Origin of the sequence: Roseateles aquae (genome assembly GCF_032337115.1) — a bacterium.
Taxonomy (GTDB): domain Bacteria; phylum Pseudomonadota; class Gammaproteobacteria; order Burkholderiales; family Burkholderiaceae_C; genus Roseateles_C; species Roseateles_C aquae.
This window is the reverse complement of the sequence record NZ_JAVXZY010000003.1, coordinates 1-57,671: the sequence shown is the minus strand read 5'-3', so window position 1 is coordinate 57,671 and position 57,671 is coordinate 1. Positions and strand designations below refer to the sequence as shown.

The 57,671-nt window shown below is 67.3% G+C and carries 42 protein-coding genes (1 of these 42 running past the window's edge); 19 read left to right on the top strand and 23 right to left on the bottom strand.

The genetic code is table 11. The features are described from left to right. Positions 1-344 carry the beginning of a LysR family transcriptional regulator gene (locus RQP53_RS09085; protein WP_315649975.1) on the bottom strand. 553 nt of this gene lie to the left of the window's left edge, so the window shows 344 of its 897 coding nt (coding positions 1-344); its start codon is at positions 342-344; its stop codon lies off the left edge, out of view. 70 nt (positions 345-414) lie between these two features. Here RQP53_RS09085 and RQP53_RS09080 point away from each other — a divergent pair, with 70 nt between their 5' ends. Beyond that, complete coding sequence (locus RQP53_RS09080; RefSeq protein WP_315649973.1) at positions 415-846, top strand: DoxX family protein; 432 nt, start codon at positions 415-417, stop codon at positions 844-846. Further along, positions 843-1,535 carry a glutathione S-transferase family protein gene (locus RQP53_RS09075; RefSeq protein WP_315649971.1) on the top strand — a complete coding sequence of 231 codons (693 nt, stop codon included), beginning with the start codon at positions 843-845 and terminating at the stop codon, positions 1,533-1,535. Before RQP53_RS09080 ends, RQP53_RS09075 begins: the two co-directional genes overlap by 4 nt. A 29-nt stretch (positions 1,536-1,564) precedes the next feature. Here the strand turns inward: RQP53_RS09075 and kdpE are convergent, their stop codons facing one another. The 8 genes from kdpE to kdpF all read right to left on the bottom strand — a co-directional run bounded on the left by kdpE (position 1,565) and on the right by kdpF (position 11,686). Further along, positions 1,565-2,269: a two-component system response regulator KdpE gene (gene kdpE, locus RQP53_RS09070; RefSeq protein ID WP_315649969.1), complete on the bottom strand. Its 705-nt coding sequence runs from the start codon at positions 2,267-2,269 to the stop codon at positions 1,565-1,567. Then, positions 2,259-4,991, bottom strand: coding sequence for a DUF4118 domain-containing protein (locus tag RQP53_RS09065; RefSeq protein ID WP_315649968.1), 2,733 nt, complete (start codon positions 4,989-4,991; stop codon positions 2,259-2,261). The genes kdpE and RQP53_RS09065 overlap by 11 nt, the downstream gene beginning before the upstream one ends. A 108-nt stretch (positions 4,992-5,099) precedes the next feature. After that, a complete protein-coding gene (locus RQP53_RS09060) occupies positions 5,100-6,074 on the bottom strand; it encodes a magnesium and cobalt transport protein CorA (RefSeq protein ID WP_315649967.1) in 975 nt (324 codons plus the stop codon). Positions 6,075-6,112: 38 nt separating this feature from the next. Next, positions 6,113-6,940, bottom strand: coding sequence for a TorF family putative porin (locus tag RQP53_RS09055; protein WP_315649966.1), 828 nt, complete (start codon positions 6,938-6,940; stop codon positions 6,113-6,115). A 151-nt stretch (positions 6,941-7,091) separates the two neighbouring features. Further along, positions 7,092-7,667 carry a potassium-transporting ATPase subunit KdpC gene (gene kdpC, locus RQP53_RS09050; protein WP_315649965.1) on the bottom strand — a complete coding sequence of 192 codons (576 nt, stop codon included), beginning with the start codon at positions 7,665-7,667 and terminating at the stop codon, positions 7,092-7,094. A 12-nt stretch (positions 7,668-7,679) separates the two neighbouring features. After that, positions 7,680-9,788, bottom strand: a complete 2,109-nt coding sequence (gene kdpB / locus RQP53_RS09045) for a potassium-transporting ATPase subunit KdpB (protein ID WP_315649964.1) — start codon at positions 9,786-9,788, stop codon at positions 7,680-7,682. Between the two features lie 10 nt (positions 9,789-9,798). Continuing rightward, positions 9,799-11,595, bottom strand: coding sequence for a potassium-transporting ATPase subunit KdpA (kdpA, locus tag RQP53_RS09040; RefSeq protein ID WP_315649963.1), 1,797 nt, complete (start codon positions 11,593-11,595; stop codon positions 9,799-9,801). A 1-nt stretch (position 11,596) separates the two neighbouring features. Continuing rightward, positions 11,597-11,686, bottom strand: a complete 90-nt coding sequence (kdpF, locus tag RQP53_RS09035; protein WP_315649961.1) for a K(+)-transporting ATPase subunit F — start codon at positions 11,684-11,686, stop codon at positions 11,597-11,599. 322 nt (positions 11,687-12,008) lie between these two features. Between kdpF and RQP53_RS09030 the strand changes: the two genes are divergently transcribed. From RQP53_RS09030 to RQP53_RS09015, 4 genes are all read left to right on the top strand, one after another. Then, complete coding sequence (locus tag RQP53_RS09030) at positions 12,009-12,740, top strand: type 1 glutamine amidotransferase (protein ID WP_315649960.1); 732 nt, start codon at positions 12,009-12,011, stop codon at positions 12,738-12,740. Further along, complete coding sequence (locus tag RQP53_RS09025; protein WP_315649959.1) at positions 12,727-13,236, top strand: hypothetical protein; 510 nt, start codon at positions 12,727-12,729, stop codon at positions 13,234-13,236. The genes RQP53_RS09030 and RQP53_RS09025 overlap by 14 nt, the downstream gene beginning before the upstream one ends. Beyond that, positions 13,193-13,909, top strand: coding sequence for an esterase (ypfH, locus tag RQP53_RS09020; RefSeq protein WP_315649958.1), 717 nt, complete (start codon positions 13,193-13,195; stop codon positions 13,907-13,909). Before RQP53_RS09025 ends, ypfH begins: the two co-directional genes overlap by 44 nt. A 201-nt stretch (positions 13,910-14,110) precedes the next feature. Next, positions 14,111-15,748, top strand: a complete 1,638-nt coding sequence (locus RQP53_RS09015) for an ankyrin repeat domain-containing protein (RefSeq protein ID WP_315649957.1) — start codon at positions 14,111-14,113, stop codon at positions 15,746-15,748. 21 nt (positions 15,749-15,769) lie between these two features. Here the strand turns inward: RQP53_RS09015 and RQP53_RS09010 are convergent, their stop codons facing one another. Then, the gene (locus RQP53_RS09010; RefSeq protein ID WP_315649955.1) at positions 15,770-18,148 is read right to left on the bottom strand and encodes a winged helix-turn-helix domain-containing protein; all 2,379 of its coding nucleotides are present in this window, start codon (positions 18,146-18,148) and stop codon (positions 15,770-15,772) included. A gap of 630 nt (positions 18,149-18,778) precedes the next feature. Here RQP53_RS09010 and RQP53_RS09005 point away from each other — a divergent pair. The 4 genes from RQP53_RS09005 (at position 18,779) to RQP53_RS08990 (ending at position 24,520) form a co-directional block, all read left to right on the top strand. Further along, entirely contained in the window at positions 18,779-19,426 is a 648-nt protein-coding gene (locus RQP53_RS09005) for a hypothetical protein (protein ID WP_315649953.1), read from the top strand. A 157-nt stretch (positions 19,427-19,583) separates the two neighbouring features. Next, complete coding sequence (locus RQP53_RS09000) at positions 19,584-22,304, top strand: DUF7453 family protein (RefSeq protein WP_315649951.1); 2,721 nt, start codon at positions 19,584-19,586, stop codon at positions 22,302-22,304. 81 nt (positions 22,305-22,385) lie between these two features. After that, positions 22,386-23,120: a PEP-CTERM sorting domain-containing protein gene (locus tag RQP53_RS08995; RefSeq protein WP_315649949.1), complete on the top strand. Its 735-nt coding sequence runs from the start codon at positions 22,386-22,388 to the stop codon at positions 23,118-23,120. Continuing rightward, on the top strand, positions 23,117-24,520 hold the full coding sequence (locus RQP53_RS08990; protein WP_315649947.1) for a hypothetical protein: 1,404 nt from the start codon (positions 23,117-23,119) through the stop codon (positions 24,518-24,520). Before RQP53_RS08995 ends, RQP53_RS08990 begins: the two co-directional genes overlap by 4 nt. Before the next feature lie 24 nt (positions 24,521-24,544). Here the strand turns inward: RQP53_RS08990 and RQP53_RS08985 are convergent, their stop codons facing one another. The 8 genes from RQP53_RS08985 to pyrF all read right to left on the bottom strand — a co-directional run bounded on the left by RQP53_RS08985 (position 24,545) and on the right by pyrF (position 38,144). Then, positions 24,545-26,248, bottom strand: a complete 1,704-nt coding sequence (locus RQP53_RS08985) for a M14 family metallopeptidase (RefSeq protein ID WP_315649945.1) — start codon at positions 26,246-26,248, stop codon at positions 24,545-24,547. A gap of 132 nt (positions 26,249-26,380) precedes the next feature. Next, positions 26,381-27,133, bottom strand: coding sequence for a LytR/AlgR family response regulator transcription factor (locus RQP53_RS08980; RefSeq protein ID WP_315649943.1), 753 nt, complete (start codon positions 27,131-27,133; stop codon positions 26,381-26,383). Continuing rightward, the gene (locus RQP53_RS08975) at positions 27,130-28,230 is read right to left on the bottom strand and encodes a sensor histidine kinase (protein WP_315649941.1); all 1,101 of its coding nucleotides are present in this window, start codon (positions 28,228-28,230) and stop codon (positions 27,130-27,132) included. The genes RQP53_RS08980 and RQP53_RS08975 overlap by 4 nt, the downstream gene beginning before the upstream one ends. A gap of 131 nt (positions 28,231-28,361) precedes the next feature. Further along, positions 28,362-29,117 (bottom strand): class II glutamine amidotransferase, encoded by a 756-nt coding sequence (locus tag RQP53_RS08970; protein ID WP_315649939.1) that lies wholly within the window; start codon positions 29,115-29,117, stop codon positions 28,362-28,364. Between the two features lie 36 nt (positions 29,118-29,153). After that, positions 29,154-30,383, bottom strand: a complete 1,230-nt coding sequence (locus RQP53_RS08965) for an NAD(P)/FAD-dependent oxidoreductase (RefSeq protein ID WP_315649937.1) — start codon at positions 30,381-30,383, stop codon at positions 29,154-29,156. A 139-nt stretch (positions 30,384-30,522) separates the two neighbouring features. After that, positions 30,523-33,408: a TonB-dependent receptor domain-containing protein gene (locus RQP53_RS08960; protein WP_315649935.1), complete on the bottom strand. Its 2,886-nt coding sequence runs from the start codon at positions 33,406-33,408 to the stop codon at positions 30,523-30,525. 453 nt (positions 33,409-33,861) lie between these two features. Then, positions 33,862-37,146: a PAS domain-containing hybrid sensor histidine kinase/response regulator gene (locus RQP53_RS08955; protein WP_315649933.1), complete on the bottom strand. Its 3,285-nt coding sequence runs from the start codon at positions 37,144-37,146 to the stop codon at positions 33,862-33,864. Positions 37,147-37,322: 176 nt separating this feature from the next. Continuing rightward, positions 37,323-38,144: an orotidine-5'-phosphate decarboxylase gene (gene pyrF, locus RQP53_RS08950; protein WP_315649931.1), complete on the bottom strand. Its 822-nt coding sequence runs from the start codon at positions 38,142-38,144 to the stop codon at positions 37,323-37,325. Between the two features lie 79 nt (positions 38,145-38,223). Here pyrF and RQP53_RS08945 point away from each other — a divergent pair, with 79 nt between their 5' ends. After that, complete coding sequence (locus RQP53_RS08945; RefSeq protein WP_315649930.1) at positions 38,224-39,162, top strand: GNAT family N-acetyltransferase; 939 nt, start codon at positions 38,224-38,226, stop codon at positions 39,160-39,162. Positions 39,163-39,209: 47 nt separating this feature from the next. Here the strand turns inward: RQP53_RS08945 and RQP53_RS08940 are convergent, their stop codons facing one another. Further along, positions 39,210-42,680, bottom strand: coding sequence for an AAA family ATPase (locus RQP53_RS08940; protein WP_315649928.1), 3,471 nt, complete (start codon positions 42,678-42,680; stop codon positions 39,210-39,212). A 253-nt stretch (positions 42,681-42,933) separates the two neighbouring features. On the opposite strand from RQP53_RS08940, the gene RQP53_RS08935 reads away from it, so the two are divergent. The 3 genes from RQP53_RS08935 to RQP53_RS08925 all read left to right on the top strand — a co-directional run bounded on the left by RQP53_RS08935 (position 42,934) and on the right by RQP53_RS08925 (position 45,773). Further along, a complete protein-coding gene (locus RQP53_RS08935) occupies positions 42,934-43,614 on the top strand; it encodes a hypothetical protein (RefSeq protein WP_315649927.1) in 681 nt (226 codons plus the stop codon). A 150-nt stretch (positions 43,615-43,764) separates the two neighbouring features. After that, positions 43,765-44,457, top strand: a complete 693-nt coding sequence (locus RQP53_RS08930) for a winged helix-turn-helix domain-containing protein (protein WP_315649925.1) — start codon at positions 43,765-43,767, stop codon at positions 44,455-44,457. Then, positions 44,457-45,773, top strand: a complete 1,317-nt coding sequence (locus RQP53_RS08925) for an ATP-binding protein (protein WP_315649923.1) — start codon at positions 44,457-44,459, stop codon at positions 45,771-45,773. Before RQP53_RS08930 ends, RQP53_RS08925 begins: the two co-directional genes overlap by 1 nt. 37 nt (positions 45,774-45,810) lie before the next feature. Here RQP53_RS08925 and RQP53_RS08920 read toward each other — a convergent pair whose 3' ends face one another. Further along, a complete protein-coding gene (locus RQP53_RS08920) occupies positions 45,811-46,476 on the bottom strand; it encodes a glycine zipper 2TM domain-containing protein (protein WP_315649921.1) in 666 nt (221 codons plus the stop codon). A gap of 109 nt (positions 46,477-46,585) precedes the next feature. Continuing rightward, positions 46,586-48,805 (bottom strand): sensor domain-containing protein, encoded by a 2,220-nt coding sequence (locus tag RQP53_RS08915; RefSeq protein WP_315649919.1) that lies wholly within the window; start codon positions 48,803-48,805, stop codon positions 46,586-46,588. A gap of 194 nt (positions 48,806-48,999) precedes the next feature. On the opposite strand from RQP53_RS08915, the gene RQP53_RS08910 reads away from it, so the two are divergent. After that, positions 49,000-49,932, top strand: a complete 933-nt coding sequence (locus tag RQP53_RS08910; protein ID WP_315649918.1) for a diguanylate cyclase domain-containing protein — start codon at positions 49,000-49,002, stop codon at positions 49,930-49,932. 7 nt (positions 49,933-49,939) lie between these two features. Here RQP53_RS08910 and RQP53_RS08905 read toward each other — a convergent pair whose 3' ends face one another. Next, positions 49,940-50,902 carry an AraC family transcriptional regulator gene (locus RQP53_RS08905; protein ID WP_315649916.1) on the bottom strand — a complete coding sequence of 321 codons (963 nt, stop codon included), beginning with the start codon at positions 50,900-50,902 and terminating at the stop codon, positions 49,940-49,942. 255 nt (positions 50,903-51,157) lie between these two features. Next, on the bottom strand, positions 51,158-52,525 hold the full coding sequence (purB, locus tag RQP53_RS08900) for an adenylosuccinate lyase (RefSeq protein ID WP_315649914.1): 1,368 nt from the start codon (positions 52,523-52,525) through the stop codon (positions 51,158-51,160). 185 nt (positions 52,526-52,710) lie between these two features. On the opposite strand from purB, the gene RQP53_RS08895 reads away from it, so the two are divergent. From RQP53_RS08895 to RQP53_RS08880, 4 genes are all read left to right on the top strand, one after another. Next, entirely contained in the window at positions 52,711-53,220 is a 510-nt protein-coding gene (locus RQP53_RS08895; RefSeq protein ID WP_315649912.1) for a GNAT family N-acetyltransferase, read from the top strand. An 89-nt stretch (positions 53,221-53,309) separates the two neighbouring features. Further along, a complete protein-coding gene (locus RQP53_RS08890; protein WP_315650347.1) occupies positions 53,310-54,449 on the top strand; it encodes a polysaccharide deacetylase family protein in 1,140 nt (379 codons plus the stop codon). Positions 54,450-54,648: 199 nt separating this feature from the next. After that, entirely contained in the window at positions 54,649-56,400 is a 1,752-nt protein-coding gene (locus RQP53_RS08885) for a caspase family protein (RefSeq protein WP_315649910.1), read from the top strand. Between the two features lie 718 nt (positions 56,401-57,118). Further along, positions 57,119-57,553 carry a hypothetical protein gene (locus tag RQP53_RS08880; protein ID WP_315649908.1) on the top strand — a complete coding sequence of 145 codons (435 nt, stop codon included), beginning with the start codon at positions 57,119-57,121 and terminating at the stop codon, positions 57,551-57,553. The last annotated feature ends 118 nt before the right edge of the window (positions 57,554-57,671 follow it).

Below are 57,671 nucleotides of genomic sequence, written 5' to 3'. Positions count from 1 at the left end.
CCATGCAGCAGGGTGTCGGTGCTGCTGATGCGCACCGTGCCGCTGACCTCATCGCTGGGCGCCTGCAGCACGGCGCGGGCCTGCTCCAGCTGCGCCTCCAGCTGCTCGCCATGGCCGGCCAGCAGGCTGGCCAGCTCGGTGGGGCGGTAGCCGCTGCGCGAGCGTTCGAACAGGCGCTGGCCCAGGCCGCGCTCCAGCCGCTGCACGGCGCGAAACACCGTTGAGGCATCAACACCCAGCCGCTCGCCCGCCTTGGCCAGCGTGGCGCCACGGCTCAAGGCCAGCACCAGGCCCAGGTCGTCGGGGCTGAGCTTGTATTGCGTTTTCGCATGCTGTGATTTCATTGCTGCCAATTTTCATTGCCGATACGCAATCCTAGACTGAAGCCGTCATTCATCGATTGAGGGTCTTTCCATGCATCTCACTTCCCCCCTGAACAGTGCTGTTCATGGCGCCTTCCTGCTGCGTGTGGCGCTGGCGCTGATGTGGATCGCGCATGCCTTGCTCAAACTGCTGGTCTTCGGCCTGCCGGGCACGGCGGCCTATTTCGCCAGCATCGGCTTTGCCGCCTGGCTGGCCTACCCGGTGTTCGCGGCCGAGCTGCTCGGCGGCCTGGCCCTGCTGCTGGGCATTCAGACACGGCCCGTGGCGCTGGCCCTGCTGCCCATCATGGCGGTGGCCGCCTGGGTGCATGCGCCCAATGGCTGGGTGCACACCAGCCCGGGCGGTGGCTGGGAGTACCCGGTGTTTCTGTGCGTGGCGCAGCTGGCGCTGGCGCTGATGGGCGGTGGCGCCTGGGCCTGGACGCCACAGCGCCGCGCAGCGACGGCCGGAGTGCCGGCATGAGCCCGCTGGTGCTCGCCTCGCACCCGCTCTGCCCCTATGTGCAGCGGGCCGCCATCGTGCTGCTGGAGCAGGGGCGCGAGTTTGAACGGCGCGAGGTCGATCTGGCCGCCAAGCCGGACTGGTTTCTGCGCTGCTCGCCGCTGGGCAAGACGCCGGTGCTGCTGGTCGAGGGGCTGGCGGTGTTTGAGTCGGCAGTGATTTGCGAGTACCTGGAGGAAAGCCGTGCGGCCACGGCACCGGCGCTCTATCCCGTCGAGCCGCTGGCGCGGGCGCGGGCACGCGGCTGGGTCGAGTTCGGCTCGGCCATGCTGAACGCCATCGCCACCTTCTACCGCGCGCCTGACGAATCCGCGCTGCTGAGCGCCGCCGCCGAGCTGCGCCGGCGCATCGGCCAGGTCGAGGCGGTGCTGGCCGCGTGCAGCGACACGGGGCCGTTCTTCGACGGCCAGCGTTTCGGCATCGTCGACGCGGTGTTCGCTCCAGTGATGCGCTACTTTGACGCGTTTGATCGCATCGCCGACTTTGCTTTCGCCAGCGGCTGCCCGCGCTGGCAAGCCTGGCGCCAGGCCCTGGGCCAGCGCCCCTCGGTGCGCGCGGCGGTGGCGCCCGACTACCCGGCGCGGCTGGGGCAGTTTCTGCTTCAGCGCGGTGGGGCCCTGGCGCTGCGGGCGGCGGCGCATTCAGCCTGAGTGCCGTCGCGCCTAAGAGCATCGGGGCCTCAGGGCATCAGCCGGTAGCCCACTGCTGTTTCGGTCAGCAGATGGCGTGGCTGGGCCGGCAGCGCCTCCAGTTTCTGGCGCAGATTGCCCATATAGACGCGCAGATAGTGGTTGTCGTCCACATGGCTGGGGCCCCAGACGGCCTTGAGCAGCTGGCGGTGGGTCAGCACCTTGCCGGCATTGGCGATCAGATGGGTCAGCAGCCGGTACTCGATCGGCGTCAGATGCACGGCCGCGCCGGCGCGCAGCACACGCCGCGCGGCCAGATCGACCTCCACATCGCCGAAGCGAAAGGTGGTCTGCGCCGGCTCGCCGCTGCGTGCGGCCGACTGGCTGCGCCGTAGCGCGACGCGCACCCGGGCGAGCAGTTCGCCGACGCCGAAGGGCTTGGTCAGGTAGTCGTCGGCGCCGGCGTCGAGCGCGGCGATCTTGTCCGCCTCGTCGCTGCGCGCCGACAGCACGATGACCGGCACGCCGGACCAGGCGCGCAGGTCCTTCAGGTAGTTGATCCCGTCGTCATCGGGCAGGCCCAGGTCCAGGATGACCAGATCGGGCCGGCGCGTGCCGGCATCGACCAGGCCCTGGCGCACCGTCTCGGCCTCATGGACCTGCCAGCCTTCTCCTTCCAGACCCAGGCGCACGAAGCGGCGGATGCTGGGCTCGTCCTCGACGATCAGGGCCACCGGTTGGGGATCAAGACTCATGATCTTCTTCGGACAAGGGTTCGAGGGGTAAGGCGGGCGGTTGACCCAGCGGCAGGCTGATCACAAAGCAGGCACCGCCGCTGGGCACCGCTTCGGCCCAGATGCGGCCGCCATGGGCCTCGACGATGGCGCGGCAGATTGCCAGGCCCAGGCCAACGCCCGGTGTGCTGGATTCGCGTTCGCCACGGCTGAACTTGGCGAACAGCTGTTCCTCGCGGCCGGCCGGCAGGCCCGGTCCATTGTCGGCCACGCGCAGCACGAGGGCGGAGGCGTCCAGCTGCGCGCTCAGCACGATCTCGCTGCCGGCCGGCGTGTACTTGACGGCGTTCTCCAGCAGATTGCACAGCACCCGCTCCATCAGCACCGCGTCAAGTTGCAGCAGCGGCAGGCCCGGCGGCATCTGCAGCTGCAGGCAGTGCCTGGCCAGCGTCGGCTGCATGGCCTGCAAGGCGGCCCCCACGACCTCCTCGACCGGCTGCCACTGCAGGTTCAGCCGCACCGCGCCGCTTTGCAGCCGCGCCATATCGAGCAGGTTGTTGACCATGGCGCTGACGCGCTGGCTCTGCTCACGCAAGCTGACACTGAGCTCCTGCGCCTCGCCGGGCAGATCGGCGCGGGCGGCCAGTGTCTGCGCCAGGCCATAGACCACCGCCAGCGGCGTGCGCAGATCATGCGAGAGCGCCGAGAGCAGCGAGTTGCGCAGGCGCTCGCCCTCGATCTGCACCAGGGCCTGCTGCGCCACCTCGACGTAATGCACCCGTTCCAGCGCCTGGCCGATGATGCGGGCGTAGGTTTCCAGCTGGGCGCGCAGCTCGGGCAGCATCAGGCTGCGGCTGCTGGCCGGCCGCAGCGCCAGCACGCCGCGGGTGCGCATTGGTGCGGCCAGCGGCAGGTAGAACCAGGCGCTGCCTGGCAAGGTGTCAGTCGCCAGGCCGGCGGGCTGTGCATGGTCCAGCGCCCAGCGCGCGGTGCCCAGATCGGGCTGCTCGGGCACCGGCAAGGTGCTATGGCGCGGCGAGGGCTGCAGCTGATCCTGCAGGTCCAGCGTGTACAGCAAGGCCTCGCCGCGCACGGCCTGGGCCAGCGCGCCTTCAGCCACCTGCAGCACGGCCTCGGTTTGCAGCGCGCCGGCCAGATCGCTGGTCAGCTCGAACAGTGCGCGTGCCCGGGTTTCGCGCTCGGCGGCGACCTGGGCCTGGTAGCGCAGGCCGGCGGTCAGCTGGCCGGTGACCAGGCCAACGACCAGCATCACCGCAAAGGTCAGCAGGTACTGCACATCGGAAACGGCAAAACTCAGCTTGGGTTCGACGAAGAAAAAGTCGAACAGGCCCACGCTCAGAAAGCTGGCCAGCACCGCCGGGCCGCGGCCCAGCTTCAGCGCCACGCCGACCACCGCCAGCAGAAAGAGCATGACGATGTTCGATTGATCGAATGCCTGCTGCAGCGGCCAGCTGATCAGCGCCGTGAGGGCGCAGGCGGCCGCGGCCAGGCCATAGCGGCCGGCAAGCTGCTGCACCTGCGCTTCGCGCTGCTGGGCCTCCCGGGCGGCGACGGCCTCGCGCCGCTGCACCTGCGGCGGCGTGGCGGCAACCGAGATCAGGTCCAGCTCGGGCGCGCCCACAGCGAGCTGCTGCTGCAAGTCGCGCGCGCCCAGCCAGCGCCGCCAGCGCGGCAAGGCCTCGCTGCGACCCAGCATCAGCTTGGACAGATTGTGTTCGCGCGCATGCTGGATCAGCGCCGGGGCCAGGTCTTGCGCCGCCAGTACGGCGGTGTTGGCGCCTAGCTCATGCGCAAGCCGCACCACGCGCAGGATGCGCTCGCGCTGCGCATCGGGCAGCCGCTGCAAGGCCGGCGTTTCCACATAGACCGCATGCCAGGACACGTTCAGCTGCTGGGCCAGCTGCGCGGCGCTGCGCACCACGCTCTCGGCCGCCGGCGTCGGCCCGATGGCGCAGAGGATGGCCGCCTCGGTCTTCCAGACCTGGGCGATGCGCTCGTTGCTGCGCCAGGCCTGCACATCGTCCTCGACCCGATCGGCGGTGCGGCGCAGCGCCAGCTCGCGCAAGGCCATCAGATTGCCCTTGCGGAAGAAGTGCTGGGCAGCGCGCTGCGCCTGGGGACCCATATAGACTTTGCCCGCCGCGAGGCGTGCCAGCAGCTCATCGGCCGGCGTGTCGACCATCACCACCTCGTCGGCGCGGTCGAAGAAGGTGTCGGGCAGGGTCTCCTGCACACGCACGCCGGTGATGCCGCCGACGACGTCGTTCAGGCTCTCCAGATGCTGAACGTTCAGCGTCGAGTAGACGTCGATGCCATGGGCCAGCAGCTCCTCGACATCCTGCCAGCGCTTGGGGTGGCGCGAACCTGGTGCGTTCGAATGGGCCAGCTCGTCGACCAGGATCAGCGCCGGCTGGCGTGCCAGGGCGCCGTCAAGGTCGAACTCGGGCAGTTCCTTGCCGCGGTGGCTGACCATCTTCAGCGGCAGCTGCGGCAGACCCTCGAACATCGCCGCCGTCTCGCTGCGCCCATGGGTGACGACGACCCCGGCCAGCACATCGACGCCTTCGGCCTGCAGCTTGCGCGCCGCCTGCAGCATCGCGTAGGTCTTGCCGACGCCGGCGGAGGAGCCGAAGTAGATGCGCAGCCGGCCACGCGCCGCGCTGGCCTCCTGCTCGCGCAATTGCGCCAGCAGTTCGTCGGGGTCGGGGCGGATATCAGTCATGAGCAGTCAAGAACGGCAAGTGCGGCAAGTGCGGCCAAGGGCCTTGCGGGCCAAGCGCCGGGCCGCTCCCAAGCCGGCCAAGCCCTGGCTTGGACGAGGGGCCTGTCCTCACAACCAGCCCGCCTTCCTGAAGCGCCACCACAGCAGGCCGCAAACACTGGTGATCAGGCCCAGCGCCGCCGGGTAGCCCCAGGCCCACTTCAGTTCGGGCATCTGCTCGAAGTTCATGCCCCAGATGCCGGCAAAGGCGGTGGCAGCGGCAAAGATGCCGGCCCAGGCCGCCAGCTTCTTGGTGACATTGCTGTCGTCAATGGCCACCATCGAGAGATTGGCCTGGATCGCGGTCGCCAGCGTGTCGCGCACCGACTCGATCGCACTCTCGATGCGCGCCAGATGGTCGGCGACATCGCGGAAATAGTCGCCGGTGCGGGCGCAGATCGGTGGTGTGCGGCCGCCATGCAGCTTGGACAGCATCTCCAGCATTGGCGCCACCGCACGGCGCAGCAGCATCAGCCGGCGTTTCAGCTCATAGAGGCGCTTGATATTGTCGAGCTGGGCGCCGCGGACAAAGATGCTTTGCTCGATCTCCTCCAGCTCGGATTCGAGCCGGTCGACGATGGGGAAATAACGATCAACCACCGCGTCCATCAACGCATAGAGCACGAAGCTGGGGCCATGGGCCAGCAGCTCGGGTTCGCGCTCGCAGCGTTCGCGCACGCCCAGGAAATGCAGCTTGCTGCCACTGCGCACCGACAGCACATAGTTCGGCCCGACAAAGACGGCGATCTCGCCCAGGCTCAGCTCGCCGGCCACCCAGTCGACCAGATGCATGACGGCAAACAGATCGCGGCCATATTCCTCGACCTTGGGCCGTTGATGGCCATGGGTGGCGTCCTCAACGGCCAGCTCATGCAGATCGAAGAGCCGCCGGTAGGGCTCCAGCTCGCCGGGCTCGATATCACGCAGCGCCACCCAGACAAAGCAGTCGGGCCGCTCCAGATAGGGCGCCAGATCCTCCGGGCGCTCGGGGGCAAGATCGGCCAGCTTGCTGCCGTTCTGATAGGCCGCGCAATTGATCAGCATGGCCTCATTCTCCCCCGAGCGGCGTGCACATCAAGGCCTCAGAAGCTCTTGGCCACGCTCAGCACCAGCCCCGCGCCGCCCAGGCGCTTGGCGTTCTGCCCGGCGGCGTCGCCGGCCTGGTAGTAGTCGCGCCGCGCGTTTGTCCCCACCAGGGCCGCCGTCCAGCTCAGACCGGCGATTTCCTTGGCCAGCGACAGCTTGTAATCGGTGTAGCTCAGCTCGCCATAGTGCTGGACGCGCAGGTGCCCCAGGTGCGTGCCCAGCTGCAGGCCATTGCCGAGATCGACGTTGTAGTTCAGGTCCAGGTAGGCACTGCCTTTGGAACCCCCATTGGCGGCCAGGCTGCTGAAATAGGCGTAGCCGGCGGTGTCGCTGTTGAGACCGAAGTAGTCGCTCGCGGCGATCGACAACTTGGCGCTGAAGGCGCCGGCGCTCAAGCCGGCATACAGATCGACGTTGGTGTACTTCTTGCTCGTGGCCACGCCGGGCGCACTGTTCAGCGTGGCGCCGGGGTAGACATAGGTCAGTGCACCGAGGTCCAGGGTCAGGTCTTGCCCGTCGAGCTTGCTCAGCACCGTCTTGAAGCCGCCGTACAGATCGAGCTCGAGGCCTGAGCCGTTGTTGTAGCTGTTGCCGGAGACGTTGGACGCCCAGGTGCCGGCATAGAAGCCGCTGCGGTGCGCATAGTCAAAGCCGCCCTGCACGGCCGGCAGGCGCCAGGTCTGGCTGATGCCGCGGAAGCGGTAGTCGCTGTTGAGGCTGAGATTGCCGGTCAGCGTGTGTTCGGGTGTGGCTGCTGCTTCATCAGCATGCGCCACGCTGCTGGCGGCCAGGGCCAGGGTCATGAGGATCAGGGTGCGATTCATGGTTCTTCTTGATGTGTGAAGGTCGGGGGTGGTGGAACCGACCACAGAGCCACAGAGCCACAGAGACACAGAGGAAACAGCCGAAAAGGCTTGATGGCTCTGTGTGCTCCTCTGTGTCTCCGTGTCTCTGTGGTCTGTTCCCCATTTCGATTCAAGGCTTCAAACCGTCCAGCGCCAGATTGAGCTTGAGCACATTCACTCGCGGCTCGCCCAGCACCTGCAGGTCACGCTGCTCGGTGTTCTCAGCGATCAGGCGCTGCACCTCCTTCAGCGGCAGCTGGCGCACGCGGGCCACGCGGGCGGCCTGGTAGCGGGCGGCCGCCATGGTGATGTGCGGGTCCAGGCCGCTGGCCGAAGCAGTGACCAGATCGGCCGGCAGCGGCAAGGTGTTGTCCGGGTCGGCGGCCTTCAGCGCCTCGATGCGGGCCTTCACCGCGTCGGCCAGCGCCGAATTCAGCGGGCCCTGGTTGGAACCCGAGGAACCGCCGGCGTTGTTGGCCATCGGCGCGGTGGCCGAGGGGCGGCCCCAGAAGTATTTCGGCGAGCTGAAGTTCTGGCCGATCAGCTCGGATCCGATGGGCTTGCCATCGCGCTCGATCAGCGAGCCAGCGGCCTGCTTGGGAAACAGGCCCTGGCCGACACCGGTGACCAGCAGCGGGTAGGCAATGCCGGTGACCAGGCTCAGCACAGCGAAGCTGACGATGGCGGGGCGGAGATGCTTGATCATGATGAAGATTCCTTAAACCAGGTGCAGGCCGACCAGCAGCAGGTCGATTGCCTTGATGCCGATGAAGGGCACGATCAGGCCGCCGAGCCCGTAGACGGCCAGGTTGCGGCGCAAGAGCGCGGCCGCACCAATGGCGCGGTAGGCCACGCCCTTCAGTGCCAGCGGGATCAGCGCGATGATGATCAGCGCGTTGAAGATCACCGCAGAAAGGATCGCCGACGATGGGCTGTGCAAGGCCATCACATTGAGCGCTGCCAGCTGCGGGTAGACACCCACAAACATGGCCGGGATGATGGCGAAGTACTTGGCCACATCGTTGGCGATCGAAAACGTCGTCAAGGAACCGCGCGTCATCAGCAACTGCTTGCCGGTCTCGACGATTTCCAGCAGCTTGGTCGGGTTGGAGTCCAGATCGACCATATTGCCGGCCTCCTTGGCGGCCTGCGTGCCGGTGTTCATGGCCACCGCCACATCGGCCTGCGCGAGGGCCGGCGCGTCGTTGGTGCCATCGCCGGTCATCGCGACCAGCCGACCCTCGGCCTGGTAGTCGCGAATCAGTTGCAGCTTGGCTTCGGGTGTGGCCTCGGCGAGGAAGTCGTCGACGCCGGCCTCGGCGGCGATGGCCGCGGCGGTGAGCTTGTTGTCGCCGGTGATCATCACCGTCTTGATGCCCATGCGGCGCAGCTCGGCAAAGCGCTCCTTGATGCCGCCCTTGACGATGTCCTTCAGTTCGACGGCACCCAAGACACGATTGCCCTCGGCCACCACCAGCGGCGTGCTGCCGCGGCGAGCGATTTCATCGACGGCCTGGCTGACTTCGACGGGCAGCTTGCCGCCCAGCTGCTCGACATGCTTGCGGATCGCGTCGGCCGCACCCTTGCGGATGACGCGGCTGGGCTGCAAGGCGTCGCCCAGGTCGACGCCGCTCATCCGCGTCTGGGCGGTGAAGGGCACGAAATGGGCTTGCAGCGCGCCGAGCTCGCGCTCACGCAGACCGAAGCGGGTCTTGGCCAGCACGACGATGCTGCGCCCTTCCGGCGTCTCGTCGGACAAGGAGGCCAGCTGTGCCGCATCGGCCAGCTGCGCTTCGCTGACGCCCACGGCCGGCACAAAGCTGCTCGCCTGCCGATTGCCCAGGGTGATGGTGCCGGTCTTGTCCAGCATCAGCACGTCCACGTCGCCGGCCGCCTCGACCGCACGGCCCGAGGTGGCGATGACGTTGGCCTGCATCATCCGGCTCATGCCGGCCACGCCGATGGCCGAGAGCAGGCCGCCGATGGTCGTCGGGATCAGGCAGACCAGCAGCGAGACCAGGGCAGTGATCGACACCACCGTGCCCGAGCCGGCCGCTTCCACGCTGAAGACGGAGAAGGGCAGCAGCGTCGCGGTGACGACCAGGAAGACCAGCGTCAGCGCCACCAGCAGGATGCTCAGCGCAATCTCGTTGGGCGTCTTCTGGCGCTTGGCGCCCTCGACCATCGCGATCATCCGGTCCAGGAAAGACTCGCCCGGGTTGACGCCGATGCGCACCACCAGCCAGTCCGACAGCACGCGGGTGCCGCCGGTCACCGAGCTGAAGTCGCCGCCCGACTCGCGGATCACCGGCGCCGATTCACCGGTGATGGCACTCTCGTCCACCGAGGCCACGCCCTCGATCACCTCGCCGTCCAGCGGGATCAGGTCGCCGGCCTCGACCAGCACGACCGCGCCCTTGCGCAGCTCGTCGGACTGCAGCGGATGCCATTTGGCGCCGTGCTGCGGCGCCTCCAGCTTCTTGGCCCAGCTGCGTGTCTTCAGGCCGCGCAGCGAGGCCGCCTGGGCCTTGGAGCGGCCCTCGGCCAGCGCCTCGGCGAAGTTGGCGAAGATGACCGTGAACCACAGCCACAGCGCGATGGCCAGCATGAAGCCGCGGCCTTCGCTGCCGGCGACATCCGGCTGACTGAAGCTGATGGCCCACAGCGCCGTGGTCAGCAGCGAGCCGATGTAGACGACGAACATCACCGGATTGCGCCATTGCGCCGCCGGGGCCAGCTTGACGAAGGATTGCCACAGCGCCGGCTTGACCAGCTGGGGGTCCAGCAGCGAGAAGCCGCTGCCTTGATCGCTTGTACTTGTTGTCATGATGATTCCCTCACGCTTTCCAGAGCATCAGTTGCTCGACGATGGGACCGAGGGCCAGCGACGGGACATAGTTGAGCAGGCCAACCAGCAGCACCGTGCCGATCAGCAGCGCGACGAACAGCGGGCCATGCGTGACCAGGGTGCCGCTGCCCACCGGGATGCGCTTCTTGGCGGCCAGGCTGCCGGCAATTGCCAGCACCGGCACGATGACGCCGAAGCGGCCAAACCACATCACCAGGCCCAGCAGCGTGTTGTAGAAGGGCGTGTTGGCCGAGAGGCCGGCGAAGGCCGAACCGTTGTTGTTGCCGGCCGAGGTCAGCGCATAGAGGATCTCGCTGAAGCCATGGGCGCCCGGATTCGCGATGCCGGCGCGGCCATCGGCGGCCATCACCGCGATGGCGGTGCCGACCAGCACCAGCAAGGGCGTGACGAGGATGGCGATGGACACCATCTTCATCTCGTAGCTCTCGATCTTTTTGCCCAGGTACTCGGGTGTGCGGCCAATCATCAGCCCGGCAATGAAAACGGCCAGCATGGCAAAGATCAGCATGCCGTACAGCCCGGTGCCGACGCCGCCGAACACCACCTCGCCCAGCTGCATCATCACCAGCGGCACCAGGCCGCCGATCGGCGTCATCGAGTCGTGCATGCTGTTCACCGCGCCGCAGGAGGCGGCGGTGGTGACGACGGAAAACAGCGAGCTGGCGCCAATGCCGAAGCGGGTCTCCTTGCCTTCCATATTGCCGCCTGGCTGCAGCTCGCTCATGGCCTGATCCACACCCTGGCTGGCCAGCATGGGATTGCCGGCCTGCTCGGCGCCGGTGGCGATAACGACGCCGATGATGAACATCAGGCTCATCGCCGCCAGCACGGCCACGCCCTGGCGTGAATCACCAACCAGCTGGCCAAAGCTGAAGCACAGCGCCGCCGGGATCAGGAAGATGGCCAGCATCTGGCCCAGATTAGCCAGCGGCGTCGGGTTCTCGAACGGGTGGGCCGAGTTGGTGTTGAAGAAGCCGCCACCATTGGTGCCCAGCATCTTGATCGCCTCCTGCGAGGCGACCGGGCCCATGGCCAGCTGCTGCGTGGCTGTGCTGGCGTCCTCGGTGAGGGCCTCGCCCTTGTCGTTCTTCAGCGGCTGGCCATCGGGGCCCAGCTTGGGCACCTGATAGGCATTGACTTCCAGCGTCGTCACGTCCTTGTAGGCGTCGAAGTTCTGGATCACGCCCTGGCCGACCAGGAAGACCGCGAACACAAAGGACAGCGGCAGCAGCAGCCACAGCGTGATCCGCGTCAGGTCGGCCCAGACATTGCCCACCGTCGTTTGCAGCCGCCCCGCGAAACCGCGGATCAGCGCAAAGACGACGGCGATGCCGGTGGCGGCCGACAGGAAGTTCTGCACCGTCAGCGCCAGCATCTGGGTCAGATAGCTCATCGCCGATTCACCGCCATAGCCCTGCCAGTTGGTGTTGGTGACGAAGCTGATCGCGGTGTTGAAGGCCGAGTCCGGCGTGATCGCCGCCATGCCTTGCGGATTCAGCGGCAGCACATGCTGCAGCCGCTGCAGCGCATACACGGCCAGCACGCCGATGAAGTTGAACAGCAGCAGCGCCAGCGCGTACTGCTTCCAGTGCATGCCTTCTTCAGGCTTGACGCCGGCCGGCTTGTACAGCAGGCCTTCGATGGCGCGCATCCAGCGCGGTAGGCGACCCTGTGCGATGGCAGTGAGCCAGCGCGACAGCGGCCAGGCTGCGGCGATCAGCAGCAGCATATAAAGGGCCAGATTGGCCCAGGCAAGTGATGTCATTTCAGAACTCCTCTGCACGCAGCAGCGCGACAACGAGGTAGACGAAGAGCCCGGCGGCCGCCAGGCCGCTCAGCCAGTACAGCGCGCTCATGGCTTGCTCTCCAGCTTGTGGCTGGCCACGGCCAGGCCGGCGGCGAGGGCAAAGGCGCCGAAGGAGAGGCCCAGAAAGACCCAATCCATCATGTTGTGCTCCAAGGAGTGTCGAGATGGAGGAAGCTTAGAAATCGGCGCCTCAAACTGTCGTAGAGCCTGGGGGACGTGGTATCAAGAATGTGTAAAGACGCCGTTGCGGCCACCGGTCTTGACGCCGGCTTGACGCCTGGCCTGACAGTCTTGGCAAGGGCTTGATGCCGGGCGCCCTAGTCTGAGGTTCTCGCAACCACCGGCGCCGCCCGTCTTGCGGCGCCCCGCTCATGAGACCGATCGCCATCGTCCAGCACGAAGCCACCCAGGGGCCGGGCTTTCTGCAGCTGTGCCTGCAGCAGCAGGGCTACCGCACCGAGCTCTTCAATCTCGCCGCCGGGCAAGACCTGCCCCTGCAGGCGCGCGACTACGCCGGCATCGCCGTGCTCGGTAGCAACCGCAGCGTCTATGAGCCGCTGCCCTGGATTGCCGCCGAGCTGGCGCTGCTGCGCCGCGCGCTGGCTGCCGAGATCCCGGTGCTGGGCCATTGCTTTGGCGCCCAGCTGCTGGCGCGGGCGATGGGGGCGCGGGTGGCGCGACACGGCTGCGCGCAGATCGGCTGGAGCCGGCTGTGGGTGACGCCGGCGGCGCGCGAGCTGTTTGACGGCCGCGAGCAGATCGAGGCGTTCAACTGGCACTACGACAGCTTCGAGATTCCGCGCGGCGCCAGCCGCACGATGTTCGGTGCGCATGGCCTGAACAAAGGCTTTCGCTATGGACCACACCTGGGCTTCCAGGGCCATTTCGAGGTCAGCGCCGCCAGCGTGCGCGCCTGGTGCCAGGAATCGCGCGAGGAGCTGGTGCGCGCCCAGGGTGTCGCGTCGGTACAGAGCGAGGCCGAGATGCTGGAGCGCCTGCCCGAGCGGATCGAGCGCCTGCATGCGGCCGCCGCCCCGGCCTACCGCCAGTGGGCACGCGAGCTTGAGCGACCCTACCGGCTGCACTGCCATGGCAGTCGCTGAGCTGCTGCGCCCGGTCGAGCCGCCCGGTGATGCGCAGCTGCTGGCCTGCCATGCCCGCGCGCTGGCGGCGGCCGAGCTGGCTGGGCAGCGGGCGCTACGCTGTTGGCAGCAGCAGGGGCGGCAGCCAGGCGGCGCACAGGGCCTGCAGAGGGGCGCGCAGCAGCAGGCCCGTGGCTACGCTGATCTGCTGATCGTCGGCCACAGTGCGGAGTTGCCGGCGCTGCAGCGCCTGGGCCTGATCGAAGTCGCCGGCGCGGGTCTCTGGCGGGTGCTGGGCATGGATCGATTCGGGGGCCACACCATGCCGCTGCCGGTGGCACTGGCCGCGGCGCAGGCGGCCGCGCAGGTCATTTCGGCACAGCTGCCGCGGCTGTGCATCAGCACACGCAGCTTCGGCTTTGCTGAGCTTGGTGAAGCGGCAACGGGCGACGCCGCCGAGCGACAATTCGGCCATGACTCAGCCCGCCCGCTCCCAAGCCCTCGCCCTCTTGCCTGACAAGGGCCTGCCCGAACTGCTGTTCCTGCTGCTGCACGGCGCCGGCGCCGACGCGTCGCAGATGCGACCGCTGGCCCAGGCGCTGAAGGCGCAATACCCGCAGGCGGCCGTGGTGTCCATCCACGGCCCCGAGCCCTTTGACCAGATTCCCGGTGGTGGCAGCGGGCAGCAGTGGTACTCGCTGCAAGGCGCCAATGACGACAACCACGCGCAACGCGTCGCCGCGGCGCTGCCTCATTTCATCGCCACCGTGCGCGCCTGGGCTGAGCAGTTCGACCTGCCCTGGCAGCGCGTCGCCCTGGCCGGCTTTTCACAAGGCGCGGTGATGGCGCTGGAAGCGGTGCAGGCCGAGGGCGAACTGGCCGGCCGCGTGCTGGCCTTCTCGGGCGCCTACGCCACGATGCCAGCCCACGCGCCGGTCGACGTCAGCGTTCATTTGCTGCACGGCCTGCAGGACGGCACGCTGCCACATCAGGACCAGGTGGCCGCGGCGCGGCGACTGGTGCAGCTGGGTGGCGATGTGACGGCCGACATCCTGCCCGATATCGGCCACGAGCTGCACCCGGATTTGATTGCGGCTGCAATGAACCAGCTGCAGACCTTTGTGCCGGCGCGCGTCTGGCGCGAGGCGATGCAGGCGGCGCAGGCGCAGGGGCTGGACGACAAGGCTTGACCCTGCCACCCTGCCATCGACCCATGGCACACTCGGGCCCACAGCGCCCGCCGGGGCGCTGCTGGATCCGCAGGCAGGGCTGAGCCCACCCGGACGGACGCACGTGCAAGACCGCGTCCGCATCATCATCGCCATGAGCTCTCTTTCCTTTGTGCGGCCTGCCGGCGCGGATCACAGGCTTCAAACGCATGGAGGTGCCTCTTGAAGACAAGCCACACGGGCGCTGCGCCGCAGCCCGCCCCGACCGCCCTTTCCACGCTTCCCGCTCTTCCCGACCGAGCCGATCTGCAGCAGCTCAAGCGCCAGGCGCGCGAGCTGCTGCGCGCCTGGCAGGCCGGCGACCCTGCTAGCCTGGCCCGCGCCGCCCCCTACCGCTGCGCTGACACGGCCACGCCGCCCCAGCTCAACCTGGCCCAGCTGGTGATCGCGCGCGAGCTGGGCTACCCAAGCTGGCCGGCCCTGCAGCGCGCTGCCGTGGCGCAGCAGGAGGCGCGCGAGCTCGATGCCGCAGCCTTGGTCACGCGTGCGCTGGCGCTGATCGTCGGGCGCGGCTGGGACAGCCCGCAGCCCGAGCGTGCACTGGCGCTGCTGCAGCATCTGCGTGGGCCTTGCCCGCCGGCGCTGCGCCCGGCCCTGGCCCTGGTGCGCGGCGAACTGGATCAGCTCGATGCCCTGCCACCTCCTACGCAACGGCTGCCGCCCTTTGACGCACCGGCGCTGGCCTATGTGTGCTTCTCCAGCCTGCACCGGCTGGGCGAGCCCTGGGCCGCGCGCCTGCTACACAGCGCTCAAACCCTGTTGGCCCAAGCCGCAGCGCTGGCCCACGCGGCCATGCCCGAACCCGCGCTGGAGGCGCCGGTGGCGGCACGCGGCCTGCCGCTGCTGTATGGCGCCATCGCTCGCGCCCAGAGCACCGCCTTGGCGGCGGCTCTGCTGGCCGCAGGTGCCGAGCCCAATGACGACGAGTCGCTCTACCACGCCTGCGAGGACCCCGACCGCGCCCGTGCCGCTGAACAAATGCGTCAGCTCATCGCCCATGGCGCGCGCTGGCAGGGCACGAACGCCTTGCTGCGCTTGCTGGACTTTGAGGACCCGGCCAACTTGGCGCTGGCGCTCAGCCTGGGGGCCGATGTCAATGAGGCCGGGCCCGGAGGGGCGACCGCCCTGCACCATGCGCTGCGACGAGGCCGCTCCGAGGCCTGTCTGAGCCTGCTGCTGGCGCATGGCGCCAATCTTGCGGCGCGCGACGCCGAGGGGCGCACGCCGGCCACACTGGCGGCCCTGCTGGGCGAGGTCAGCGCGCTGGCGCTGCTGGCAGCGCATGGTGCCCGCCCCGAGCTGGCCTCTGCAGGGCAGCGTTTTCTGGCTGCCTGCGCCGCTGCCGACGAGCCGGGCGCGCTGGCGCTGCTGCAGGCCCAGCCCGAGCTGCTGGCACAGCTGCCAGCCTCCGCCTTGCGCCTGCTGCCCGATCAGGCGCAGCGCCGGGCGCCCGCCTCGGTGGCGCTGATGCTCAGGCTCGGCTGGCCGGTTGCCGTGCCCGGCGACTGGGAAGCCAGCGCCCTGAACCAGGCAGCCTTCAACGGTGACCCGGCCTTGATTCAAGTGCTGCTGACGCACGGCGCCCACTGGGAGGAACGCAATGGCTACGGCGGCGATGTGATGGGCAGCCTGCTGCATGCCGCCGCCCACCTGCCGCAGCCCGGCGCTGACTATCTGGCCTCGCTGCAGCTGCTGCTGGCGGCCGGTGCGCCCCGGCCCGCCGCGGAGGAACGAGAGGATCTGCCCGACGTGCTGCAGGCTTGGCTGGAGGCCTCGGACGCCCAGACTCCGCCGCCTTGAGAACACGGCTTGCGCGGCGTATCAAGCCGTTGAGAGCTTGCTGCGCTGCGCCTGGTTGGATTGATCGATGCGGGCCAGCACGGCCTTGAAGCGCGGCAGTTCACGCAGGCTTTGCAGCGCCGGGTCCTGGGCCAGCCACCAGCCCCGCCGCCAGCCCAGGCGCACCGCGTCTTCCAGCGCCGCCAGTGCCGCCTCGGGCTGGCCGCGCAGTGCAGCGATGCGGGCGCGGTGGTAGCCGATGGCATGCCAGACATTGCCCTGCTTGGCATAGCGTTCCACATAGCTGGACGCCTGCTCGATGAAGGGCTCGGCATGATCGCGGTGCTCGGTGGCGCAGTAGATCGCCGCCACGTCGAGCCAGGCATGCTGGCCCAGAAAGGTGGTCCAGTCGTCGTACAGCGGCACGGGGTCGGCCAGCACCAGGCCAATCACCGAGCTCAAGGTCTTGTAGGCCTGCTCGGGCTGACCCAGGACGAGGCGCAGCAAGGCGGTCTCGATGACCGCATCGCGCTCCTTGCTCTGCACCGGCACGGCATCGAGCGCCTTGCGCAGGGCTGCTTGGTCTTGCGCGCAGACCCACAGCCGCGCCGCCGAGACCTGGGCCCAGACCGGCTGCGGGCTTTGCGCCTGGAACTGGGCAAAGGCCTGCCTGGCTTCGTCAATCAGGCCCAGATCCAAGTAGATCCAGGCCAGCTGATCCCAGAAGTAGGCGTCGTTCGGTTTGAGCACGAGGGCTTGGCGGTAGCCCTTCACTGCTTGGTCGAGCTGCCCTCGGGCGAAGCCAATCATGCCGAAACCCCGAGGGCCGTTGGCATGCTTGGGCGCCAAGGTGAGAGCACGCCGATAGGCCTGCTCGGCAAGCTCGTAGCGGCCCGCGTTGGTGGCGGCCCATCCCGTCAGGTGCTGGATCTGCGGCGATAGGGGGCTCAGCTCGGCCGCCCGGCTGTAGTAGGCGAGCGCGCGGGCGGGCCAGCCGGCGCTGTTCTCGGTGCCTCCCGCCCAGTACAGCAGGGTGGCATCGTGCGGCGCCTTGGCCAAGGAGCGCTCATGCCAAGTCCTCGCCTCGTCATGCTGGCCGCGATGGGACAGCTGGCTGCCCTGCGCGCCCAGGGCCAGGGGCAGCTCCGGGTCCAGCTGCAAGGCGCGGTCGATCAAGGGCTGGGTACGCGCATCCATGTCCCTGAAGCTCAGACCGGTGCCGTAGTAGTACTCGCCCGTCCAGGTCACGGCCAGGCCCACATAGGCCAAGGCAAAACCAGGGTCGGTGTCGATGGCACGCTGGAAGTAGTCGCGCGCCTTCAGGATGCCCTCGATTTGGCCACCGCGTTGATGGTGCAGGCCCAGCAGGTAGAACTCGTAGGCATCGGCCAAGGGCACCGGCTTCGCGGTGGCCGGCAAGGGGGCCACGCCGAGGGCCTGAAGGGCCGCATTGGCCACGCTCTCGGCCAGGCTGCCCAAGGCGGCAGCGGGCGACTCCAGCATCTGCTGCCAGAGCACTTCGCTGTCTGCCGCACGGTGCAGGCTGAGCTTGAGCGTGAGGCCCAGCTGCCAGCGCCGCAGCTCGCCCCAGAGCACATGGGTCACGGCCAGCTGCTTGGCCTGCGGCGCCAAGGCCTGGGCATTGCGAAACTGGAAGGAGGTGGACCGGGCCGCCACCCGAATCTGCTGATGGCGAGACAGGGCGCCGATCACGCTTTCGGCCAGGCTGTCGGCCAGCGGCTGCTCCAGCTCCTTGGGCGAGGCGTCATCAAAAGGAAGGACGGCCAGGGTGATCTCGCCGGGCGGCAGGCGCGACCCGCGCTGCCAGGCCCACCATCCGCCTGTACCGAGCAAGGCCGCTGCCGTCACCGAGCTGCCGAGCCACCAGCGCCGGCTTGCGGCGACCGGCGTGGGCAAGGCCGGCTGCTGTGCCGCCGGTAGCACTTGATCGGGCACACGCTGCCCGGGCTCCAGATCAGGCGTCCGGCGAGAGTCCGGTTCTGGCTGTATCGACGCTGGCTGTGAGGTCGGTGCTGCGATTGTGGGCGCGCGCAGCACCACCTCACTGACCGCCGCTACCAGGCGATAGCCCTTGCGTGGCACGGTGACGATGTAGCGCGGCTGGCTGGCGTCGTCGCCAAGCAGGCTGCGCAGCTGCGAGATCGACTGGTACACCGAACTCGGGGTGACCACCAAATCCCCCCAGACCTCGTCGAGCAGCTGATCCAGCGTCACCAGCTGCTGCGGCCGCTGCGCTAACGCCATCAGCAAGCGCATCTTGCGCGGCTCCAGCTTGAGCACCTGATCGCCTTGGCGCAGCTCGTCCAGCAGCGGATCGGCCTGCCATTCGCCGATCTGCAGGGTCTGCGCCGCCTGAAGGTTTGCGCCGGAAGCTGGCTTCTGAGCGTCGGGTTCATTCATGAGAAGTCCACGTAGGCCTTTGATTTCATTGGGAAAAGAAATCCTTGAGAGAAGCGCAAGAGTTTCATCAGGACTTGCCGGGCTTGGCCGCAGACCATGGCGCCACATTGACAACACGCCAGGGGATCTCGATGAGCAGCAAGCAGCCACAGCCTGAGATTCGCAATCGCACACAAGACCCGGGCAGCGAGCCGAGAGATTGTGCGGGAGCGCAGCACGAAGTCCGAGACCGTCCCCCCCCTAACTTGATGAAGTGGGGGGCAGGTCGGTCTCGGCCTCAGTCTCGGTCTTGGCCGTGCGCCGGGCTTCTGTCGAAACAGGCGCACACCGCCGTGGGTAGTCCAAGCAACTTGAAGCCGGCTCGCCACACGATGCCGCTGACATGCAAGCGAACTCAGCTCAGCTCAAGTCGCCTGTCCTTGCTGCAGGCCGGCAACGGCCAAGCCGCCACCGTGACGCGGCGAGGACCGACAGGAAGCTGCTGGGACCAACCCATCAATTTCACCAAGCAAGGCCTGTAGGGCCTGCGCCTACGGCTGCGCCGCAATCACCAGGGGGCAGCCTCATCCGGTGCCTGAGCCCCGGGCGCCAAACCTCGTTTCTCAACCATCCCACAGGGAGCTACTCACCATGAGCATCGAAAAGAAAGACCGTGTCCTGATCGTCGTCAACCACCTGACATCGGGCGAGACCGACTACCTCTACCGCTTCATCGAGGGCGCGGGCCGCGCCACAGCAGAAGCGACGCTGGGTGACGACTACGTCCGCCTTGTCAAGCTTTACGGCGGCCATGCCACGCGTGCTGATTTCCTGGCTGCCTTGCGCGCCGAAGGCGCCAAAGCTAGCGTCAAGCGGATCGACGTGCTGCTGATGCTGCACGGCGAGGAGGGTCGCGTGGTCTTCCACGACGGCAGTGCCAAGACCAGCACCCTGGCCGGCGACATCAGCGCCCTGAGTCTGCGCGGCAAGCTGCGCCTGATGTACTCGACCTGCTGCTTTGGCGACAGCCACTCGGCCGACTGGCTCAGCGCCGGCTTCGACACGGCCATCGGCTCCAAGAAGGTCAACGCCAACTCCGCTGTCGAACTGGCGCCGCTCCTGAGCCTGTGGCAGTTCAACTTCAAGGTCAGCGAATGCCTGGCTCCCACCATCCCGCCCACTGGCCCCAACGACGAAGTGGCCCGCATCTATGGCCGCGCCCACAACCTGGGCTGGAAGGACAAGGTGGACAGCAGCAAGGTCGTGCGCGGCGACGCCAATCTGCGCATCAGCAGCTGAGCGCCCCCTGAGTGCCAGCGCCGTGGGCGCTGCGGGCTTGGGCGCTGGCGACCCGCTACTGGCCTTGATGGACGGCGGGCAGTTGAGCGCTCAGCTGATGCAGCGCTGCACGCGAGCGCGCGCCTTTCCTGACGACCACCACATTCCTGGACACTTGATGAAAACTAACGCCTTGCGACACACCGCCTTCGCCGCGTCCTGCATCGCTGCCATGGCCAGCCTGCCCGCCCCGGCTGCGGCGCAGTCCCGCACCGAGACCCTGGCGATCACCGGCCAGAGCGCGGCGGGGGCAGGGGTGGGGGCCACGTTTGGCATCGGCTTCTCCTCGCCGGTGCTGAACGATGCCGGGCAAACGGCATTCACGGCCACCCTTGCCCGCAGCGCGATCGCCTTTGGCCTGTATCTCAACGCCCCAGGCCAAAAGCCCGCCCCCATCGCCTTGCAAGGCCAAAGCGCTCCGGGCGCGGGTGGCGGCACGTTCACAAGCTTTGTTGCTCCCGTGCTGAACCAGGCTGGGCAGACGGCGTTCCGGGTCAACATCACCGGTGGCAGCAGCGCGATCTACCGCAGCGGCAGCGGCGGCGTGCTGACGGCCATCGGCCTGGAAGGCCAGACCGCCACGGGCGCAGGGGCCGGCACGTTTTCAGGCTTTGGCAATCCCATGCTGAACGATGCCGGGCAGACGGCGTTCGAGGGTTTCATCAGCGGCGCAAGCAGCACCTCCGGCATCTACCGCAGCAGCAGCGGCAGCACGCTGACGGCCATCGCCCTACGAGGCCAAAGCGCCCCGGGCGCAGGGGCTGGCACGTTTTCAGTCTTTAACGACTTGGTGCTGAATCAGGCCGGGCAGATGGCGTTTCGGGCCAGCATCACCGGCGGCAGCAGCACCCGCGGCATCTACCGCAGCAACGGCGCCAGCACGCTGACGGCCATCGCACTGACAGGCCAAAGCGCTGCAGGTGCAGGGGCCGGTACGTTCTTTGGCTTTGGTGAGCTCGCACTGAATGATGTCGGGCAGGCAGCGTTCCAGGCCAGCATCACCGGTGGCAGCAGCAATCAGGGCATCTACCGAAGCAGCAGCGGCGGCACGTTGGCGGCCATCGTCCTGGCGGGCCAAAGCGCCACGGGCGCAGGGGGCGGGACGTTTTCAAGCTTTGACAGGCCGGTGCTGAACCAGGCCGGGCAGACAGCGTTTCAGGCCAGCATCACCGGTGGTAGCAGCAACCAAGGCATCTATCGAAGCAGCAGCGACAGCGCGCTGACGGCCATCGCCGTGCAAGGCCAAAGCGCCCCGGGCGCAGGGGCCGGCACGTTCTCAAGCCTCTTCAGCCCCATGCTCAACGAGGGCGGGCAGGCGGCGTTCCGGGCCGTCATCACCGGCGGCAGCAGCAATGACGGCCTGTTTGCGAGCGATGGCATCGACACCGTGGCCGTGCAGTTGCAAGGCGCGGCGCTGGCAGGCAAGACCGTGTCCTTCACCACCATGAGCTCCGGCGCCTTGAATCTGCATGGGCAGGTGGCCTACCTGGCCGACTTCACCGACGGCACACAGGGCACCTTCCTCTTCACCCCCGCCCTGCGCTGGCGCAGCAGCGCCAGTGGCAGCTGGGCCAATGCCGCGAACTGGACGCTCGGCCTGAACCCGGCCGACGTGCACGACGTGACGCTGGACCCGAGTCGCAGCCTCACCGTCACCGGGCCGGCCGACACGGTCAAGCTGCGCTCCTTGCAGGTGGGCACAGGCGCAGGCATCGCCACCCTGGCCATGGCTGGCGGGCGCATCGATGCGGAGTCCATGCAGGTGGGCCGGCAGGGCGTGCTCAGCGGCACGGGCAGCTTTGGCAAGCTCGTGAGCAACCAGGGTGTGCTGCAGGCCGGGCGGCTGCAGCTCTCCGGGGGGCTGGTCAACGCCGGCACGGTGCGCGGCGCGGTCGGCCTGGGCAGCCGGCTGGAGACCGACCTGAGCAACACGGCCAGCGGCCGCGTGCGAGTCGGCCTGGGTGAGAGCTTGCAACTGATCGGCGCCACGCACCGCAATGCTGGCGTGGTCGAGGTCAACGGCGGTCGGCTGGAAACCAGCGGCAGCTTCAGCACCAGCAAAGCCGGTCTCGTGGACCTGAAGGACGCCACCGTGGTGGCCGAAGGCGCTTGGCGCAACGATCCGGGCGCCCGGCTGCTGCTGAACGAGTCGCGGCTGACAAGCTCGGGCGGGTTCAGCAACGCGGGCCAGGTGCTGGTCACCGCGGGCCGCAGCGAGCTCTTCGGCGCCGTGGTCAACGAGGCCGGCGGGCAGATCCTCCTCTCGGGCCAGAGCACCACGACCTTCTACGACAAGGTCGAGGTGCGCAAGGGCGCTGAGCTGCGGGTGTCGGCCGGCGCCACCGCCGTGTTCTTCGGCGCTGTGGAGCAGCGCAACGGCGCCCTGCTCAGCGGCACGGGGCACAAATACTTCGAAGGCGGCTTCAGCGTCGGCGACTCGCCCGGCCTAGGGGAAGACGCCGGCGACGTCAGCTTTGGCGCCGCCAACCTCTATCTCGCCGAGATCGGTGGCACCGAGCTGGGAGGCAGTTATGACCAGTACCGCGTGGCCGGCACGCTGACCCTCGGCGGCACGCTCAAGCTCGCTTCCTTCGCTGGCTTCAGCGGCCAGGTGGGGCAGCGCTTCGACCTGTTCGACTGGGGCAGCTTGCAAGGCCGCTTCAGCAGCATCGACAGCAGCGGCCTGCTGCTGGCCGAGGGCACGCAGCTCGATCTGTCACGCCTCTACATCGACGGCGTGATCGGCGTGACGGCCGTGCCCGAGCCGCAGCAGTGGGCGCTGCTGCTGAGCGGCTTGGGCTTGATGGCATGGCGGCGTCGCTTGGCGCACCAGCCCTGACCCTTGCGCACATCACTTCAAGCCCGCCGCTCTTCGCTCTGCTCTTGTCTTTTTTCATTCCAACCCAGGGAGTTTTCTGCCATGACCATGCACAAACCGCGTGAACACAAAGCCCTTCATGTCCTTGCCAACCTGACGCTGCTGAGCGCGGCCACAGGCAGCCAGGCGGCCGACCCCATCTTCTTCGGCCCTTCGGCCTATCTTTCGGCCGCCGACATCCCCGTCAACTTCTACCTGGGTGGCAGCCCGACCGTGCTGGAGACGCTCGAGGACGGCGCGCTCGACAGCACCTTGGGCGGCGACTTTGGCGAATTGCTGAGTTCCGGTTTCGCCGGAGCGCGTGACTCCGTCGATGTCGACGACGGCCTGATCGACGGCAGTTGCCGCCAGCAGTCCAGCGGCCACTGCGTCAGCTGGTTCAACGGCAATGGCGTCGAGGGTGTCACCTTCAGCTATGTCGGTAACGGGGCGCTGCCTACCGCCTTCGGTCTGGTCTGGACCGATGGCGGCGGCAGCATCACTTTCCGGGCGATCGGCGCGAATGGGCAAAGCCTGGGCAGCATCACGCGCTCGGGCTTTGCCGACAACCGCATCGATGCCAGCACCGAGGAGGATCGCTTTTTCGGTGTGCAGTTTGCCGGCGGCATTCGCTCCATCAGCATCAGCAATACGAGTGGCGGTATCGAGGTCGACCACATCCAGTACGGCCAGATGTCCAACCCGGTGCCCGAGCCTGGGACTTGGGCCCTGATGGCCGCCGGGCTGCTGGGTCTTGCAGGGCTGCGTCGCCGTGTCAGTACCGGGAGCCACGCATGAGCCGGCCGCTGCGCTCTGCCCATGCCCTGAACGCAACGCTGCTGGCATGGGTTGGCCTCGCCGGCAGCCTGGTGGGCGCCGATGCCGCCTGGGCCCAGGCGTCGATTCAGATCGGCAGCATCCGCGAGCTGGAGGGCCATAGCGGCCAGCGTGAGGTCTGGTTGCCAATCAGCCTGCCGCCCGATATGAATCCGCAGTCACAGCTGCTGATCAGCACGCGGCCGGGTAGGGCCCCGGCCGCCACCGGAGGCGCAAGCTGTGAGGCAGGGGTGGATTTCATCGCTGTCGAGGATCGGCCGTTCAGGATCAACCCGAACTACCCGTTTGTACCGGTGACGATCTGTGGCGATACCGTGGACGAGAGCAACAAGTACGTGCAAGTGCTGGCCAAACACGGCACACGGGTCGGCCAAGGCGAGGTGCTGATTGCCGATGACGATGGCGTGCCACGTCTGCTTTCCCTGTCGCGCGTGCGGGTGCAGCGCAGCCCGTTCCCCTTCATCCGGACACCGGCTACGTTTGAGGTGCGACTCAGCCATGCGGCACCGAACGGTGCTGAAGTGCAGATTCCCTACTTCACCGAAAACGGCTCTGCTGTCCCGGGCGGATGCCGATTCGAGTATCAGCCCAGCACGCCGCCGCTCCAGGGTCAGGCCGGTTTCGTTCTCAAATGCACGGGTGACTACGAGGCGCGCGACGATGTGCTGCGACTGCCTGCGGGCGCAACCCAAGGCAGCTTCACCATCCAAGTGCTGGGCAGCAAAAGCCCACAAAGCAGCTGGTTCGGTGTACGCCTCAGACAGCCGGTGAATGCGCAGCTCGGGCTCGCAAACACCTGGAGCAGCATCGCCGACATCGAACCGGCTGCCAGCTCGACGAGCAGCCAAACCGATGTCGCGCCATTCGGGCGCACGACGGTGATCGCGCCCGCCGACAAGCTGCCCAGCGAACGCCTGAGCGTGCTCTCGCTCGAATGGCAGGCCCCGGACGGCCAGCCCTGGAACACCGTGGAGCAGCTGGACTTGCGCTTGAGCGAGCCCGCGGCGGCAGGTGCTTGGTGGCGTTGGGAGCGGCGCACCGGCCAATTCAGCCTCTGCCAGCCCACGTACTCGGACGGCCCCGCCTCGCGGCTGAATGCGCGTTGCCAGGTGGCCGGCGGCGCTGAACCGCTGGCACTGGGCAGTGCCCGCCTGCACCCAAAGCTCAGCCGCATTCAGGGCAGCGCCCCTGAATCAAGCCGCATGACGGTTCACCTGACGCTGAGCTTCGAGGCCCAGGGAGACAACAAGCCGGGCCGCCGTGCGCTGCTGGAACTGGCTGCTACTGATCGCTTTGGCAACCAAGGGGGCTTCACGCCCGTGCTGGACACGAGCATCGAGGCCGATATCGCGGCGCGCTGAGTCCGCGGGCAGGCCGTCAGCGTCTTAGTCGAGCACGACTTCGGTACGGATGGTGCCGGCGCGCTCGGCGCTGGCGCTCAGCGCCAGCCGGGTGCCCTTGGGGGCGCGCACGACCCATTCGCCCACGGCACGGTCGCCGGTGACTTCGCGGGTTGGCAGAAAGGCCTGCAGGCTTTGCTTGGCGCCATGGCCTTCCAACTGCGGGCCTTCCATTCTTTCCTTGCCGCTGACCAGGCTGATCTCCGGGTTGTTCAGCGGCATATGGATCTCGAACTGCACGCCGCGGACGATCTTGCGCTCCAGCGCGCGCTGGGTCACATAGGCCGGCAGGTAGCCGCTGTTGGCGACCGCCAGGCGCACGCGCCAGGTGTCGGGCCCGAGCGCACGCACCTCGGTGCGCAGCAGTTCCAGCCGCGGCAGCGACAGTGCAATCTGCGTCATCCAGGCCGGGAAGCGGGCCGCCTCGCGTTCGCGCAGCGCCGGCGGCGGGTTGCGCCAGAAGTTCATCTTGTCCCAGCCGCCGATCTCGACCACGCCCAGCTGCGGATGCTGGAAGGGCCGCCAGTCGACATGGGCCTGGCCGCCGCACTGCTCGTCGCTCCACTTCAGCAGCTTGAGATCGTCGGCCACCGGGTGCTCGCGGTACCAGTCGATCCACTTATAGCCCGCTATGCCGGCTTCCTTGTTCGGCGACCACAGCTCGACGACCCAGAACAGCGCGCCCAGATGTTCGTAGACCCAGTCCTGCGTGCCGCTGATGACGTCCTTGGGGTGGTACTTGAAGTCGTGCCAGATGCTGATGGCCGGATAGCCGGTGTGCTTCTCGCCGAGCTGGGAGAAGCGCTGATAGAGCCACAGATCCTCAGGCGTCATGTCCTCATCGCTCTGCGAGCCCATGGGCCGCAGGATCACGCCGCTGTGCGTGTGGAAGCTGATCGCGGCACCGATATTCGGGTGGGCGACGATGAAGTCCACCATGGCCCGGACCTCGGGCTCGCTGGTCGGGTAGGGACCGGCGCCGAGCTGCTTGTACTCCTGCCGCCATTCGCTGGGGAAATTGCGGTTCAGGTCCAGGCCCTCGCGGTCCTTGTTGACGGTGACGGTCAGGCCGTCATGGTTCTTGATGAAGCCCTCGGGCATCAGGCGGAAATACTCGCCGCCGAACTCGCCCGGCTCGCGCGGCACCATCAGACGTGGATCGTCGGGATGCTTCTTGTAGCCGCCATGCGGATCGGGGATGCGCATGCTGAGAATGCGGCCGTCGCCATCGACGTCTTCAATCGTCAGGCCGTCGACGGGCTCCTCGTCATAGGGGTAGCGGCGGGTCGACGAGCGGATGTGGCGCGGGCGGTCGGCCAGGGCCAGCTCGGCGCCGTCGGGGTTCAGGCGCGGCACCATATAGATCACCCGGGTGTCGAGCAGCTGCGTCACGGCCGGGTCGACACCGTACTGCGTCAGCAGGTGGTGCAGGTAATAGAGGCAGGTGGTGCTGGCGGTCAGCTCGGCGGCGTGGATATTGCCGTCCAGCCAGAAGGCAGGCTTGTCCAGATCGGCGCCGGTGGCGGTGTTGGTCAGCACCAGCACCCAGATGTCACGGCCCTCATGGCTCTTGCCCATGCTGCGCACCGAGACCAGATTGGGCCGTGCCTCCACATAGCCGAACAGCAGTTCGGTCAGAGGTTCGTAGCGGTAGAACTCGTCAAAGCGCGGGCTGGGAAGGGCGGCCATGTGGACTTGCTGTTGGAATCATCGGTGGTTTGCGGCAGCACCACGACCAGCGTCGTTGGCGCGACCCCCCTAGCTCCAATGGTAACCGCCTGTTAAGTCAGCACTCATCGCAAATGCCCGGAAAAACGCGGCTCACTGCCCCCTGAACAGGGGTTGGAACTGGCGTGAAACCGGCAGTCGCTCGGTCCGGCCCTTCAGCGTCAGCACCATGCTGCTGTCGTCGATGCGAGTGGCGCTGGCAATCTGTCGGCTGTTGACCAGCACCGAGCGATGCACCTGCCAGAAGATCTGTTCGTCCAGGCTGGCCAGCAACTCCTTCAGCGGCGTGCGTATCAACGCCTCGCCGCCCTGGTAGACGACCCGGGTGTAGCGGCTGTCGCTCTCGAAATAGATCACCTCCTCGGGGGCGATCAGCTTGATCTCCTTGCCCAGGCTGGCCTGGATGGGGCGCATCGGGGGCCGGGCCGCGGGCAGCAGCTGGCTGAGCAGTTGCTGCAGCTGAACAGTTGGCGCCGGCGCGCTGCTGCGGCGGGCCTCGGCGCGCTGCAAGGCCTGCAGCAGCCGGGCGTCGTCCACCGGCTTCATCAGATAGTCGATCGCACCGGCCTCGAAGGCCGACAGCGCGTGGTCGCCATAGGCAGTGACGAAGACCACCTGCGGCGGCTGCGCCAGCGTGGCCAGGCGTCGCGCCACCTCCAGCCCGCTCAAGCCGGGCATGCGGATGTCCAGCAGGCAGAGCTCCGGCTCGTGGGCCAGGCAATCGTCCCAGGCATCGATGCCGTTCTCGCTGGCAGCCACCAGCTCGGCGGTGGGCGCCAAGCGCATCAGCGCCGCACGCAGCTGCTCGCGAGGGGCTTCTTCATCGTCGGCGATCAGGATCTTCATGGCTGTGTCTGGGGCAGGTCGAGAGTGGCGATGCAGCCGCCGGCCGGGGCTGGCCGCAGCGTCAGCGTGGCCGCGTCACCAAACTGTTGGCGCAGCCTTTGCAGCGTGTTGCCCAGGCCGAGGCCGAACTGGGTTTCAGCACCGGCAAGACCGACGCCGCTGTCCTCGACCTCGATCTGCAATCGCGCGCCATCTTGGCGCAGCCGCAGCTCGATATGGCCGCCGCGCAGCGCCGGCTCGATGCCATGGCCGATGGCGTTCTCGACCAGGGTCAGCAGCGTGCCCGGCGGCAGCTGGAGCGCGATGTTCGTGTCGGCAAGGCTTGGGTCTATCGCCCAGCTCAGCCGCTGCCCCAGCCGTGCCTGCATCACTTCCAGATAGCTGCGCACGATCTGCAGCTCTTCGGCCAGGCTCAGCGTCTCGTGCTCGAACATCGGCAGCGTGGCGCGCAGATAGCGGGTGAAGGAGCGCAGCGTGCTGCCGGCGCGTGGGTCCTGGCTGTCGACCCAGTGCTGGATCGAGGCCAGGGTGTTGAACAGGAAGTGCGGCTGGATCTGCGCGGTGGCCAGGCGGCGGGCCAGCTTCAGGTGCTGCTCCTGGTCGTCGAGTTCGCGCAGCCGCGCCTCGATTTGATGGACGCGGAAGATGGTCAGAAACCACCAGCCGCCAACGATCAGCAGCACCGTCACGCCGAGCAGCGGGAACAGCAAGCGCAGCGTGGGCTTGTCCAGCGTGTGCTTGGCCAGTGCCGCAGCAAAGCCCAGCGCCGCCAGCAGTGCGGCACTCTTCACGTTCAACCACAGCCGGCTCGGACGCCGCCATAGCGAGCGTGCGCCGGCCAGGCCCATGATGCCCGTCATCAGAACCAGCGGCACCAGCAGCGAAAGCAGCGCTGGTCGCAGCATCCAGCCATTGGCGAGCGAGAGGCAGAGACAGTTGCTGAGCACATACCAATCCAGCGCATGGGGCCAGGGCTGCTGCCCTGCCCTTTGCATCTCCTGCGCCGAGAAGATGCGCCGCGGGCCTGGATAAAGCCATTGCGTCCAATCCAGCTTCAGCGGACTGGTTACGGGTTCGGGGGGCGCAGGCGAATGCATGGACGCGAGTCTAGAGTTTCAGGGAGGCCAGCGGATAGCCGGCCGCACCAATGGCGTCAGACTGTCGCCAACGGCCGGCACGCGACGATGAATGGCAGGCAACCCCCAGCACTGCCTTCGGTCGCCATCGGTCAGCAGAACAGCTCGCCGCCCACGAAAACCTTCAACTCGCCCGGCTGGAAGGCCACCCAGGGCTCGTCGCGGGTCAGCGGCTGGGTGGCGATCATGGCGACGCGGTCCTGCGTGGTGGTCTGCTCGGCGAAGTCGACGCTGAGGTCCTCATCCTGCAGATGGACGCGGCCAAAGGGATGGCGCCGCAACAGGTAGTGCAGATGGGTGGAGCCATGGGCCCACAGCGCCTGGCCGTTGGACAGCAGCATATTGAAGGTGCCGTGCGCGTTGAGCTGCGGCATCAGCTCGGCCAGCGTGTTGCTGAGCTCGGCGATGCTGGGCACACCGCAATGGGCCTTGGCCAGCTCCTGCATCAGCCAGCAAAAGGCCAGCTCGCTGTCGGTCTGGCCGACCGGCTTGAAGGCGCCATGCAGGCGCGGCTGAAAATCCTTCAGATTGCCGTTGTGGGCAAACACCCAGTAGCGGCCCCACAGCTCGCGCTGGAAGGGGTGGGTGTTCTCCAGCGCCACCTGGCCTTGCGTGGCCTTGCGGATATGGGCGATGACGTTATCGCTCTTGATCGGATAGTCCTGCACCAGCTTGGCCAGCGGCGAGATGCGGGCGCTGTGGTGGTCGACGAAATGGCGCAGGCCGCGGCCCTCGAAGAAGGCGATGCCGAAGCCATCCTTGTGCTCGTCAGCGCGGGTCGCCAGGCCGGTGAAGCTGAACATCACATCGGTCGGCGTGTTGGCATTCATGCCCAGCAGTTGGCACATCTCAGACTCTCTCGTTTCGGCGGGGCAGGCCCGATGCTACTCAAGAAAGAGCCGCGAAAAGCCCTTCAGGCTGACCAGATTGCCCGGGTTGCTGGTTTCGCGCAGCACCCCGCTCATCCGTGCCAGCAGCCGCGGGCTGCGCTTGGCACGCCAGATCAGCAGATCGGCCAGCCAAGGTGCCGCGTTCACGCGGTTGGCGCGCTGATAGAGGTCGAACTTCGGTTTCAGCGCCCGCAGGCTCTGCTCATAGGCCTCGCGCAGCTGCGCGTCGTTCCACTGCTTGGCTTTGCCCTGAATGATGGCGTCGGCCGCCAGCATGCCGGTCTCCATCGCCTTGCCGATGCCTTCGCCGGTGAAGCTATAGGTCGAGCCGGCCGCTTCGCCGGTGACCAGCAGGCCTGGCCGCGACCAGCGTGCTCCGTCCAGCGTGCAGCGCAGCGGAGCCCCCTTGAGTTCACCTAACAACTTGCCTTCACGCATCAAAGCAGCGGCGGGCTCGTAGTTGGCGCAGAAGGCATCGAAGATGGCGCGCAGGTTCAGCTCCTTCTTGCTGCCCTTGCCGCTGACGGCTTTATGGCTGTCGGTAACGCCGACGCCGATATTGAAGCAGTCGTTCGGGGCCGGGAAGATCCAGCCATAGCCGGGCCGCACCGCCTTGTTCCAGACCACCTCCATCGCCTTGATGCGCCCGACCATGCTGGGCGCATGCACATAGCCGCGCAGCGCCACGCCGCTGGGTGTGTGGCGCTCGCACATCTCGGCAGCGATCAAGGCCTTGGGCACCGCGCCGGTAGCCAGCAGCAGCCAGTCGCAGGCGATCTCATGGACGTCGTCACCGATGCGCACTTGCGCGCCACAGACACGGCCTTGTTCATTCACCAGCGGCTTCTCGAAACGCGCCGGCGCCAGAAACCGGGCACCGGCATCCTGTGCCGCCTGGCAGAGCAAGTTGTCGAGCTCGCGACGCGGCAGCACGGCCAGTTCGCCCGGCACATCAATGCGACCACCACGCGGCGCGATGCAGCCGACGTGGGACACCGGCTGCGCCAGTGCCATCACCTGCTCCAGCAGGCCGAGCCGCGCCAAGGCCTTGTGCGCATCGGGAATCAAACCATCGCCGCAGATCTTGTCGCGCCCCTGCGGCTGCTGATCGACCAGCAGTACATCGAAGCCGGCGCGCGCCAGTTGCCGTGCGGCCGCACTGCCGGCCGGACCGGCGCCGATGACCAGCACCTCGGTGCGCTGCAGGGGCAAAGCCAGGGACATGGGATCTCCGTGAATGAGCGGCGATTCTAGGGGGAGCGAAGTGCCCAGCGAAGAATGGCTGGGGGCGAAAAAAAACCCGGCATCGATCGATGCCGGGTTTTCGATGAGGCTTTTGAAGGCCTCTCAGGCCAAAGCCAGATTACATGTTGTAGCGAATGCCGATGTAACCGCGACGGCCGATGGCGTCATAGGTGCTGGCGTTCGTGTTGGTACCGGTCGTGTTGCCAGGCAGACCCGACGGGATGAACGGCGCCTTGGTGTCCAGCAAGTTGTCCACACCGAAGTACAGCTGAGCCGCCTTGCCCATCTTGTAAGTCACTTGGGCGTCGAAGTAGGTCACGCTGCCGATACGGAAGGTGTCCTTCGTGAAGCCGTTGTACTTCTTCGGATCCAGGTACTTGTTGGTGCCTTGGTCGTCCAGGTACGACTCACCCCAGTAAGTCGTCGTGGTAGCGACCGACCAGTTACCAATGTCGTAACCCAGAGCCAGCGACCACTTGTTCTTCGGCGAACCGATTTCACCGACCGACTTGTCCAGTTCGGCATCGTCAGTGGCCTTGTTCCAAGCATCCAGCAGGCGCGTGTAGCTCAGGCGGGCATTGACACGGCCAGCACCCAGGCGATCGCTGTAGCTGCTGGTGAAGTCGATACCCTTGGCCTTTTGACCACCGCTGTTGACGGGGGCCTGGTTGATGAACTGCAGGGCACCAGCGCTACCGGCGCCAGTGGCGACGGGACGACGGATGATGAACTTGCAGAAGGCCTGATCACCACCGTTGTAGCACTGATCCAGCGTGTAGTCGCGGCCAGGATTGTTGATCGCCTTCGAGATTTCGATGTCGAAGTAGTCGGCGGTGAAGGTGAAGTTCTTCAGCGCTGCGATGTCCTTCGGCGTGATCACCAGACCCAAGGTACGCGAAGTACCCTTCTCGGCCTTGAGGTTCGGGTTGCCGCTGTCATAGCCGCTGACGCCTTGCAGATCAGGCTGGGTCAACGTGAACACGCCGCCGTTGGCGTTCATGTTCGCGGTCACGCCAGGCGCAGCCTTGCAGCGGGTAGCCAGTTCGCCGGTATCAGTGATCTTGACGCCTTGGCAGGGGTCAGTCACTTGCGGGAAGGTCTGCGAAGCACCTTGATACAGCTCGTTGATGTTCGGAGCACGGGTCGACACGGCTTGCGTCAGGCGGACGCGAACGGTGTTGTTGGCGGCCCAGTCCAGACCAGCATTCCAGCTGCGGGTGTTGCCGACAGTCGAGTAGTCGCCAACGCGGTAGGCCAAGGTGCCATCCAGCGTCTTGACCATCTTCAGGTCCTTCAGCAGCGGCAGGCGAACTTCAGCGAAAGCTTCCTTGACGGTGAAATCACCCTTGGTGTTGGGCAACTTGTTACCGCCGTTCAGGCCAGCTTGGGTCAGCGCGTCATAGACGGTGCTGGAACCTTCGTTGCGCCATTCCAGGCCGGCAGCCACACCGACAGCACCGGCGGGCAGTTCGAAGGGCTCGCCAGAAACGCTGGCGCCAGCGATCTTTTGCGTGATCTTGGTCTGCAGCGATTGCGGAGCCTGGATGTAGGCGATCGCGTCGGCCGACATGGTGCCGGTGCCGAACACATTGGCCGGCGCGCAACCCTGGGCACGTGCCAGGGCATCCGCGCACATCACGCCACCCTTGCCGTCAGGAATAGCTTGCAGCGCATTCTTGAAGTTCAGGACGTTGACTTGGCCGGTACCGGTCTGCGATTCCTTGGTCGAACCGTAGCCAATGTAACCCTCATAGGACCAGGTCTTGGTCAGCTCGCCCTTCACGCCGCCCAGGACACGGAAGGTGTCGCGCTCGACGTCTTGATGGCGCGGGCCGAAGTCGCTCATGCGCTTCTGGAAGAAGTAGCCATCGCCAGTGACGAACGAAGGCACCAGCGGATTGCGGATCTTCTGACCGTTGACCGTCGTGTAGGCCGGCACGGTGCCGTCGGTATCCGGGAAGATGGCGTCAGAAGCCAGCGGGAAGGGCTCGATATTGCTCGAGGACTTCGTGTTGGCGTAGGTGCCTTCAAAGAATGCCTGGTGCGATTCGTTGATCTGGAACTCACCCTTGGAGGCCAGCAGCACGCGATCGACCGGAACAGCGATACGACGCCATTCGGTACGGTTGAAACCGGTGGCATTGACGCCATCGCCGGCCGGGCCGTTCTGGCTCCACTTCTTCATGTTGCCGTTGGCGTCGATGGTGTAATCGGCGGCATCGTCGAAGAAATGACCAGCAGGTGCGAAGCCAGACAGGAACACGCCCGTCTTGTAGAAGTCGGCAGCATCCTTGGACCGGCCTGCGGCGACCAGCGATTGCGTGTCGATCGTCGTGCCGTCACGATTTGCCGAGCGCACTTCGCCTTGACGGCTGACGCCGATGTGAGCCATCAGGCTGCTCTTGTCGTTCGAAGCACCCCAGGTAGCCGAGAACTTCTTCTTCTTGTCATCGCTCTTGGAGCTCTGACCGACCTGTGCATCCAGGTTCAGGCCGTTGAAGTTGCGCTTCAGGATGATGTTGACGACACCGGCAACAGCGTCGGAACCGTAGGTCGACGAGGCGCCGCCGGTCAGCAGCTCGACACGCTCGATGAAGTCGGTCGGGATGGTGTTCAAGTCGACGGCGGAGTCACCGGGCGTGCCCGAGACCATGCGACGACCATTGATCAGCACCAGCGTACGGCTCGAGCCCAGGTTACGCAGGTCGATCGTGGCCACACCAGCACCACTGGTCAGGAAATTCGAGTTCGAGCGGCTCAGGCCTGGCACGCCGATAGCGGGATTCTTGATCAGCAGATCTTGAATATTGGCGACGCCAGCAGCAGAGATGTCTGCAGCAGACATCACTTGCACAGGGGCCGGCGACACGGCGTTGACCGACAGGATGCGGCTACCGGTCACTTCAACACGCTCAAGCTGGGTACCAGCTTGTTGTGCGAGAGCAGGCATGCCGATCGAGGCGATAGCTGCAACGATGGCAACGTTGATTGGGTTGAGTTTCAAACCTAGATCCTCCTAGACTGCAGTTGGCGCACCCGACATGGGCTGCTCTGCGAAAAAAACAGCACCGAACCCTTTTGAGATTCCGGTGCAGCTGTTGGCGATTTTCGAGGGGGGGGGTGCCGACTTACACAGGGTTACTACCGAAGATCGGTGTTCTGTTGGCGGCGGACAACATGTCAGCTTGATGTACATGCCACCGACGGCCGTCGGCACCGCCAGCGCGCACAGGGCAATCCCTTGGTCCAAGGCCTTGCGCAGCCGCTGCGGCCTGCATTCGACAGCACCCTGCCACGGCGGCCACACAGGGGCGAATGCCGAACAATAGACGCGGAGTTTCAGTCCAAAGACATACAAAGCCGGGGCGTATTCATGCTGATCATGGCTTTCCTCACCCCGCAATCGGAGGGTTGCCCAGCAGCACAGGCTTTTCCAAGCCCCGTTCAGGGCCAGGCCTCAGGACTTGAGATTGTCCGGGTCCTTGTGGCCGATCAGGCGCACCAGCACCTGGCGCAGCCGCGGCGCGTCGATCGGCTTGGTCAGGAACTCGTTCATGCCGGCGGCCAGCGCCTCGTCGCGCTCCGAGACCAGCGCGGCGGCCGTTAGCGCGACGATGGGCAGCTCGCTGGCGCTGAAGCGGCGGCGCACCTGGCGGGTCGCCTCGTGGCCGCTCATCACCGGCATCTGCACATCCATCAGCACCGCGTCATAGGGCCGGCCCATGCTGGCCGCCGCATTGATCGCCTCGACGGCCTGGCTGCCGTCGCTGGCCTGAGCCACTTCCAGCCCCCACTGCTCGAGCAGGGCCACGGCGATCATCATATTGACCGGGTTGTCCTCGACCATCAGCACGCGCAGGCCCTTCAGGTCCTCGTTGTCACGGGCCTCGCGCAGCTGCGTGCTGATCGGCGTTGGCGCGGCCGACAGCGGCAGCTCGGCCCAGAAGGTCGAGCCGTGGCCGAGCTGCGACTGCGCCCCCACCTGCCCGCCCATCAGCGTGGCCAGCTCGCGGCAGATCGACAGCCCGAGGCCGGTACCGCCATAGCGCCGCGTCGTCGATTCATCGGCCTGGGTGAAGGGCTGGAACAACCGCGACTGCATCTCCGGCGCGATGCCCGGGCCGGTGTCGCTGACCTCGATGCGGATGCGCTCGGCATCCAGGCGCAGCACCCGCACCGCCACCGAGCCGGCCTCGGTGAACTTCAGCGCGTTGGTCAGGTAGTTGGACAGGATCTGGCGCGTGCGCACCGGGTCGCCGACCACCCAGCCCGGCACCGCCTCGTCGACATCGATCTTGAAGGCCAGGCCGCGGGCCTGGGCCAGCGTCAGATAGGCCATGCGCATGGTGGCCAGCATGTCGCGCAGCGCAAAGGGCACCGATTCCAGCGTCAGCCGGCCGGCTTCGATCTTGGACAGATCGAGGATGTCGGAGATCAGGCCCGACAGGCTCTCGGCGCTGTCCAGCATCTGGTCGAGATAGTGGCGGCGCGTCTCGTCGTCCAGATCGGGCTGCTGCAGCATCCGCGCCAGGCCGACCACGCCGTTGAGCGGCGTGCGGATCTCGTGGCTGGTATTGGCCAGAAAGGCGGTCTTGGCGCGGCTGGCGGCCTGGGCCTCGTCCTTGGCCTGGGCCAGCGCGGCTTCGACGCGGCGCTTCTCGGTGACGTCTTCCAGAATCCAGATCGTACCGCCGCGGCTGGGGTGATTGGGATCGACGGCCTTGGCCAGCAGGCGGCACAAAAAGGTGCTGCCATCGCGGCGCCGCATCATGCGCTCGGTCTCGACCTGTTCGCCGGCGGCAAGACGTGGCCCCAGCTCGGCGCCCAGCGCCGCATAGTCCTCGCGGCTGGGCCAGACCACGCTGCCATGCTGGCCGAGCAAGGCGCCCTCGGGCCAGCCGAACATCTCCTCGACCAGGCGGTTGACCTGAACGAAGTGCTGGTTGCGCGTCAGCGTGATGCCGATCGAGGCGTTCTCCAGAATCGCCGCATGAACCAGCCGGGTGCGCTCGGTCTCGGACACATCGCGGGCATTGATGACCAGATAGGACTGCCCGTCCATCTGGAAGGGCGCCGCCGAGATCACCATCGCGATCGGATCACCGTTCTTGCCGACAAAAGTGGCCGGCATATCGGCCACGCGCCCATGCTGGGCCAGGCCTTCCTTCAGCCGCTCCAGCTCGTCCCGTTTGCGCCAGATGCCCAGTTCCTCGGCGCTGCGGCCCAGCACCTCGTCGCTGCTGTAGCCGGACAGGCGCTCGAAGGTCTTGTTGACCATCGCATAGCGGCCGCTGGCGATTTCGGTCAGCGTGATGACGTCGGGGCTGGTCGCCACCAGGTGCGAAAGCAGGCCCTCGGAGCGGCGCAGCGCCTCCTGGGCGCGCGAGGCCTCGGTCTGGTCGATGAAGAAGGACAAGGTAGCCGGCCCGCTGGCCGCATCGACCCGCACGCTGGTGGCCTGCACCAGACGGCGGCGGCGCGACAGCGTGCGCAGCTTGAATTCGGCCATCGGCAGCATCGCGCCCACCGGCATGCCCTCGATCTTGGCGGCACGCTGGCGGGCCCGTTCGTCCTCGCCCGGCTCGTAATGCGAGAACAGGTCCTGGCCAATCATGCTGGAGCGCTGGGTGTAGCCGAACATGGCCATGGCGGCCGGGTTGGCATCCAGCACTCGCCCCCAGCGGTGCAGCACCAGCGGGCTGGGCGAACGGCGGAACAGCTCGCGGTAGCGTGTTTCGGTGGCGACGATGGCCTGCTCGGCCTGCACCTCGTTGGAGACATCGCGGCCCACGCCCCAGTAGCCGCGGAAATTGCCCTCGGCGTCGAAGCGCGGCTCGCCGCTGACCGAGACATAGCGCACCGTGCCATCGCCGGTATTGCGCCGCGCCACCAGGCCGCGGAAGCTGCGGTGCGATTCCAGATCGGCGCGGTGGGCGTCCATCTCCTCATCGCTGATGCCAAACTGGTCGATCTCCCAGGGCGTCTTGCCAACGCGCGAGCTCAGATCGACGCCCGAGGCGCCGGGTCTGTCCTCGGCCAGATGGGTGAAACGGAACTCGCGGTCCATCTCCCAGTACCAGTCGGCCGCCATGCTGAGCATCTGGCGGAAGCGCATATTGCGTTCAGCCGCTTCCTGCAGGCTGCGCTTGACCATGCGCTGCGTGCCCAGGCCCACGATGATGGCGCCCAGCAGCAGCAGACCGTGGGTGACCAGATAGGTGGCCAGCCCCTGCTCGACGCCGGCTTGGTGGGTCCAGCCGCCGAGTTCGGCCCAGCCGAGGCCGGCCAGGCTGAGCGCCGCCAAGCTCAGCAGCGTGAGGCCGGACGGCAGGCCATACATGGCCGTGGCCAGCGCCACCATCAGCGCCATCGCGCCCAGCGAGGGCGAGTGCAGGCCGATGTGACGCGACACCGCAATCGCCAGCGCCAGCAGCATCACCAGGCCCATCATCATCATCACCAACCACTGGCCACGCTCGCGTGGCAGCTTGGCCAGCGCCAGCGGGCCGATCAGCGTGGCCAGCCAGGCCAGCAGCGGCGGCCCCCAGCCGCCCAGCGGCTCATCGGGCGCAATGCTGAACACCAGCAGCAGGCCGACAACAAAGCAGATCGCCGCACAGCCGGAAACGAACAGCCGCACCGAGCGCCAGCGCAGATTGCGCTCCAGCACCAGGTGGCGCTCGCCCGGGGGCAGGTCTTGCCCGACCAGGCTGCTCAATTCGTCCAGGATCTGCTTGCTCAAGATGCGACGGCTCCATGCGCGCCGGGCGCAGGCCCGGCGAGCTTCACAGTCTCAAGCAGAGTGCCCGCGCTGAACACCCGTTCTGACCCCGAAATACCGGGCTAATCGAGCGCAAATAGCGCAAACGAGCAGTAGTTCTCGGCCACTGCGCGGCGGCCGGAACGCTGCCAGTGCGATCAAACTGCGGCGTTGAGCTGTTCGCGGGTCTGCAGGGCCACGCGGCGGGCAGCCGCGGCAAAGTCCTCGCCGCTGCTGGCGTAGAGCACCGCCCGCGAGGAGTTGACGATGATGGTGCCGCCCTCACGCAGGCCGGCCTTGACGGTGGCCACCGCATCGCCGCCCTGGGCACCAACGCCGGGGATCAGCAGCGGCAGCGTCGGGGCCAGCTCGCGCACGCGGGCGATCTCGGCCGGGAAGGTCGCGCCGACGACCAGGCCCAGCTGGCCGTTCTTGTTCCAGGCCGTCTCGGCCAGATGGGCCAGATGTTCGTACAGCCGCGGCTGGCCCGGCAGATCGGCCAGGCGCTGGTTCTGCCAGTCGCTGCCGCCCGGATTGGAGGTGCGGCACAGCAGGATGGCGCCCTTGTCGGGGTAGCGCAGATAGGGCTCGATGGTGTCGAAGCCCATGAAGGGCGACAGGGTCACCGCGTCGGCCTGGTAGCGCTCAAAGGCCTCACGGGCGTACTGCTCGGCGGTCGAGCCGATGTCGCCGCGCTTGGCATCCAGAATCACCGGCACGCTGGGCGCAACGCGCTTGATATGGGCCATCAGCCGCTCCAGCTGGTCTTCGGCGCGGTGGGCGGCAAAGTAGGCGATCTGCGGCTTGAAGGCGCTGACCAGGTCCTTGGTCGCGTCGACGATGGCGCTGCAGAAATCGTAGATGCGGCTGGCATCGCCCTTCCAGGCGCCAGGAAACTTGGCCGGCTCGGGATCCAGGCCCACGCAGAGCAGCGAATGGTTCAGGGTTTCGGCGGCGTGGAGTTGCTGGATGAAATTCATGGGCTGGCAGGCTTTCGACGGGGCTGAGGTGTCGTATTGTCGCGCTTTTGGTTTTCTGAAGCCTTGACGGAGGGGCCTGATGGAGATTCTGCGCACCGAGCGACTGCGCCTGCGCTGGTTCAGCGAAAACGACGCCGGTTTCATGCTGGGCCTGCTCAACGAGCCAGGCTGGCATCAAAACATCAGCGATCCCGGCGTGGGCGATGTCGATGCAGCCGCGAAGTGGATAGGTGAACGGCTGATCGACAAGTACTGGGAACAGGGCCACGGCTTCTGGGCCGTCGAGAGGCTGGACGACGGCGAGCTGATCGGCCTGTGTGGCATCTTCAAGCGCCCGGGGCTGCCGCATGCCGATGTCGGCTACGCGCTGCCGGCCCGCCACGAGGGCCGCGGCTATGCCCGCGAGGCCGCCGCGGCCTGCCTGCGCTATGCGCACGAGGTGCTGGGCATGGACTGCGTGCAGGCCATCACCGCCGTGGGCAACGAGCGCTCCGGCCACCTTCTCAAGACCATCGGCCTGGTCGATTGCGGCGCCCATCCGATCGAGGGCTACGACGAGCCCTCGCAGCTCTATGAATGGCGCTCGCCGCAGTTCGATGCACGGCGCAGCGACGCCGAGCAGATCGACATGCTGATCAGCCGCTTCTTCGCCTGTTTCGACAACCGCGGCGGCCGCATCGCGCCGGTCGCCACCCTGCCCTTCTGGCTGCTGCCCCAGGCGCAGATCCACCGCATCGAAACCGGTGCGCCGGTTGACGGGCCGCAGACCATGGATGTGCGCAGCTTCACCGAGCCGCGTGCCGCCCTGCTCAGCGCGGGCCGGCTGCGCGAGTTCAGCGAATGGGAGACCGATCATCAGACGCGCATCCACGGCGCTATTGCCCAGCGCTGGTCGCGCTACCGCAAGCAGGGCGAGCTGGATGGCGAGATTTATAGAGGCGAGGGAATGAAGACCTTTCAGCTGATCAAGACCACACGCGGTTGGAAGATCGGCGCGCTCAGCTGGCAGGACGACTGAAGGCGCTGAATTTCACTGAATCGCGCTGGGTCAGCTTGACTCTAGGCTCAGCCCGGCAGCCCCAAGGCCGCCGCCGGTGCATGGCGGCGCAGCCAGCCCGCCGCGCCCTGGCTGCGGGCCATCGCGCAGGCCTCGTCGGCCAGCTGGGCCGCGGCCTGCCAGTCGCCGCGCCGGCGCTCGCATTCCGACAGCAGCATCAGCAGCGCCGGCCGGCAGTAGTGATCCTCATCGACCAAGGCATCGGCCAGGGCCTGCTGCAGCAGTGCCTGGCTTTGCGCCAGCAGCGCCGGCAGCTCATCGGCCGCGGCGCTGGCACACAGCCTGATCAGGCTGGCCGCCAGCACCCAGCGCGCCGTCGTGCGGCCGGCCTGGTAAGCCTCGTGCATCTGCTCGGCCGCGCGCAGCGCCGCCTCGATGGCGCCCGGCTCGCCCTGACGCTGTGCCGCCCAGGCCATGAACAGGCCGTTGATGCCCTGCCAGAGCGCAAAGCCATGGCGCCGCGCCAGTGCCAGCCCCTCGCCGGCATGGCGACGCAGCGAGGCCTCGTCGCCGGCGGTCCAGCTCATCGCGGCGGCAAAGCTGAGCATGAAGCACAGCGCATGGGCCTGGCCGCCGGCACGCGCCTGCTCCAGGCCGGCCGCGGCGGCCGCCCGGGCGCTGTCGCTCGCGCCCAGAAACCACAGCGTCCAGCAGCGAAAGGCCTGCAGCAGCACGGCCAGGTCGTCACCGATCTGGTGGCCGCGCTGAGCCGGCGTCAGCGCCGCGGCCAGGGCCAGGCCGGCTTGCTGATGGGTCAGCGCCTCGGCAAAGCGCCCGCGCCAGAACAAGGAGTTGCCCAGCGCGAACTCGGCCATCAGCCGGTCTTCATCGCGCCGGGCGCTTTGTGCCATGCGCTCGGCCAGCACCAGGCCCAGGCTCTGGCCTTGCGAACCGGCGCCCATGTACAGGCCCGCCAGGGCACTGAAGTGCAGCGCCTCCTGTTCCGCCGTCGGCTCGCCCGGCTCGGCGTCCAACGCCGCCAGCACCTGCGCACTCAGGCGATGGGCCAGCGGCGAGCCAAAGCCTTCGTTCATCTGGGCCGCGCGCACCAGGCTCAGCGCCAGGCGCTGCCGCGCCAGCCCGGGGATCAGCTCGGGCCGTGCCTGCAGCAAGGTCCAGGCCTGTTGCAGATGCGCCTGGGCCTCGGCGGCGAACTCGCGCGCCAGCGCGGCCTCACCGGCCTGCCACCAGGCCATGAGCGCCTCGGTCCAGCGCTGCGCTGCCTGCCATTGCGGCGCCAGCCGCTCCGCCGGCGCGGCCGCGGCCAGCAGCAGCTCGGCCAGGCGGGCATGCAGCGCACGCCGGGCCAGGGGCAGTTGGCCGGCCAGCGCCGCCTCATGCAGCAGCGCGTGGCGGAACTGATAGACCTCGCCATCGGCGCCGCGCAGCGCCACGATCAGCCGGCTGCTCTCGGCCAGCTGCAAGACGCCGGCAATATCGAACTCGGGCAGCAGGGCCTGCAACAAGGGCGCCTCGAAGCGTTGCCCGATCACCGCGGCGCCCTGCAGCACCGGCTTGAAGGCGCCCAGCCGATCCAGCTCGGCCTGCATCAGCTCGGCCAGCGGCAGCTCGGCCGCCCCGTCGAGCTGGCGCCGCGCCAGCGCCTCGATGAACAGCGGCACGCCAGCGGCATTGGCAATCAGCGTGGCGCGCGCCTGGGCGTCCAGCTGCCCGGCGGGGTCCAGCCGTTGCAACAACGCAGCCGCCGCCGGCGCAGGCAGCGGCGGCAGATCCAGCAGTTCCGGTTCGGCGCCCGCGCATTCCAGTGCCACCTCGGGGCGGCTGGTCACCAGGAGCAGCAGGCGCTGCTGGTGCCAGATGGCGGCATAGCGGGCCAGCAGTTCGCGCGTGCTGGCATCGGCCCATTGCAGATCGTCCACCAGCAGCAGACAGGGCTGGCTGGTGCACAGCTGGTCCAGCCACTCGAACACGGCCTCGAACCAGCGTGAACGGCTGGGCGCTTCGTTCGCGGCCGCCTCGCCGGGCAACAGCGCTCGCAAGGGCGCTTCGGCGCTGGCCAGGGCCTCGCACAGCGGCGCCAGCGGGCGATGCTGCCATTCGATGCGGCAGCTCCAGCGCAGCACGGTGACGCCCTGAGTGCCCAGCGTCTCGGCGAAATGCGCGGCCAGGCTCGTCTTGCCCAGACCGGCCTCGCCGCGCAGCACCACCCAGCCCGGCTGACCGGCCAGCGTGGCCTGCCAGCGCTGCTTGAGCCGCTGCAGCAGCAACTCGCGCCCCGGGCAGCAGACCGGCGCAGCCAGCACCGGCGGCGCGGCCGCCAACACCTGCTGCAAGGCCGACAGCGCCTGGCCGCCCGCATCGCTGCGCTGGCTGAGCAGCAGCCGCGGCCCGAGCAGCTCCAGCACCGCCGGCGCCAGCAGCACCTCGCCGGGGCGCGCCATCTGCGCCAGCTGCCTGACCTGCTGCGGCAAGGGACCAAAGGCCTGCGGCTGACCATCCAGGCGCGAGCAGCTGGCCATGCCCACGGTGGCCGCCATGGCCAGCCGCGTGGCGGCACCGGGCAGTCGTTGCAGGGCCTGGGCCAGCAGCAGGCAGCGCAGGCCGGCCTGCTCGGCCGAACCCTGCAGGCCGAAGCTGATTTGCTGGCCCGCCGCCGCCCAGGGCTGCAAATGTCCGCCCCAGCGCCGCACCTCCAGCTGCACCGCCTGCAAGAGCGGCAGCAGCTCCGTCATCGCCTGCTCGGCAAGCTCCTCTTCCTCATCGGCACAAGCGTCGATGACCGGCGCGTGCAATTGCAGCAGTGCCAGCCACCGCCGTTCACCCGCGGCCGGCGACGGCGGCGGCGCGATGACCGGCAGGGGCTCGTCCACGTCATCCAACAAGCGGCGCAGCGAGGCATCCGCACGCTGCCCAAGGGCGCTGACCAGGGCCTGGTCCAGCGTCGCCAGCACCTGCTGGGCGCCCCGCCGGTCGCCGCAATCAAGCAGCAGCCGGATCAAGGCGGCGGCGGCCGGTTCATCCAGCGGATCGAGCTGCCAGCGCAGGCGGGCGCTCTGTGCCGCAGCGGCCGGCCGCCCCTGGGAGCGCTGCGCCTGCTGCAGCGCCAGCAGCAGGCGGCGCCGCTGCGCCAGCAGCCGGGCACGCTGCTGCTGCAGCCAATCGTCGAAGGCGCCACAGCCTTCCAGCTGCAGGCTGTCGAGCAAGTCGGCTTGCGGGCCCAGCAGCAGGGTCTCGTGCAGCTGCAGCTGATCAGCAGCCGGTTCTTCATCCAGCGGCAACAGCGCCAGCAGCTGCGCGGCATCGACCTGCAATGCCGCGCCCTCGATCAGGCAGAGACGGTCGCGTTCGACCCGCAGCAGCTCGGTCTCACTCGCCGTGTTGATGGCGCGCAGCAACACCGTCAACACCTGACGCAGATTGGTCAGCGCCGCGGCGGCTTCGAGCTGCGGCCAGAGCAGCTCGGCCAGCTGTCGGCGCCCGAACCACTGGCCGCGCTGCAGCGCCAGATAGGCCAACAAGGCCTGACCCTTCTGGTACCGCAGCGCCCGTGTAAGTTCCCGGCCGTCCTGCGTCAGCTGCAGAGGGCCTAGCAGCTTAAGCGTGCAGCATGAGGATTCCATTGGCGGCGGATTCTATGAGTTCGGCTCCCTATCACGCCCTTCCCCCTCGCTCACGGGGGGCGCACTGCGTATCAGCCGCTCACGATCTGCTTACGGCCACCGCCTAGGCTTGGCGCACTTCTGCATCAAAGCCATCATCCGAGGGAAGCCCATGAACATCCGTACCACCACCGCGCGCCATGCGCCCGGCCTCGCCGCCCTGGCGGCCCTGCTTGCCGCCGTGCTGCTGCCCGCCAGCGCCAGCGCCTCGGCGCTGCTGACCGTCAACCATCGCAATGGCTGCAAGATGACGCAGGCTTGCACCAGCGATGGCGTCAGCAAGGTGGTGATCGGCAGCAATCTGTCACCGAACCAATGGGCCAATGGCTTCATTGCCGACAATCCCTGGTCTAAGGGTCCGGCGGCCGGCAACGCCGTCTTCACGATCAGCTTCACCGCGACCAAGGACCTGCACCTGGACAGCTTCAGCTTCGGCCTGTTCAACAACGACTGCCAGTACGGTGCGCCGGCGAGCTGCCGTGGCGCCAACTGGCAGCTGAAAACCTTTCTCAATGGCGAGGCCGCAGGCGAGCCGCTGACCCGGTTCAACTCGGGCGGCAAGTTCACCGACCTCAGCCAGATCGTCCAGCTCAATGTCGATCTGAAGGCCGGCCAGAGCTATGGCCTGCAGATGAACAACTACACGCGCTTCATCGACTACACCGGCCAGTACTACTTCCACGATCTGGCCTTCAACGGCAGCGCCGCCACCGTGGCCGAACCGCAATCGCTGGCCCTGGCGGCGCTGAGCCTGCTGGCCATGGGCGCGATGCGCCGCCGTCGCCAACGCTGAGCACCAGGCGGCCCAACGATCAACGTCGGCTCCCACGGCGCCTACAGCCCCTCAGCTTGGCGCCAGCGGAGCCCTTTACCCCCATGGCGATCACTCGGCATGGGGCTTTTTCTTGTTCGCGGCGCTTTGCATTTGCCTACACTGCGCAGCATGAACAGCCCGCGACTCCTGCTGATCGAAGACGATGAACGACTGGCCACGCTGATGGCCGAGGCCCTGGCCAAGGCCGGCTACCAGGTGCGTGTCTGTGGCGATGGCCTGGACGGCGAGGCCTTGATGCGCGCCGAGAACTACGACGTGGTGCTGCTCGACGGCCATCTGCCCGGCAAGGACGGCTTTGACGTGCTGCGCGATGTGCGGCGCGATTTCGCTGGCCGCATCGTCATGCTGACTGCCCGCGATGACGACATCGACCAGGTGCTGGGCCTGGAGGGCGGCGCCGACGACTACATCACCAAGCCGGTGGCGCCGCGCGTGCTGCTGGCGCGGCTGAAGGCGCTGCTGCGCCGCGACCCGCCGGCCGAGCCGCCCGCCGGCGCCGAGGAACTGCGCTTTGGCAGCCTGCTGCTGCGCCCGGCGGCGCGCGAGCTGCGCGTGCAGGGCGAGCCGGTCGAGCTGACCACGGCCGAATACGATCTGCTGCTGTTTCTGGCCCAGCGCGCCGGCCAGGTGGTCTCGCGCGACGACATCATGCAGGCGCTGCGCGGCCTCGAGTTCGACGGCCTGGACCGCGCCATCGACGCCCGCATCTCGCGGCTGCGCAAGAAGATCGGTGACGACGCCCAGTCGCCCAGTCGCATCAAGACGGTGCGCGGCCAAGGTTACCTCTTCGCGTTGGATTGATGCCCGCAACGGCGCACCGCTCACCGCTGCTGCGCATCGCCGTCGGCCTCGGCCTGGCGGTGCTGGCGCTGCTGCTGCTGGTTCAGGCCCTGGTCTGGCTGGCCGTTGATGAGCTGAGCGACGACTATGTGCGGCGCTTCATGCGCGGCACCGTGGACATGCTGGTGCAGCAACTGGCGCCGCTGGACGGCCCGGCGCGGCTGCAAAAGGTGCAGGCCCTGGACCGGATGTTCGTCTACCCGGTGGCCATCGTGCCGGTCACGCAACTGAATGAGGCGCAGCGCCAGCGCGTGGCCGGCGGCGAGCTGCTGGTGCTGGGCCTGAACCGGCGCATCTATGCACGGCTGCCCGGCGATGAGGGTCAGGTCTTGCTGCTTGGGCCTCTGAATGCGGACTGGCGGCCCGGCCAGCAGTTCCAGCTGCCGCGCGAGCTGTGGCTGCAGCTGGCCGCGGCGCTGGGCCTGGCGCTGGCGGTGTTCGGCCTGGCCTGGTGGCTGCTGCGCCCGGCCTGGCGCGATCTGCGCGCGTTGCAGCGGGCCGCCGACGAAATCGGCGCCGGCCGTTTCGACGCCGCCCTGCCCGTCTCGCAAAGCCGGCTGTTCGCGCCGCTGGCCGACGCCACCCGCGCCACGCTGGAACGGCTGGCCGGCGCGCTGGCGGCCCAGCGCGAGCTGACCGGCGCCGTCTCGCACGAGCTGCGCACGCCCTTGGCACGGCTGCGCTTCGCGATCGACGCCTTGGTCGACGAAGACGACGCGGCCCGCCGCGAACAGGCGGTGCAGGCCTGCGAAAAAGACATCGACGAACTCGACGCCCTGATCGACGCCAGCCTCCTGATGGCGCGGCTGGATGTCGGCGCGCTGCAGGCCGAGCTGAAGGACGGCGACCTGGCCGCGCTGCTGCGCGCCGAAGCCGCCTCGCTGGCGCCGCTGCTGGACGGCCGCGCGCTCAGCCTCGATCTGCAGCTGCCCGAGTGCCTGCGCTTCGATGCCCGGCTGCTGCCCTATGCGCTGCGCAACGGCTTGCGCAATGCCGCCCGCCATGCGCGCAGCCAGATCAGGCTCAGCGCCTGGGTCGAAGGGGGTCAGGTCTTGCTGGCGCTGGACGACGATGGCGAGGGCATCCCCGAAGCGCTGCGCGAGGCGGTGTTCACGCCCTTCAAGCGCCTGGACGGCCGCAAGGAACGCGCCAGCCGCGGCTTCGGCCTCGGCCTGGCCATCGTGCGGCGCATCGCCGAAATCCATGGCGGCGAGGCCAGGATGGCCAGCGCACCCGAGCTGGGCGGCGCCAGGCTCCTGATCTCCTGGCCACAGTAGCAGTTCAGCGACTCGCATCAATCTGTGCGGCGGGGGTTCAAACCGGCGACACGCTGTGCGACACATGCAGGCGCAGCCACTGGCCCGGCTGCTGCGGCATGTTCACCAGGTATTCCTGGCCCTGGTACTCGTAGCGCACCGTGTAGTCGCGCACCTGTTCGCGCACCACGCTGGTCGGCCGGCAGACCTGCACCGTCTGGTTGCTGTACTGCGGGCTGTTCTGCTCTGCGAGGCTCTTGCCGATCAGCGCGCCGGTGGCGCTGCCGGCGGCGATGGCCACGTTCTTGCCGGTGCCCTTGCCCACATTGGAGGCAATCAGCCCGCCGGCCAGTGCGCCCAGCACGGCGGCGCCGGTGCTGTTGCCGCCACTGCTGGCCACCTGCTGCGTCTCATAGCCGCATTGCTGGCGGGTTTCGGTCACCCGCTCCAAATTCGGCGTGGCCGAGATCACCCGCACCAGGTTGCTGCTGGACGTCGGTTGTGCCACCGTCGGCATGCCGCCGCTGATCGCCCGCGCGCTGGCCACACCGCTGGCGCTGCCCCAGTCCTGCGCCCGCACTTCGCTGGCCAGGCCAATGAACAGCAGCAGCGTCAGTGCCGACGATGAGGCCATCGCCAGCGTTTGGCGCAGCCGCTGGGGTGCCGGCACGGCGCGTGCGGCAGCGGCTTGGAGCTGGGGGGCGAGCAGCAGGGCGTGGTTCATGACAAGGTCTCCGTGAACTGTGTTTTGTTGACGGGATGAATTGTCAAAAACCACGGCCGAGCCGTCTGTGGGCATCGCGTACGGGCTGTGTGACGCTGTGTGACGCTGCTCAGGCTACGTGTTGGCAAACAAAGGCGGCAAAACCCTCGGCCGGCAGCGGCCGGCTGAACAGAAAGCCCTGCACCTCGTCGCAGCCCTGCTCGCGCAGGAGCGCCAGCTGGCCCTCGGTCTCGACGCCCTCGGCAATCGTCTGCAGGCCCAGGCTGCGGGCCAGGCTGATGATGGCGTTGACGATGGCCTTGTCTTCCGGGTCTTCGGTCAGGTCGCGGACAAAGCTGCGATCAATCTTCAGCTTGTAGGCACTGAATTTCTTCAGATAGCTCAGCGAGGAGTAACCGGTGCCGAAGTCATCGATGGACAACCGCACGCCGCGGGCATTGAGATCGGCCATCACGGCGATGGCGCCCAAGGGATCGGTCAGCGCCACGCCCTCGGTCAGCTCCAGCTCCAGCATTTCTGGCGCCAGCCCGGCCTCGGCCATGATGCGGCTGACCAGCTCGGGCAGATCGGCATGACGGAACTGCACCGACGACAGATTGACGGCCATGCGCAGCGGCGGCAGGCCGGCATCCAGCCAGCGCCGCAGCTGCCCGGCGGCTTCGCGCAGCACCCATTCACCGATCTCCAGGATCAGCCCGCTGCTCTCGGCGATGGGAATGAACTCGGCCGGTGACACCGCGCCGAGCTGCGGATGCTGCCAGCGCAGCAAGGCCTCGGCGCCAATGACGCGGCCGCTGCCCAGGCAGAGCTGGGGCTGGTAGTGCAGGCTCAGCTGCTGGCGCTTCAGCGCGCGGCGCAGCGCGTTCTCCAGCTCCAGCGCGCGCACCGATTGGGCCTGCATCTCGCCGGTGAAAAAGCAGTAGCCGTTGCGGCCATCGCGCTTGGCGCGGTACATGGCCGTGTCGGCGCACTGACAGAGGGTTTCGAAATCCTCGCCATCGGCCGGGTACATCGCGATGCCGATCGAGGGCGTGACTGCCAGCTCGTTCTGCTCGATCTGCATCGGCTGCGCCGCCACCTCCATCACCTTGGCCGCCACATGGCCGGCGCCGCTGACATCGGTGCCGGGCAGCACCAGGATGAACTCGTCGCCGCCCAGGCGCGACACGGTGTCCTGCTCGCGCACGGCCGTCTTCAGCCGCTGGGCCAGCTGGCGTAGCAGCTCGTCGCCGACGCGATGGCCCAGCGAGTCGTTGACCTTCTTGAAATGGTCCAGATCCAGAAAGAGCACGGCCAGGCCCTCGCCATGGCGGCGGGCAATGTCGATGGCCTGCTCGGCGCGGTCGTTCAGCAGCACGCGGTTGGGCAGGCCGGTCAGCGCGTCGAAATGCGCCAGGCGCTGGATATGGGCCTCGGCCTGCTTCTGCTCGACGATCTTCTGCTCCAGCGCCGCCACCGTGCGGCTGAGCTGGCGGGTGCGTTCCTCGACCAGGTGTTCCAGCTCGTCCTTGGCCCGCACCAGCGCCGCCTCGGCGTTCTTGCGCGCCGAGATGTCCATGGTGATCCAGATCGAGCCCTGGCTCAGATCGTTGGCGTCGATGGCCTTGCTGCGCACCTCGCACCACAGCGGCGAGCCATCCTTTTTGGATAGCAGCATTTCCCCCTGGAAGGCCTGGCCCTTGGAGAACGGCTCATAACATCGCTGGCCAGCGGCTTCCCAGTCTTCGTCGGTGAGGTACCACTGGCGCGAGGAGCTGCCGTCCAGCTCGCCCGGTGCGTAGCCGAACAAGGCCTCGAAGCTACGATTGCACTGAGTGACACGGCGGTTGCGCAGGAACACGATGCCGACCATCGCATGGTCGAAGATCAGCCCGCGCTCGTGGGTGATCTGCTCCAGCTGCGCGGCGGCGCGCTTCTGCTCGTCGATGTCGTCGATGATCCAGATCGAGCCCTCGGCCGCATCGTGCGGATTGATCAGCCGGCCGGTCAGGCTGGCCCAGAACAGCTGGCCATCGCGGCGGCGCATCAGCCGCTCGGTCTTGAAGCGCTGCCCGGTGGCCAGCACCGGATAGGCCTCGGCGCCCAGCTGCTTGAAGGCCGCTTCGTCGGGATAGAGATCCTTGCTGCTGCTGCCGACCATCTCCTCGATGCTGGCCGCACCGAAGATCTCGGCATAGCGCTGGTTGCAGCGCGCGATCACGCGCTGGCGCACAAACACGATGCCCACCCCGGCGTTTTCCAGGATGATGTCGCGCTCGCGCAGCGCCTGCTGCGGGCGTTCATTGGCATCGGTAGACAGGAGCGCGGGAGCGGCTTGCGTGAGGGGCATGGACAGAACTGATGGCGGCAAGGCGGATCGCACAGACCGGTGCGCCCCATTCTGAGGCCTGCGCGAGGCCGGCTGTCTCAGCAAAAGCACCAAAGCTGCGCAATATCTCGGCGGCAAGGTCCTTGCATTTGCCTGCGTTGCAGACGCCGGGCCACAATGCAGCACCGTGTCCGCCGGACGCCAGCAGGCCGCGCATGAGCCCCCCCGACACCGAACTTCTCGAGCAACTGCATCACCTGCACGAGGCCAGCCCGCAGATGGTGGCGCTGTTCGACGCGCAGGACCGGCTTCGCTATGCCAATCCGGCCTTCATGAGCGCCTTTCATGCCGAGGCCGATGGCCAGACCAGCTGGATGAGCCTGATGCGCGCCAACCTGGCCGCCGGTCGCGGCAATATCGTGCGCACTGCGGATCATCAGGCCTGGCTGGCCGCGGCAGCCTCACGGCGCGGCAAGCTGCCCTTTCGCGCCTTCGAGGCCGATCTGCACGATGGCCGCTGGATCTGGATGTGCGAGACCGTCGACGACCGCGGCTGGATGCTCTGCGTGGCCAGCGACATCACCCATCTGCGCCAGGACGGCCGCGCGCTGCGCCAGGAGCGTGACCTGGCCTTGCGCGCCGCGCAAACCGATGCGCTGACCGGCATCTCCAACCGTGCCCATGTGCTGCATCAACTGGAACAGGGCCTGCAGCGGGTGCGCGAGCAGGGGGCGCAGTTGGCCGTGGTGCTGCTCGACCTTGACCATTTCAAGCGCATCAACGACAGCCTGGGCCACGAGGCCGGTGATCAGGTGATTCGCGACTTCGCCCGCCGCCTGCAGCAAAGCTCACGCCGCGCCGATGGCTGCGGCCGCTATGGCGGCGAGGAGTTCATGCTGCTGCTCTGTGATGTCTCGGCCGCCGAGGCGCAGTCCATCGTCGAGCGGCTGCTGGCTCAGACCCGCAGTGCCCGGCCCCTGCCCCAGCGGCCAGACTTTGCCTACAGCAGCTCGGCCGGGCTGTGCATGGCCAGGCCGGGCGACAGCATCGAGCAGGTCTGCCACCGTGCCGACATGGCCTTGTATGCCGCCAAGGCCGCCGGGCGGGACCGCTGCGCCCTGGCCGCCGGCGACGACGCCCAGCCTTGAGGACGGATCAGCGCCCCTGGATGGGCAGGCAGAGCTCGCAGGCAAAGGCGCCGGTCTGCGAATCGGGCCGGGTGCTGGCCGACATGCGCTCGAAGAAGGGCCGCATGTCCAGCTGCTGGCCGCTGCGCGGGAACCAGTCGGTGATCAGCCATTGCCAGGCCGCCGCCACCTCCGCCCCGCTACCCTGGAAGGCCGCCACCGCATAGCGCCCGCCGGGCAGCTCCTGCAGATTGACCTGGCTGGGCGGCGTATAGCCGTCCGGCAGGGCCACGCAGGCGTCATAACGACACTTGGCCGGCGCCGTCAGCTTGGGGTCATCCCAGCCGACGCCATAGCAGAACGATTCCTGCAGGCCTTGCGCGGCAATCCAGGGCCGCACCGTCTCGGCCCAGAACTGCCCGATCTGCGGGCCGTAGGCGCCCATGCGGCGGAAATAGGCCACGCGGACTGCGGGCAGGGTTTGAATGCTGACGGACATCATCGTTTCGAGCTCCTTGTTGAAAGAGCCTGCATCGTGCCGGCCTGCCGGTCGCGCCGCCTGATCGAGCTTGCCCTCATCCTGATCGAGCTTGCGATCCTGCAAGCGGCGCTGCTGCAGCAGCGCCGCCCATCGCTCGGGCGTGCCCTTCTGCCAGGCCGAGGGCGTCTGGCCGAAATGGCGCTTGAAGGCGCGTGCAAAGGCCTCGGGCGAGCCGAAACCGACCTGCTGCGAGACCTGCGTCACCGTGTGGCCGGGCTGGCTGGCCAGCGCCAATGCGCCGATCTCCAGGCGCCGCCGGGTCACATACTCGGCCGCCGACTCACCCAGCCAGGCGGTGAAGATGCGGTGGAAGTGAAACGGCGAGTAATGCGCAATCTCGGCCAGCGCCGCCAGGTCCAGCGGCGCATCGAGGTGGCGGTCGATATGGTCGAGCACGCGGTTCATCCGCAGTGTGTAGGTCTGCAGTGCGGGATCGGGCGATATCGTCATGGCGCGGCAGTGTAGGTGAGGCTGACAGTTCAAAGGCAAGGGGGCAAGCACGCCACAGAGCCACGGAGACACAGAGAAAACAGCCACTAGGTTGGCTCGCGCCGTGTATTCCTCTTTGGCGTGCTTTGCGTGCTCCATGTATTCCTCCGTGGCTCTGTGACTCTGTGGTTGGTTCTGGCTGATCAGCAAAGAACCATGAAAAAAGCGCCCCGCAGGGCGCTTGATGGCGAGAGGTGATCGTGAAGCGATCAGGCCTCAGATCTTCTTGGCCAGTTGCTCCGCGATGCCGGTGTAGTTGCCCGGGGTCAGCTGCAGCAGGCGGGCCTTTTCGGCCTCGGGTAGTTCCAGGCCCTGGATGAATTCCTGGATCGATTCGCGGGTGATGGCCTTGCCGCGGGTCAGTTCCTTCAGGCGCTCGTAGGGGTTGGGCAGCGCGTATCGGCGCATCACCGTCTGGATGGGCTCGGCCAGCACTTCCCAGGCGCTGTCCAGATCGTCGGCCAGCGCGGCCTCGTTGATCTCCAGCTTGTCCAGGCCCTTGAGCAGCGAGTCGTAGCCCAAGAGCGCATAGCCCAGCGCCACGCCCATATTGCGCAGCACGGTCGAGTCGGTCAGGTCGCGCTGCCAGCGGCTGATCGGCAGCTTCTGGCTCAGGTGCGTCAGCACGGCGTTAGCCAGGCCGAAATTGCCCTCGGCGTTCTCGAAGTCGATCGGGTTGACCTTGTGCGGCATCGTCGACGAGCCGATCTCGCCGGCCTTGGTGCGCTGCTTGAAATAGCCCAGCGAGACATAGCCCCAGACATCGCGCGACCAGTCGATCAGGATGGTGTTGGTGCGGGTCAGCGCGTCGAACAGCTCGGCCATGTAGTCATGCGGCTCGATCTGGATGGTGTAGGGGTTGAAGGTGAGGCCCAGCTCGCCTTCGATCACGCGCTGGCTGAACGCCTCCCAGTCGAAGGCCGGCCAGGCCGACAGGTGGGCGTTGTAGTTGCCCACCGCACCATTCATCTTGGCCAGCAGCTTCACATCAGCGATGCGCGCGCGGGCATTGCGCAGGCGGGCGACAACGTTGGCGATTTCCTTGCCGACGGTGGTCGGGCTGGCGGTCTGGCCGTGGGTGCGGCTGAGCATCGGGGTCGCCGCCAGCGTGTGGGCCATGCTGGAGAGTTTGTCGATGATGCGGTCGATGGTCGGCAGCATCACGTCTTCGCGCGCGGCCTTCAGCATCAGGCCATGGCTGGTGTTGTTGATGTCTTCGCTGGTGCAGGCGAAGTGGACGAATTCGCCGGCCGCCTTCAGCTCGGCGCTGTCGGCAAAGCGTGACTTGATCCAGTACTCGACCGCCTTCACATCATGGTTGGTGGTCTTCTCGATGTCCTTGATCGCCTGCGCGTCGGCCTCGCTGAAGTTCGTCACCAGCCCGCGCAGCAGCTGGCGCGAAGCGGCCGACAGCGGCGGGAACTCGGCAAAGCCGGCATCCGACAGCGCGATGAACCATTCCACCTCGACCTGCACGCGGCGGTGCATCAGGCCGAACTCGGACAGCAGCGGGCGCAAGCTGCCCATGCGCGAGGCATAGCGACCGTCCAGGGGCGAGAGAGCGGAGAGAGCAGAAAGATTCATGGCTGGGCGCGGCGGGAGGCCGCGGTGCGAAAGGTGGATCGGGGCAAACCCTGGGATTTTAGGCGCAAGCCTCCAGACCACCCGCAGCCGGCGTTCCAGCCTGGGCCTTTCCCCAATGACAGCGTCACACATTCGCTGCGTAATGGCCGCTTTTCGCCATTTCTGTAACAGGACGCTACTTGCCGATGGATGCCCTTGCCACCGTGGACGCTGCCGCAGATGCCGTGATGCCGCCGCTGCGCCTGATGCCCGTGCGCCAGCTTGATCGCCTGGCCTTCGCGCCGCTGCTGGCCGCCGCCGAGGCCGAGGGCTTGCAGATGCTGCGCCGCCTGCTTGATGAATGGCTCAGCGGCGCCAAGCGCTTTGATCGCCCCGGCGAATCGCTCTGGGGTCTGCAGGACGCCGAGGGCCGCTGGGTCGCCGTCGGCGGCTTGAATATGGAACCGGCACCGGGCCGGCCGGGCACGGCCAGAATGCGCCGCTTCTATGTGCTGCCGGCGCTGCGCGGCCAAGGCTGCGGCCGCCGTCTGCTCGGCGCCGTGCTGGCCAGCGCCGCCGGCCGCTTCAACCGCCTGCACGTCAATGCGCAGACGGCCCATGCCGCCGCCTTCTGGACCCACTGCGGCTTCACCCCGGTGGCCGAGAGCAGCGCCTACACCCATGTGCGGCTGCTGCCGGTGGCGATGGCGGCTTGAACCGTTTGAAGCCTGGCCGCGTCATCGCCTGACGCCACAATGCGCCCTCAGGAAAAGAAGATGCCCGAGGGCGCCCTGCCTTGAATCCAATGTTTCGCCGCGCCGGCCTGACGCTCGCCGTCACGCTGAGCACCAGCCTGCTGCTGAGCGCCTGCCAACCGGCCAAGTCCAGCCTGCCCGCGCCGGCCCCGGCCGCCAGCGCCCATGCCGGCCAGCTGGCCACGCTGCAACGCGGCGCCGACGAGCTGCTGGCCCACTACCGCCAGATGATTGTGCTGATGGACGGCGAGCGCGCCTTGAAGCCGGCCGCGCGCCGCGCGGTGGCCAGCGTTGGCCAGCTGCTGTTCCATGATCTGCAGACCAAGACCCAGGCGCTGAGCGCGCTGGGCACCGAGAGCGCCGACCCGGCCCTGCTGGCCGCGCTGGCGCAGCTGCTGGACCGCATCGAGTCCGAGCCCACGTGGTTCGATGCCGACCGCCTGGCCTTCAAGGAATTCCTCAGCGCGCTGGCGCAGTTCCACGGCAGCTCGCAAAGCCTGGCCGGCATCAAGCTGGCCAAGCGGGCCAACGAGGATCTGGCCGTGCTGGCCGAGGTCGAGCAAAGCTATGAGGCCGAGCTGAAGGACAGCTTTGGCCGCTTTGCCAAGCGCGGCATCGAGTTGAAGCGCGAGAAATGGAGCGATTACGTCGCCAAGCTGCGCGGCCTGTACAGCCGCGAGCAGATCATGAAGGACTACGCGACCATCCTGCCCTACGCGACCGCCATGCCGGACGCAGGCAAGTCCGGCGCGCCGGCCGCCGCTGCCGAGGCCGCCAGTGAGGCTGGCCGCGAAGCCACACGCGGTGCTACCGAGCAACGCGAGCTGTTCGGCGACAGCCTGCCGCCCAAGACGGTGCTGCTGACCTTCGACGACGGCCCGCACCCGCGCTACACCGATGAGATCCTGGACATCCTGAAGCGCTACCAGGCCCCCGCGGTGTTCTTCCAGCTCGGCCAGAACCTCGGCAAGGTCGACGACAAGGGTCAGGTCTTGCCTGGCCATGGCAGCAAGGTTGCGCAGCGCGTCCAGGCCGCCGGCCATATGCTGGCCAACCACAGCTTCAGCCATGGGCTGATGTCCAAGTTCGAGCTGGACAAGGTGCGCCGCGAGGCCGCCGATACCGAAGCCCTGCTCGATGGCGCCGGCCGCAGCGGCGCGCCGTTGTTTCGTATGGGAAGGTCTGCATAAGTCGGCGTGGGCCGTGGCAAGCACCAGCCAGGGCCTGCCAAGGCGCGAGACGCAGCCCAGGCTGATGGCCTGCGCAAGTCTCGCAACACCGGCGGGGCTTGGCTGGTACTTGCCCTTCGGGTTGAGAGAAAAGGGGCCCCCACGGGCGTTGCGCTGCTCGGCTATCGGGCCACCAGCCCGACCTTCGCAGCGCGCCTACGTGGCCGCCCCTTTTCTCTCAACCACGCCCCACGCCGACTCATGCAGACCTTCCTTACCCTATGGCGCGCGCAACGAAGGCGCGCTGTCGACCATCGAGGCGCTGAAGCTGCGCTCGATGATGTGGAACGTCGATTCGCTGGACTGGTCAGACCCGATTCCCAAATCGATCGCCGCCCGCGTGCTCGACGATCTGCAGCGCCGCCAGCGCGGCATCGTGCTCTTCCACGACATCCATGCCCGCACCGTGCAGGCCCTGCCGCTGGTGCTGGATCAGCTGGTGGCCGATGGCTACCAGTTCGCCAGCTGGAAGGACGGCAAGCTGATCGCGCCCGCAGCCAAGCCGGCGGCCGAGGCCAGCCCGGCCCTGGCCGGCGCGGCGCTGTACCGCGACAGCCATGCGCTGATCATCGGCATCGACCAATACCAGCGCTGGCCGCGCCTGGCCCACGCCGCCCGTGATGCCCGCGCGATGCGCGAGGCGCTGGAGAAGAACTTCGGCTTTCGCAGCGAGAACATCAGCCTGCTGCTGGACGGCGAGGCCACCCGCGCCAACATCCTGCGTGCGCTCAACGGCCTGGTTAGCGAACGCGACAGCAAGAAGGTGCGCCGGGACGACCGTGTCTTCGTCTTCTTCGCCGGCCACGGCAGCACGCGACGCCTGCCCAGTGGCCGCGAGATCGGCTATGTGATCCCGGTCGACGCCGGCCTCGACGATCTGCAGACCGACGCCATCGCCATGCCGCAGCTGCAGGAAGTGGGCGAGGCGCTGCCGGCCAAGCACGCGCTGTTCATCATAGACGCCTGCTACTCCGGCCTGGGCCTGACCCGCGGTGCGGCAGCGGGCGGCAACGGCAACTTCATCAAGGACAACGCCCGCCGCATTGGCCGCCAGATGATGACCGCTGGCGGCGCCGATCAGCAGGTGGCCGACGACGGCCCCGGCGGCCACTCGGTCTTCACCTGGACGCTGCTGCAGGCCCTCGCAGGCAAGGCCGATCTGAACGGCGACGGCCTGATCACCGCCACCGAGCTGGCCGCCTATGTGGCGCCGGCCGTCTCGGCCATCGCCCACCAGACGCCGGCCTTTGGCAGCCTGCCCGGCTCCGAAGGCGGCGAGTTCGTGTTCGAGCTGGCCGCCAACGAGCAGGCCCTCAGCGGCGACAGCCGCCAGCTCGATGCCGCCGCCAGCCAGTTGGCCAAGCGCATCGACGAGGCCAGCGCCATCAAGCCCGAGGCCGCGCCAAACGGCCTCAACAGCCCCAACAGCCCAGCCGCCGCCAGCGCCGTACAGCTGACGATCAAGGGCCTGGACGGCAAGGACGTGGCCCTGGCCACACCAACGGTGCGCGTCGACCCCGGCGCCCGCGTTGCCGCCCAGCGCGCCAACGACCGCGGCCTGCAGCTCTTCAAGGAACGCCGCTACGACGAGGCCGAAGCCGCCTTCACCGAAGCCTTGAAGCTGCAGCCACGCTTTGCGCTGGCCGCCAACAACCTCGGTTTTGTCTACTTCAAGCGCGGCAAGCCGCAGGAAGCCGCACGCTGGTACCAGAAGGCCATCGAGATGGACGGCAGCCGCGCCCTGGCCTGGCTGAACCTCGGCGACGCCAGCCTGGTGGCCGGCGACGAAACGCAGGCCATGGCGGCCTACAAGGCCTTTGTGGAACTGGCGCCGCAGCATGGCCGGGTGGCGGAGCTGAAGGCCTGGATTGCGGAGCCGGATGCGGCGCATCGGCCGAAGCCGCCGATGTGAGGGGTGGGCGTTGAAGCCAGGTTTGCTGGCGGCCAGGCAGGCCTGCATGGCGCGATGCCCATGCCGCGCCATGCCAATGCGAAATCAGCACACAACAGCGACAGCAGCAGCCACGTCCCCAGCCACCAAGCCAGAGCGCGAACCTCCAGCTCAGAATTCCGCTGACGCTTTTGCCTGTTACTTATTGCTGTAAATTCATACAGATCACTCGCCGCCAGGCCTTGCCACAAGCCCTTCTCACCGCCCCAGCGCTCACGACGTTATGCTTCACACCCAAGTGTTATCCGGCGCCGTCTGCGCCCTATATCTAAGTTGGGCCTCTTGCCGGTGAGGGTGGAGCGCTGCGAAGAACTTGTTGGCGCTTTGCGTTTGGCGTGGGAGCTTGGCGGCTCGGAGCGCTGCGGCCAGGTTGAAGCAGTTCGGGTTGGCGGTCCGCGGGAGCGTTTGGGTTTGGAGCGTTGAGCTGCACTGGTGGCATTCACCGAGTGCCACTGCTGGAGCGCGAAGGCAGAATCGAGCCATGCAAAGAGCAATTTGCCAAGCGGCAGCAATTGGGGTTCGCGGGTTCGTGCGCAGCGCGAGCCGGCTGAGGCCCAACCAGTCGCTCAACCGGACCCGCAACGGCATGCCCCGGCTGGCCGTCATTTCATTCTCGGCCAGCCGCGTCACGCCGCTGCGGGCCGGTTAGCTTCAACGTTAGGCAACATCGGAATCCACTATGAGCCTGCATCCAGACTATCCAATAGTCACAGGTAGCTATCAAATGACTGACGAATGGGCGGTCACGCTTCCTGATGAGTTCAACCGACGAATTGAAGATGGAAGCCTTGTTCTGTGGAGACCAGCACTCACGTTCTGGATCTCCATATGGGGCAATGACAAAGACACATCAGAAGAGAAGCGGCTAGCTTCAATCTTGGAAACAGCCAGTGATCTCAGAGGCGAGCAACAGATCGAGCGTGCCGATAAGCTTGTACGACTGACATACGAGTTGCCGGAAGAAGATCGATCGAGATCAAAGTCTGACTACAAGTCAATTTCTGGTTACGTCATCACACCGATCGGGCACATTCAGATATCGGCCTACTTCGATACACCCGCAGCCCGTACCCTCGGCTACAGGATCATTCACTCGGTACGCAATGTTGCTTGAAGTCAACTTTGAAGTGCAACACCGCTAGTACCGAGAGAAGGCCTCCCTCGGTGTCCTGAAGCCCAGCCGCTCACGTGGCCGGTCGTTGAGTTCAGCTGCGATGTGGTCGCAGTCGTTC

Coding starts and splice junctions, on each gene's coding strand:
- kdpA (WP_315649963.1), bottom strand. CDS start 11,595: ATGACATCACTTGCCTGGGCCAATCTGGCCCTTTATATGCTGCTGCTG.
- purB (WP_315649914.1), bottom strand. CDS start 52,525: ATGAATCTTTCTGCTCTCTCCGCTCTCTCGCCCCTGGACGGTCGCTAT.
- kdpB (WP_315649964.1), bottom strand. CDS start 9,788: ATGACAACAAGTACAAGCGATCAAGGCAGCGGCTTCTCGCTGCTGGAC.
- RQP53_RS08905 (WP_315649916.1), bottom strand. CDS start 50,902: ATGACGATATCGCCCGATCCCGCACTGCAGACCTACACACTGCGGATG.
- RQP53_RS09005 (WP_315649953.1), top strand. CDS start 18,779: ATGAGCATCGAAAAGAAAGACCGTGTCCTGATCGTCGTCAACCACCTG.
- RQP53_RS08930 (WP_315649925.1), top strand. CDS start 43,765: ATGAACAGCCCGCGACTCCTGCTGATCGAAGACGATGAACGACTGGCC.
- RQP53_RS08920 (WP_315649921.1), bottom strand. CDS start 46,476: ATGAACCACGCCCTGCTGCTCGCCCCCCAGCTCCAAGCCGCTGCCGCA.
- RQP53_RS08945 (WP_315649930.1), top strand. CDS start 38,224: ATGGAGATTCTGCGCACCGAGCGACTGCGCCTGCGCTGGTTCAGCGAA.
- RQP53_RS09060 (WP_315649967.1), bottom strand. CDS start 6,074: ATGCTGATCAATTGCGCGGCCTATCAGAACGGCAGCAAGCTGGCCGAT.
- RQP53_RS09065 (WP_315649968.1), bottom strand. CDS start 4,991: ATGACTGATATCCGCCCCGACCCCGACGAACTGCTGGCGCAATTGCGC.
- RQP53_RS09030 (WP_315649960.1), top strand. CDS start 12,009: ATGAGACCGATCGCCATCGTCCAGCACGAAGCCACCCAGGGGCCGGGC.
- RQP53_RS09000 (WP_315649951.1), top strand. CDS start 19,584: ATGAAAACTAACGCCTTGCGACACACCGCCTTCGCCGCGTCCTGCATC.
- RQP53_RS08990 (WP_315649947.1), top strand. CDS start 23,117: ATGAGCCGGCCGCTGCGCTCTGCCCATGCCCTGAACGCAACGCTGCTG.
- RQP53_RS08995 (WP_315649949.1), top strand. CDS start 22,386: ATGACCATGCACAAACCGCGTGAACACAAAGCCCTTCATGTCCTTGCC.
- kdpF (WP_315649961.1), bottom strand. CDS start 11,686: ATGAGCGCGCTGTACTGGCTGAGCGGCCTGGCGGCCGCCGGGCTCTTC.
- RQP53_RS08925 (WP_315649923.1), top strand. CDS start 44,457: ATGCCCGCAACGGCGCACCGCTCACCGCTGCTGCGCATCGCCGTCGGC.
- RQP53_RS08970 (WP_315649939.1), bottom strand. CDS start 29,117: ATGTGCCAACTGCTGGGCATGAATGCCAACACGCCGACCGATGTGATG.
- RQP53_RS09055 (WP_315649966.1), bottom strand. CDS start 6,940: ATGAATCGCACCCTGATCCTCATGACCCTGGCCCTGGCCGCCAGCAGC.
- RQP53_RS08985 (WP_315649945.1), bottom strand. CDS start 26,248: ATGGCCGCCCTTCCCAGCCCGCGCTTTGACGAGTTCTACCGCTACGAA.
- pyrF (WP_315649931.1), bottom strand. CDS start 38,144: ATGAATTTCATCCAGCAACTCCACGCCGCCGAAACCCTGAACCATTCG.
- RQP53_RS08980 (WP_315649943.1), bottom strand. CDS start 27,133: ATGAAGATCCTGATCGCCGACGATGAAGAAGCCCCTCGCGAGCAGCTG.
- RQP53_RS08935 (WP_315649927.1), top strand. CDS start 42,934: ATGAACATCCGTACCACCACCGCGCGCCATGCGCCCGGCCTCGCCGCC.
- RQP53_RS08895 (WP_315649912.1), top strand. CDS start 52,711: ATGGATGCCCTTGCCACCGTGGACGCTGCCGCAGATGCCGTGATGCCG.
- RQP53_RS08915 (WP_315649919.1), bottom strand. CDS start 48,805: ATGCCCCTCACGCAAGCCGCTCCCGCGCTCCTGTCTACCGATGCCAAT.
- RQP53_RS09025 (WP_315649959.1), top strand. CDS start 12,727: ATGGCAGTCGCTGAGCTGCTGCGCCCGGTCGAGCCGCCCGGTGATGCG.
- kdpC (WP_315649965.1), bottom strand. CDS start 7,667: ATGATCAAGCATCTCCGCCCCGCCATCGTCAGCTTCGCTGTGCTGAGC.
- RQP53_RS09080 (WP_315649973.1), top strand. CDS start 415: ATGCATCTCACTTCCCCCCTGAACAGTGCTGTTCATGGCGCCTTCCTG.
- ypfH (WP_315649958.1), top strand. CDS start 13,193: ATGACTCAGCCCGCCCGCTCCCAAGCCCTCGCCCTCTTGCCTGACAAG.
- RQP53_RS09075 (WP_315649971.1), top strand. CDS start 843: ATGAGCCCGCTGGTGCTCGCCTCGCACCCGCTCTGCCCCTATGTGCAG.
- RQP53_RS08890 (WP_315650347.1), top strand. CDS start 53,310: ATGTTTCGCCGCGCCGGCCTGACGCTCGCCGTCACGCTGAGCACCAGC.
- RQP53_RS08880 (WP_315649908.1), top strand. CDS start 57,119: ATGAGCCTGCATCCAGACTATCCAATAGTCACAGGTAGCTATCAAATG.
- RQP53_RS08975 (WP_315649941.1), bottom strand. CDS start 28,230: ATGCATTCGCCTGCGCCCCCCGAACCCGTAACCAGTCCGCTGAAGCTG.
- RQP53_RS08910 (WP_315649918.1), top strand. CDS start 49,000: ATGAGCCCCCCCGACACCGAACTTCTCGAGCAACTGCATCACCTGCAC.
- RQP53_RS08965 (WP_315649937.1), bottom strand. CDS start 30,383: ATGTCCCTGGCTTTGCCCCTGCAGCGCACCGAGGTGCTGGTCATCGGC.
- RQP53_RS09010 (WP_315649955.1), bottom strand. CDS start 18,148: ATGAATGAACCCGACGCTCAGAAGCCAGCTTCCGGCGCAAACCTTCAG.
- kdpE (WP_315649969.1), bottom strand. CDS start 2,269: ATGAGTCTTGATCCCCAACCGGTGGCCCTGATCGTCGAGGACGAGCCC.